Source organism: Aliiroseovarius zhejiangensis (assembly GCF_014656375.1).
GTDB lineage: Bacteria > Pseudomonadota > Alphaproteobacteria > Rhodobacterales > Rhodobacteraceae > Aliiroseovarius > Aliiroseovarius zhejiangensis.
Map to the genome: position 1 here is coordinate 568,403 of NZ_BNCH01000001.1, position 51,463 is coordinate 619,865.

The 51,463-nt window shown below is 60.3% G+C and carries 69 protein-coding genes and 2 tRNA genes (1 of these 71 only partly in view); 33 read left to right on the forward strand and 38 right to left on the reverse strand.

The genetic code is table 11. The annotated features are described in order from the left end of the window. From IE188_RS02830 to IE188_RS02925, 20 genes are all read right to left on the reverse strand, one after another. Positions 1-1,179 carry the 5' portion of a phage portal protein gene (locus IE188_RS02830; RefSeq protein ID WP_191284943.1) on the reverse strand. Its footprint begins 393 nt before the window's first position, so 1,179 of the gene's 1,572 nt are visible here — the first part of the coding sequence; it begins with the start codon at positions 1,177-1,179; its stop codon lies beyond the left edge, outside the window. Next, positions 1,179-1,619, reverse strand: coding sequence for a hypothetical protein (locus tag IE188_RS02835; RefSeq protein WP_191284944.1), 441 nt, complete (start codon positions 1,617-1,619; stop codon positions 1,179-1,181). Before IE188_RS02835 ends, IE188_RS02830 begins: the two co-directional genes overlap by 1 nt. 91 nt (positions 1,620-1,710) lie before the next feature. Beyond that, positions 1,711-3,651: a phage terminase large subunit family protein gene (locus IE188_RS02840; RefSeq protein ID WP_191284945.1), complete on the reverse strand. Its 1,941-nt coding sequence runs from the start codon at positions 3,649-3,651 to the stop codon at positions 1,711-1,713. Then, complete coding sequence (locus tag IE188_RS02845) at positions 3,648-4,172, reverse strand: terminase small subunit (protein ID WP_229836438.1); 525 nt, start codon at positions 4,170-4,172, stop codon at positions 3,648-3,650. Before IE188_RS02845 ends, IE188_RS02840 begins: the two co-directional genes overlap by 4 nt. A 137-nt stretch (positions 4,173-4,309) precedes the next feature. Beyond that, a complete protein-coding gene (locus IE188_RS02850) occupies positions 4,310-4,507 on the reverse strand; it encodes a hypothetical protein (protein ID WP_191284946.1) in 198 nt (65 codons plus the stop codon). Continuing rightward, positions 4,455-4,688, reverse strand: a complete 234-nt coding sequence (locus IE188_RS02855; RefSeq protein WP_191284947.1) for a hypothetical protein — start codon at positions 4,686-4,688, stop codon at positions 4,455-4,457. Before IE188_RS02855 ends, IE188_RS02850 begins: the two co-directional genes overlap by 53 nt. Then, positions 4,685-4,888 carry a DUF7940 domain-containing protein gene (locus IE188_RS02860; protein WP_191284948.1) on the reverse strand — a complete coding sequence of 68 codons (204 nt, stop codon included), beginning with the start codon at positions 4,886-4,888 and terminating at the stop codon, positions 4,685-4,687. The genes IE188_RS02855 and IE188_RS02860 overlap by 4 nt, the downstream gene beginning before the upstream one ends. A 188-nt stretch (positions 4,889-5,076) precedes the next feature. Next, the gene (locus tag IE188_RS02865) at positions 5,077-5,790 is read right to left on the reverse strand and encodes an NlpC/P60 family protein (RefSeq protein ID WP_191284949.1); all 714 of its coding nucleotides are present in this window, start codon (positions 5,788-5,790) and stop codon (positions 5,077-5,079) included. Further along, positions 5,787-6,185 carry a hypothetical protein gene (locus IE188_RS02870; protein ID WP_191284950.1) on the reverse strand — a complete coding sequence of 133 codons (399 nt, stop codon included), beginning with the start codon at positions 6,183-6,185 and terminating at the stop codon, positions 5,787-5,789. Before IE188_RS02870 ends, IE188_RS02865 begins: the two co-directional genes overlap by 4 nt. Then, positions 6,182-6,853 (reverse strand): hypothetical protein, encoded by a 672-nt coding sequence (locus tag IE188_RS02875; RefSeq protein ID WP_191284951.1) that lies wholly within the window; start codon positions 6,851-6,853, stop codon positions 6,182-6,184. The genes IE188_RS02870 and IE188_RS02875 overlap by 4 nt, the downstream gene beginning before the upstream one ends. Continuing rightward, positions 6,850-7,107 carry a hypothetical protein gene (locus IE188_RS02880; RefSeq protein ID WP_191284952.1) on the reverse strand — a complete coding sequence of 86 codons (258 nt, stop codon included), beginning with the start codon at positions 7,105-7,107 and terminating at the stop codon, positions 6,850-6,852. The genes IE188_RS02875 and IE188_RS02880 overlap by 4 nt, the downstream gene beginning before the upstream one ends. Next, on the reverse strand, positions 7,104-7,493 hold the full coding sequence (locus tag IE188_RS02885; protein ID WP_191284953.1) for a DUF1064 domain-containing protein: 390 nt from the start codon (positions 7,491-7,493) through the stop codon (positions 7,104-7,106). The genes IE188_RS02880 and IE188_RS02885 overlap by 4 nt, the downstream gene beginning before the upstream one ends. Continuing rightward, a complete protein-coding gene (locus tag IE188_RS02890; protein ID WP_191284954.1) occupies positions 7,490-7,702 on the reverse strand; it encodes a hypothetical protein in 213 nt (70 codons plus the stop codon). Before IE188_RS02890 ends, IE188_RS02885 begins: the two co-directional genes overlap by 4 nt. A gap of 2 nt (positions 7,703-7,704) precedes the next feature. Then, positions 7,705-7,947, reverse strand: a complete 243-nt coding sequence (locus tag IE188_RS02895; RefSeq protein WP_191284955.1) for a DUF2312 domain-containing protein — start codon at positions 7,945-7,947, stop codon at positions 7,705-7,707. Continuing rightward, the gene (locus tag IE188_RS02900) at positions 7,947-8,126 is read right to left on the reverse strand and encodes a hypothetical protein (RefSeq protein ID WP_191284956.1); all 180 of its coding nucleotides are present in this window, start codon (positions 8,124-8,126) and stop codon (positions 7,947-7,949) included. The genes IE188_RS02895 and IE188_RS02900 overlap by 1 nt, the downstream gene beginning before the upstream one ends. Continuing rightward, a complete protein-coding gene (locus IE188_RS02905; protein ID WP_191284957.1) occupies positions 8,123-8,404 on the reverse strand; it encodes a hypothetical protein in 282 nt (93 codons plus the stop codon). Before IE188_RS02905 ends, IE188_RS02900 begins: the two co-directional genes overlap by 4 nt. Then, a complete protein-coding gene (locus IE188_RS02910) occupies positions 8,404-9,255 on the reverse strand; it encodes a helix-turn-helix domain-containing protein (protein WP_191284958.1) in 852 nt (283 codons plus the stop codon). Before IE188_RS02910 ends, IE188_RS02905 begins: the two co-directional genes overlap by 1 nt. Before the next feature lie 262 nt (positions 9,256-9,517). Next, positions 9,518-9,832: a hypothetical protein gene (locus tag IE188_RS02915; protein WP_191284959.1), complete on the reverse strand. Its 315-nt coding sequence runs from the start codon at positions 9,830-9,832 to the stop codon at positions 9,518-9,520. Beyond that, positions 9,825-10,343, reverse strand: coding sequence for a hypothetical protein (locus tag IE188_RS02920; RefSeq protein ID WP_191284960.1), 519 nt, complete (start codon positions 10,341-10,343; stop codon positions 9,825-9,827). The genes IE188_RS02915 and IE188_RS02920 overlap by 8 nt, the downstream gene beginning before the upstream one ends. Next, positions 10,340-10,546: a hypothetical protein gene (locus tag IE188_RS02925; RefSeq protein ID WP_191284961.1), complete on the reverse strand. Its 207-nt coding sequence runs from the start codon at positions 10,544-10,546 to the stop codon at positions 10,340-10,342. Before IE188_RS02925 ends, IE188_RS02920 begins: the two co-directional genes overlap by 4 nt. A gap of 89 nt (positions 10,547-10,635) precedes the next feature. Between IE188_RS02925 and IE188_RS02930 the strand changes: the two genes are divergently transcribed. From IE188_RS02930 to IE188_RS16910, 19 genes are all read left to right on the forward strand, one after another. Beyond that, the gene (locus IE188_RS02930; protein WP_191284962.1) at positions 10,636-10,932 is read left to right on the forward strand and encodes an XRE family transcriptional regulator; all 297 of its coding nucleotides are present in this window, start codon (positions 10,636-10,638) and stop codon (positions 10,930-10,932) included. A 1-nt stretch (position 10,933) separates the two neighbouring features. Then, positions 10,934-11,179, forward strand: a complete 246-nt coding sequence (locus tag IE188_RS02935) for a hypothetical protein (RefSeq protein WP_191284963.1) — start codon at positions 10,934-10,936, stop codon at positions 11,177-11,179. A 240-nt stretch (positions 11,180-11,419) separates the two neighbouring features. Continuing rightward, positions 11,420-11,611, forward strand: a complete 192-nt coding sequence (locus IE188_RS02940) for a hypothetical protein (protein WP_191284964.1) — start codon at positions 11,420-11,422, stop codon at positions 11,609-11,611. Next, entirely contained in the window at positions 11,608-11,904 is a 297-nt protein-coding gene (locus tag IE188_RS02945; RefSeq protein WP_191284965.1) for a hypothetical protein, read from the forward strand. Before IE188_RS02940 ends, IE188_RS02945 begins: the two co-directional genes overlap by 4 nt. Further along, complete coding sequence (locus IE188_RS02950; RefSeq protein WP_191284966.1) at positions 11,901-12,080, forward strand: helix-turn-helix domain-containing protein; 180 nt, start codon at positions 11,901-11,903, stop codon at positions 12,078-12,080. Before IE188_RS02945 ends, IE188_RS02950 begins: the two co-directional genes overlap by 4 nt. Next, positions 12,080-12,304: a hypothetical protein gene (locus IE188_RS02955; RefSeq protein WP_191284967.1), complete on the forward strand. Its 225-nt coding sequence runs from the start codon at positions 12,080-12,082 to the stop codon at positions 12,302-12,304. The genes IE188_RS02950 and IE188_RS02955 overlap by 1 nt, the downstream gene beginning before the upstream one ends. A gap of 91 nt (positions 12,305-12,395) precedes the next feature. Next, positions 12,396-12,980: a J domain-containing protein gene (locus IE188_RS02960; protein WP_191284968.1), complete on the forward strand. Its 585-nt coding sequence runs from the start codon at positions 12,396-12,398 to the stop codon at positions 12,978-12,980. Continuing rightward, positions 12,977-13,228 (forward strand): hypothetical protein, encoded by a 252-nt coding sequence (locus tag IE188_RS02965; protein ID WP_191284969.1) that lies wholly within the window; start codon positions 12,977-12,979, stop codon positions 13,226-13,228. Before IE188_RS02960 ends, IE188_RS02965 begins: the two co-directional genes overlap by 4 nt. After that, positions 13,225-13,959 carry a hypothetical protein gene (locus IE188_RS02970; protein WP_191284970.1) on the forward strand — a complete coding sequence of 245 codons (735 nt, stop codon included), beginning with the start codon at positions 13,225-13,227 and terminating at the stop codon, positions 13,957-13,959. Before IE188_RS02965 ends, IE188_RS02970 begins: the two co-directional genes overlap by 4 nt. Further along, positions 13,956-14,402 carry a DUF7694 domain-containing protein gene (locus IE188_RS02975; RefSeq protein WP_191284971.1) on the forward strand — a complete coding sequence of 149 codons (447 nt, stop codon included), beginning with the start codon at positions 13,956-13,958 and terminating at the stop codon, positions 14,400-14,402. The genes IE188_RS02970 and IE188_RS02975 overlap by 4 nt, the downstream gene beginning before the upstream one ends. Then, on the forward strand, positions 14,399-14,869 hold the full coding sequence (locus IE188_RS02980) for a hypothetical protein (protein WP_191284972.1): 471 nt from the start codon (positions 14,399-14,401) through the stop codon (positions 14,867-14,869). Before IE188_RS02975 ends, IE188_RS02980 begins: the two co-directional genes overlap by 4 nt. Continuing rightward, positions 14,869-15,549, forward strand: coding sequence for a hypothetical protein (locus IE188_RS02985; RefSeq protein ID WP_191284973.1), 681 nt, complete (start codon positions 14,869-14,871; stop codon positions 15,547-15,549). The genes IE188_RS02980 and IE188_RS02985 overlap by 1 nt, the downstream gene beginning before the upstream one ends. A 27-nt stretch (positions 15,550-15,576) precedes the next feature. Then, the gene (locus IE188_RS02990; RefSeq protein WP_191284974.1) at positions 15,577-15,822 is read left to right on the forward strand and encodes a hypothetical protein; all 246 of its coding nucleotides are present in this window, start codon (positions 15,577-15,579) and stop codon (positions 15,820-15,822) included. Further along, positions 15,815-16,210 (forward strand): hypothetical protein, encoded by a 396-nt coding sequence (locus tag IE188_RS02995; RefSeq protein ID WP_191284975.1) that lies wholly within the window; start codon positions 15,815-15,817, stop codon positions 16,208-16,210. The genes IE188_RS02990 and IE188_RS02995 overlap by 8 nt, the downstream gene beginning before the upstream one ends. Next, positions 16,203-16,379: a hypothetical protein gene (locus IE188_RS03000; RefSeq protein WP_191284976.1), complete on the forward strand. Its 177-nt coding sequence runs from the start codon at positions 16,203-16,205 to the stop codon at positions 16,377-16,379. Before IE188_RS02995 ends, IE188_RS03000 begins: the two co-directional genes overlap by 8 nt. Beyond that, positions 16,360-16,554: a DUF551 domain-containing protein gene (locus tag IE188_RS16875; RefSeq protein WP_191284977.1), complete on the forward strand. Its 195-nt coding sequence runs from the start codon at positions 16,360-16,362 to the stop codon at positions 16,552-16,554. The genes IE188_RS03000 and IE188_RS16875 overlap by 20 nt, the downstream gene beginning before the upstream one ends. Before the next feature lie 15 nt (positions 16,555-16,569). Further along, positions 16,570-16,725, forward strand: coding sequence for a hypothetical protein (locus IE188_RS03010; RefSeq protein ID WP_191284978.1), 156 nt, complete (start codon positions 16,570-16,572; stop codon positions 16,723-16,725). Then, a complete protein-coding gene (locus IE188_RS03015; RefSeq protein WP_191284979.1) occupies positions 16,722-17,066 on the forward strand; it encodes a hypothetical protein in 345 nt (114 codons plus the stop codon). Before IE188_RS03010 ends, IE188_RS03015 begins: the two co-directional genes overlap by 4 nt. A 47-nt stretch (positions 17,067-17,113) precedes the next feature. Beyond that, positions 17,114-17,374 (forward strand): hypothetical protein, encoded by a 261-nt coding sequence (locus IE188_RS16910; protein ID WP_456057513.1) that lies wholly within the window; start codon positions 17,114-17,116, stop codon positions 17,372-17,374. Here IE188_RS16910 and IE188_RS03020 read toward each other — a convergent pair. The 7 genes from IE188_RS03020 to IE188_RS03050 form a co-directional block, all read right to left on the reverse strand. Then, positions 17,369-18,754, reverse strand: coding sequence for a right-handed parallel beta-helix repeat-containing protein (locus IE188_RS03020; RefSeq protein WP_191284980.1), 1,386 nt, complete (start codon positions 18,752-18,754; stop codon positions 17,369-17,371). The two genes, IE188_RS16910 and IE188_RS03020, sit on opposite strands and share 6 nt — an antisense overlap. 16 nt (positions 18,755-18,770) lie before the next feature. Further along, entirely contained in the window at positions 18,771-19,352 is a 582-nt protein-coding gene (locus tag IE188_RS03025) for a hypothetical protein (protein WP_191284981.1), read from the reverse strand. Beyond that, positions 19,352-19,810, reverse strand: coding sequence for a hypothetical protein (locus tag IE188_RS03030; RefSeq protein WP_191284982.1), 459 nt, complete (start codon positions 19,808-19,810; stop codon positions 19,352-19,354). The genes IE188_RS03025 and IE188_RS03030 overlap by 1 nt, the downstream gene beginning before the upstream one ends. A 12-nt stretch (positions 19,811-19,822) precedes the next feature. Further along, positions 19,823-20,047, reverse strand: coding sequence for a hypothetical protein (locus IE188_RS03035; protein WP_191284983.1), 225 nt, complete (start codon positions 20,045-20,047; stop codon positions 19,823-19,825). Next, entirely contained in the window at positions 20,037-20,366 is a 330-nt protein-coding gene (locus IE188_RS03040) for a hypothetical protein (protein ID WP_191284984.1), read from the reverse strand. Before IE188_RS03040 ends, IE188_RS03035 begins: the two co-directional genes overlap by 11 nt. Before the next feature lie 166 nt (positions 20,367-20,532). Further along, positions 20,533-20,619, reverse strand: a tRNA-Leu gene (locus IE188_RS03045). Between the two features lie 87 nt (positions 20,620-20,706). After that, positions 20,707-21,186, reverse strand: coding sequence for an Lrp/AsnC family transcriptional regulator (locus IE188_RS03050; RefSeq protein ID WP_191284985.1), 480 nt, complete (start codon positions 21,184-21,186; stop codon positions 20,707-20,709). A 109-nt stretch (positions 21,187-21,295) separates the two neighbouring features. Here IE188_RS03050 and putA point away from each other — a divergent pair, with 109 nt between their 5' ends. Both putA and IE188_RS03060 read left to right on the forward strand, forming a co-directional pair. Then, complete coding sequence (gene putA, locus IE188_RS03055) at positions 21,296-24,754, forward strand: bifunctional proline dehydrogenase/L-glutamate gamma-semialdehyde dehydrogenase PutA (protein WP_191284986.1); 3,459 nt, start codon at positions 21,296-21,298, stop codon at positions 24,752-24,754. Between the two features lie 44 nt (positions 24,755-24,798). Beyond that, a complete protein-coding gene (locus IE188_RS03060) occupies positions 24,799-25,548 on the forward strand; it encodes a rhomboid family intramembrane serine protease (protein WP_191284987.1) in 750 nt (249 codons plus the stop codon). 21 nt (positions 25,549-25,569) lie between these two features. On the opposite strand, the gene IE188_RS03065 is transcribed toward IE188_RS03060, so the two are convergent. The 3 genes from IE188_RS03065 to IE188_RS03075 form a co-directional block, all read right to left on the reverse strand. Beyond that, entirely contained in the window at positions 25,570-25,773 is a 204-nt protein-coding gene (locus IE188_RS03065; RefSeq protein ID WP_191284988.1) for a hypothetical protein, read from the reverse strand. Positions 25,774-25,843: 70 nt separating this feature from the next. Next, entirely contained in the window at positions 25,844-26,632 is a 789-nt protein-coding gene (locus tag IE188_RS03070) for an inositol monophosphatase family protein (protein ID WP_191284989.1), read from the reverse strand. Positions 26,633-26,704: 72 nt separating this feature from the next. Further along, positions 26,705-27,610: a LysR family transcriptional regulator gene (locus IE188_RS03075; RefSeq protein ID WP_191284990.1), complete on the reverse strand. Its 906-nt coding sequence runs from the start codon at positions 27,608-27,610 to the stop codon at positions 26,705-26,707. A 99-nt stretch (positions 27,611-27,709) separates the two neighbouring features. On the opposite strand from IE188_RS03075, the gene metF reads away from it, so the two are divergent. Further along, a complete protein-coding gene (metF, locus tag IE188_RS03080; protein ID WP_191284991.1) occupies positions 27,710-28,576 on the forward strand; it encodes a methylenetetrahydrofolate reductase [NAD(P)H] in 867 nt (288 codons plus the stop codon). Between the two features lie 24 nt (positions 28,577-28,600). Here the strand turns inward: metF and IE188_RS03085 are convergent, their stop codons facing one another. Continuing rightward, entirely contained in the window at positions 28,601-29,740 is a 1,140-nt protein-coding gene (locus IE188_RS03085; RefSeq protein WP_191284992.1) for a type III PLP-dependent enzyme, read from the reverse strand. A gap of 129 nt (positions 29,741-29,869) precedes the next feature. Here IE188_RS03085 and IE188_RS03090 point away from each other — a divergent pair, with 129 nt between their 5' ends. The 5 genes from IE188_RS03090 (at position 29,870) to IE188_RS03110 (ending at position 38,958) form a co-directional block, all read left to right on the forward strand. Then, entirely contained in the window at positions 29,870-30,301 is a 432-nt protein-coding gene (locus IE188_RS03090; protein WP_191284993.1) for an Lrp/AsnC family transcriptional regulator, read from the forward strand. Positions 30,302-30,338: 37 nt separating this feature from the next. Continuing rightward, positions 30,339-31,967 (forward strand): alpha-D-glucose phosphate-specific phosphoglucomutase, encoded by a 1,629-nt coding sequence (locus tag IE188_RS03095; protein WP_191284994.1) that lies wholly within the window; start codon positions 30,339-30,341, stop codon positions 31,965-31,967. A 276-nt stretch (positions 31,968-32,243) separates the two neighbouring features. Further along, entirely contained in the window at positions 32,244-34,409 is a 2,166-nt protein-coding gene (locus IE188_RS03100; protein ID WP_191284995.1) for an autotransporter domain-containing protein, read from the forward strand. Between the two features lie 126 nt (positions 34,410-34,535). Beyond that, a complete protein-coding gene (locus tag IE188_RS03105) occupies positions 34,536-37,661 on the forward strand; it encodes a valine--tRNA ligase (RefSeq protein ID WP_191284996.1) in 3,126 nt (1,041 codons plus the stop codon). Between the two features lie 178 nt (positions 37,662-37,839). Continuing rightward, entirely contained in the window at positions 37,840-38,958 is a 1,119-nt protein-coding gene (locus IE188_RS03110; RefSeq protein WP_191284997.1) for a pyridoxal phosphate-dependent aminotransferase, read from the forward strand. Here the strand turns inward: IE188_RS03110 and IE188_RS03115 are convergent. Further along, positions 38,947-40,146 (reverse strand): pyridoxal-phosphate-dependent aminotransferase family protein, encoded by a 1,200-nt coding sequence (locus IE188_RS03115; protein WP_191284998.1) that lies wholly within the window; start codon positions 40,144-40,146, stop codon positions 38,947-38,949. The genes IE188_RS03110 and IE188_RS03115 overlap by 12 nt on opposite strands. Positions 40,147-40,302: 156 nt before the next feature. On the opposite strand from IE188_RS03115, the gene IE188_RS03120 reads away from it, so the two are divergent. From IE188_RS03120 to ygfZ, 3 genes are read left to right on the forward strand one after another with little or no spacing between them, the layout of a single operon-like run. Next, the gene (locus tag IE188_RS03120) at positions 40,303-40,989 is read left to right on the forward strand and encodes a tyrosine-protein phosphatase (protein ID WP_191284999.1); all 687 of its coding nucleotides are present in this window, start codon (positions 40,303-40,305) and stop codon (positions 40,987-40,989) included. Continuing rightward, on the forward strand, positions 40,986-42,863 hold the full coding sequence (locus IE188_RS03125) for an ABC transporter ATP-binding protein (RefSeq protein ID WP_229836441.1): 1,878 nt from the start codon (positions 40,986-40,988) through the stop codon (positions 42,861-42,863). Before IE188_RS03120 ends, IE188_RS03125 begins: the two co-directional genes overlap by 4 nt. Before the next feature lie 53 nt (positions 42,864-42,916). Continuing rightward, complete coding sequence (gene ygfZ / locus IE188_RS03130; protein ID WP_191285000.1) at positions 42,917-43,660, forward strand: CAF17-like 4Fe-4S cluster assembly/insertion protein YgfZ; 744 nt, start codon at positions 42,917-42,919, stop codon at positions 43,658-43,660. Between the two features lie 6 nt (positions 43,661-43,666). Here the strand turns inward: ygfZ and IE188_RS03135 are convergent, their stop codons facing one another. Both IE188_RS03135 and efp read right to left on the reverse strand, forming a co-directional pair. Continuing rightward, complete coding sequence (locus IE188_RS03135) at positions 43,667-44,212, reverse strand: pseudouridine synthase (RefSeq protein ID WP_191285001.1); 546 nt, start codon at positions 44,210-44,212, stop codon at positions 43,667-43,669. 66 nt (positions 44,213-44,278) lie between these two features. Continuing rightward, positions 44,279-44,842, reverse strand: coding sequence for an elongation factor P (efp, locus tag IE188_RS03140; protein ID WP_191285002.1), 564 nt, complete (start codon positions 44,840-44,842; stop codon positions 44,279-44,281). A 214-nt stretch (positions 44,843-45,056) separates the two neighbouring features. On the opposite strand from efp, the gene IE188_RS03145 reads away from it, so the two are divergent. Continuing rightward, positions 45,057-45,374 (forward strand): DUF6280 family protein, encoded by a 318-nt coding sequence (locus IE188_RS03145; RefSeq protein ID WP_191285003.1) that lies wholly within the window; start codon positions 45,057-45,059, stop codon positions 45,372-45,374. A 120-nt stretch (positions 45,375-45,494) separates the two neighbouring features. Next, entirely contained in the window at positions 45,495-46,940 is a 1,446-nt protein-coding gene (locus IE188_RS03150; protein ID WP_191285306.1) for a cobyric acid synthase, read from the forward strand. A gap of 9 nt (positions 46,941-46,949) precedes the next feature. On the opposite strand, the gene IE188_RS03155 is transcribed toward IE188_RS03150, so the two are convergent. From IE188_RS03155 to IE188_RS03165, 3 genes are all read right to left on the reverse strand, one after another. Further along, on the reverse strand, positions 46,950-47,756 hold the full coding sequence (locus tag IE188_RS03155) for a hypothetical protein (protein ID WP_191285004.1): 807 nt from the start codon (positions 47,754-47,756) through the stop codon (positions 46,950-46,952). Between the two features lie 99 nt (positions 47,757-47,855). Further along, on the reverse strand, positions 47,856-49,241 hold the full coding sequence (locus tag IE188_RS03160) for a TolC family outer membrane protein (protein WP_191285005.1): 1,386 nt from the start codon (positions 49,239-49,241) through the stop codon (positions 47,856-47,858). 77 nt (positions 49,242-49,318) lie between these two features. After that, complete coding sequence (locus IE188_RS03165) at positions 49,319-49,972, reverse strand: protein-L-isoaspartate O-methyltransferase family protein (RefSeq protein ID WP_191285006.1); 654 nt, start codon at positions 49,970-49,972, stop codon at positions 49,319-49,321. A gap of 195 nt (positions 49,973-50,167) precedes the next feature. Here IE188_RS03165 and IE188_RS03170 point away from each other — a divergent pair. After that, positions 50,168-50,241, forward strand: a tRNA-Cys gene (locus IE188_RS03170). Between the two features lie 62 nt (positions 50,242-50,303). Here the strand turns inward: IE188_RS03170 and IE188_RS03175 are convergent. Then, positions 50,304-51,380 (reverse strand): tyrosine-type recombinase/integrase, encoded by a 1,077-nt coding sequence (locus tag IE188_RS03175; protein ID WP_191285007.1) that lies wholly within the window; start codon positions 51,378-51,380, stop codon positions 50,304-50,306. Positions 51,381-51,463 lie beyond the last annotated feature (83 nt).

Sequence of the window (51,463 nt, forward strand, 5' to 3'; positions counted from 1 at the left end):
TTCGATCAACCATTCCTGCAAATCCATCCAGTGTTCGCGCTCGTCCAGGACACCTTGGCGGATTGACGAAAAGTTCACGCCCTCAAGGTCGTTGGCAAACGACACATAGGCCACGCCCAGACCGGCCCCGGCCCCTTGCAGCATGGCCTTGCGGAACGGTGAAAACTCGCCGCTGGGATATTGCGGGTTCCATTCCTTGAATTTGGCGCCGACCGGCAGTTCCTGAATTTCACCGCCCGCGTGTTCGATCACGAATTCTTCGTCATCATCCTCTTCATCGGGGGCAAACTCGGGGTCCCATTCGATGAAGCCGGTCTTGGCCGCGCCGATCCGCGCATTCACCAGCGCCGATTTTTCGAAACCTGCCAACATCTTCATGCGCCACAGTGCTGTCGCCGCCCAGGGGATGCCGCGCCGCTGGCCTTCAACATCCTCGACAAAGCCGTGGATGATTTCCCCGGCCGCGATCCGGTCAAGGCTGCTCGACCCGTGGGCATAGCCCGTGCCTCGATTGTCGTAGCGCATGAAATAATAGGCCAGCGCGCGGCCTTCGCTCGAATATTCGATCCCCTGGCGCACAAAGCGCCCACCCGACAGGCGGTCGATATTGTAATCGACCGGGCACCGCTGCGGATCAAGCGTTTGCAGGGCATACCCCATCGGACCCGCCGCTTTGCCGCGCAGCTCGCGGATCATGAACTCGCCATCTTTCGCCGCGGCTGTGATCGCCCCTTGCAGGATCAGCCGAAACGACCGGCGCCCTTTATGGTCGCAGTTTTCGGCCCGACACCATTTGTGCCAGAACAGTTCCAGCGCATCGTTGGCGGCGGTATCCAGGCGGTCTCCATCTTTGGCCTGCGCTTGCAGGGATATTCCGCGCGACCCGACAATGTTCTGACGGCACAGGCGCAGATAATTCTTCATGTAATCGTTGTTCGCCGCCTGCTCGCGCGACCGGGCCACCAATATTTTCTGGTTGCGGTCGATGATGTCGTCAGCCGTCATGGGCTGCGACCCCCAACCCGCCGTGTAACGGTCGACCTGGGCGGCATCGTAACTGCGCACAGCACTGCCAATGGGCAAACCACGGCGGCGGGTGACGCGCGGAATGCTGGTCTTGCGCATCTGGGCGGTGGCATCCGGGCTTTCGGAGCGGCGGCTGGTGAATGGCCAGGCCATCAGTTGAACCTCGCTTTCAAGACGCGTCCCAGGCGGCTTTTGTTCTTCGACTTCTGCCGGTTGACCTCGGCGCGGTAGGCCGTGCGCAGTTTGATCAGGTCCGCAATGGGGGTGCGTTGCAGGCTGCGCCCGCCAATCGAGTAGGATAGTTGATCTTTCGTCGCGCGGCTTTCGATCACCGCTTCGATTGCATCCAGCACCTTCGCGGCGTGGGTGCGGGCGTCATGGCCGATGTTCGCCCGCGCGGTATCGGCAACAACCTGGCAGGCACCGTGTTCGATTTCGAAAACGTCTCCACCATTCTGCATTCGCACAGACACGAAATAGGTGCCAGGCTCCCATGCGCCCGTGGCGGCACCGTTGGCGGAAACGGTGAAGTTCGCGCCATCGCCAACGCCTGTCAGTTCGAAAACGTCTGGCCCTGCAAAGAAGACGGTCATGGACCAATCGGGCGCCGGGTAATCCGACACCGTGAAATTGGCTTCCAAGTTCAGGCCAGCCCGAATTTCAGAAGGAAAACAATTCAGCAATTTACCACCCGTCCAGACGTGGGCCACTTCGGCGCCGCTTTGATTTCGGCTTCCGGCGGCGTGTCTTAGTCTTGCGGGTGGGTGCCGTCGCTTCCTCTGGCGGCTTCCCGTCCGCCGTATCGCCCTGATCTTCGGCTTCCTCGGCCTCTTCGGTCAGCTTTTTCAGGCGCGCAGCGATGTTAGGCTTCTCGATCTTCAGGGCGGCATAGGCATAGACACGGCAGTCCAGCGCCTCGTTGCGTTCGCGCGATGGGCGCCACTCGCGCACCGGCCATCCCTTCAACCAGCGCGTAACTAGGCGTTCGGCGGTCATTTGCAGGAAATATTCAGGATCCCGGTTGTCTGGGAAATGGCAGGTGCCCGGCCCGGCTTCCAGGATCAGACGCCGCGCGACAATGACCTTGGTTTCATCCGTGCCCACCGAGAACAACTTGACCGGGCGCCCCCGCCGCCCAGTCTTGACCGTTCGGGGGGCTGACACCACCGGGCGACCCCAGCCACCGACGCCTTTGATCGCGAAAATCCGGCGGGACTGCTTGCCCGCCAACTTCTCATAGGCTGATTGTGTCAGGCCACCGTCACCACCAGTGTCGACGCACATGGCCGAAATCCGCATCTGCGCGCCGCTTTCGTGGCTAAACAGATGGTCACGGTATTCGAACAGTTCGTCCCAGACCTCCTGTTCGAGCGGGTTGCCCCAGAAAACACGGTAGTCGATGTTCCAACTTTCTTCACCCAGCCCCCATCCGACAACCTCGACTTCAAGGCGGTCTTTCTGCATGTCCACACCGGCAGTCAGCACACCCGCGCCCATCGGCACCTCGGCCGCATAGGTTTCCGCGCGGCGTTGCAGCAGTTCGGCTTCGACCTCTTCGGCCTCTTCCACCCACGTCTCGGCCAAAGACACGTTGGTGAAGGTCTGGATGTCGTTCGCCGCCTTCTTGTCCAGGAAACTCTGAACAATCTCGGACAGGTTGCGAAACAGCGAATACAGTTCGGACAGGTGATAGGATGCGTGGCCCCTGAACGGCTTTTTCCCGATCCAGCCGCCCCCTTTTGTTTCCGCATCCCGGATCGCGCGCTTGCGTTCTTCTTCGGACCACCAGCATCCGTTGCCGCTGTCGCACAGGTAATAGGCTGTTTCCGGCAGGTGGTTGCCTTCGTCGTCCTTGTTCCACTTCACATTTGCCCATCGCAGCGCCTGCAAATGATCGCAATGGGGGCAGCAGACGTGAAACCGGCGCTGATCGCCCGCCTCGAACGCGCTTTCGATCCAGCTCGCGCCCTTGATCGTTGGCGTCGAAATCTCGACCAGCAGTTTGTTGTCGCCGAATGTCGCGGCCCGCTGCCAAAGCAGCGATACCGGGTGGCCTTCCTGCGTCCGGTCATACCCATCAGTTTCGTCGCAAAAAATCTTGGGGGCAGACCGGCCGCGCATGGTTTTAGGGGATCCCGACCAGGAAAACATCATGAACCCGCCCGGATAGGACTTCATGCGTTGATTGTTCACCCCATCGCGCCCCCGCGGCTTGGCCAGGCGGTCCTGAAGGTTCGGGTTTGCGTCGACCAACGGGTTGAATTTCGTTTCCAGCCAGGTTTGAAGATCGCCCTGACTGGGCTGCATCATGATTTGCGACGCCGGATCATGGTCGATGAAATACCCCTGGCCGCACAGGGCAAGCTGCGTCTTTCCAACCTGTGCTCCCCACATCAGCGTGATGCGCTGGCAGGCCGGATTTGCCATCATGTCCAGCGGCTCGCGCTGATACGGGGCGTTGTCAAACCGGATGCGGCCGGGGATCGCGTTGCCGGTGGGGATGCGAACATGACGTTCCGCCCATTCGGACGGTTTCAGTTCAGGCGGCGGGCGCAAATATTCCTGCGCGCGATTGGTCGCGGCAACCAGTGCGCGGATGTTTGAAAAATCCGGGCGCACAGTCATTCTGCGTCTTCCTCTTCGAAGTCGTCTTCTTCGACCAGCGCCGCATTGGCCAGGGCTTCCAGCACTTCATCAATCTCTTCGCGCAGCACCTCCTTGATTTCAGTCTCGCCTGTCAGCGCGGCGACCCGCGCGGCGACGCGGGCGGGCAACACCCCGCGCAATCGGGATCGCACCTCGGCAAACCCCTTTTGCATCGCGCGCTCGAATTCCTCGACCGGGGCAACCAGGGCGGTCGCGGTCGCCAGTTCCAATTCGACCAGCTCGACCTCCGCTTCCAGTTTACGCCGGTTCAGTTCTTCCTTTGATGAAACCTCGACGCCTTTGCTCTGCGCGCGAACATCATCTTCGCGCCAGCGCATGACCTGGGCCGAGTTGAAAATCCATGGACGCCCGCGCGCGCCCTTCTGAACGGCAGGACATCCCCGCCGGATCCATTCATCGAGCGTCGGGGGGGTGATGCCCATGGCATCTGCCATTTCTGCGCGGTTCAACTGAATGCCCCGCCCCCGCGTATTTGCCACCGATCACCACCTAAGCCAATATAAAGAAAAGACAATTTCCGATTTGCCACGCAGAATTATTTTTTTGCGATGTCGAACACCCGCGGGCCGTGGCCCCCTGGGAAGGACCCGCTTTTCCTCTGCGTGACAGTTCGAAATCATGGCTTCACCCGGCATCCGGCGCCGAAGCCAATCACCACATCGGTGCCCGCCTCGCCCACCGGGTCTGGGGTGTTGGGATGTGCAGCAAGCGCATCCGACAGGGCGGCAACGTGTGGCCGCAACCCGGCGCACAGGCCGGGTTCACTTGCGCGCGTCGCGCAGCCGGTCACGCCAATCAGCGTCACGATCATCATCCACCGCATCCTCGATCCTTTCCCGTGTCTCGATGTGGTCCTGCGCGTCCTGTTGGGCGCGCTCTTCCCTGGCGTCCTTGCGCCCCTCATGTCGCTGCGCCTTGCCATAGGCCAGAAAGCCCAACAGCAAAGCGCCGATTGCCGACAGGATGGTCGGCAGTTTGCCAAGCCACCGGATCATTGGCTTGGCGCCTGCCGCCGCAACCGAACGAATTGTGCAGCCAACCACAGGCCCAACATGATCCATGGGATCCAAGACGGTGGGATCATCGCCTTGATGTCAGCGGGCAGTTCGGCCCATGCGACCGGAAGCCCGGCCAGGAATGCAATGGCATAGGTCGAATGCCACCGCCAAAAGTCTTTCCAATTGTCAACGAACATGACTGCTCTCCTGTACCTGTTTTTGTGATGGTCGTAAGTCGAAACCAACTGACTGCTGTTGATATGCAAGAGGGCGACCATCCGGCCCAAGAAGTTGGGAGTGGGTTGGCTTGTTTGACACCTCACATTGTGTCGCCACTCGGCCTTGATTTTCCCCGTAAAAAGTTTGCTCGCTCATGACTGCTCTCCTATGCTTCGTTGGTTGAAACCGCACCACTCGTAACGGATGCAAGATCGGCTGTGCCCTGCCAGCCTTTCGGCCCCCGGAAGCCCAGCAGGCGTGACTTGGACACGCGCGTGATGTTCACGCTGTCGGACTGGTTGCCGCCGAGGATGTGGTAGGTCGATGTATCTTCACCGACGAGGAAGCCCACATGACCATTCACGCTCTTGGTCGGGTGAGTGCGCCAGAACACGGCGATGGCACCGTACGCCTTTTCGACCTCGGACCCGTATTGAAGCCACGCCCGCGCGCCCAACCGGTTGTGGTTTTGTGGCTCATACGGCGCGCCAATGGCCATGCAATGCGCCACGAACAGCCCGCACCACGGCACATCGTCGCCCGGATACCACTGATCGAGGTCGCGCGCCCATTGCATGATTTCAGGGTTGTTGGTCGGGCCGGGCACCTCGCGCAGTCCGATGTGACTTTGTGCCTCGGCAATCCATGCCGGGACACCCGCGCCAACCACCGGCGCGGGTTTGCGCTCGGCTTTCGGCGAAAACAGCCGCGTCAGGGTGATCGGACCCACGAAGTCGCGCGGGGCAAGACCGTGCTGGCGCTTGAACGCGATCACGGCCCTGTTGGTCATTGGGCCGGTCAGACCATCCAAAAAACCGGTGTAGTATTCAAGCTCTTTGAGCCGCGTTTGAACAGCCCGTGTGAGTTCTTCACAGTTCATTGCCTTGATCCTTTCCTTGAAACGCGCCGTCCGTCGATCAGCTCGCGAACGCGGGCCTCGGATATGCCCAACTCGGCGGCGATGGTTTGCGGGGTTGCGCCACGGCTGAACATCTGAACAACGCGCTTGTTGCGCATGTCGCGCCCCCAATAGCGGACGTTGGACGGCTGCAAGATCATCCCGCCAAAGCTGCGCACCATCCGCTGGGCGTCAGACCAGCCCAAGCGGGCCACTAGCCAGTGATTGGGCGACAGCCGCTTGGGCACGTGAAAGCACTTGCGCCATGGCCGATTGCCCGCCGCAGGAAGCGTCCCGATGAAAATCAGGGCGCGGTCTTCCCCCAGAACATCGGCAATCTGGTCAAACACGCTATCGCCCTCGTCGTCCGCCATCATGTTTCGGTCGCCTCCTCGAGGTCGTCACACACAACGGAAATGCTGGCCACCAGCGACAGAAGCCGGTTGCGCTCGCTCTCGGTCATGTGGGGCACTACAGATCGCCAGGCGCGCAGCCGCTCGATCGCGCGGGTGGTGTCCTGGATGAAGGCCTTGCACTCGCGCGCTTTGGCCGGATCGCGCCCGTCCAGACTGGACGGACGGCGCTTGCGTCCGATGTCTGCCAGTTGGGTAATCGTCGCGGGTCGGTCGGCTTCGGTCTTGTCTTCAAAAACCTGTTCGGGAACACGCGCGACGCGAACCGCCTGCACCTGCTGATCCTTGGATATGCCCGCCTCGCGGGCGGCTTGGGCGCGGCTAGTGGTAGGGGCGTCCCCACCAGTAGAATTGCCGTGGTGATTTGCGGCAGGCTCGATGTTCTGCAAAACCTCACCCATGCGCCGAATCGCCCGGTTGCGAATGCGCCGGGCATAGGCCTCGAGTTCTTCGTCCTGCGCCTGCTTCGCATAGCTGGCCAACGCCTGCGCCTTGTCCGACCAGTCCTTGCATTCGTCGACGTTCTGACAGGTGGCCAGCGCCGTCTTCGCGGCGGCATAGGTCGCGGGAAGGCGCGCCTGGTCGATGCTGCCGGGAATTTCGCTGATTTCGGTGCTGGGCTGGTTGGTCATGTCAGCCACCATTGCGCCCACCACCAGATGCAGCCCGCGAGGTTCAAGAGCGACAGCGCCAAAAGGGACCATTCGGGTCGCCAATATCGGCGGCGCGATCCCGCGCTCTTGCGATCCCGCACATCCAGTTCCTGTTCTGCCAGGAACGTAATCAGGCGCACGTGTTCGGCGGGCATCACCACCGGGCCAAATTTGGCATAGAGGCGCGCCTGCTTGATCAACTCTCGCGGGTCTATGGTTTTGGTGTCACTCATACCTCAACCACCTCGACACCCTGTGCCGCCGCGACGCCGCGCCGAACCTCGTAATCCCGCGTGGGCTTGCCTTTGGCGTCTTCGAACACCCGCAACCCGGTGTCGGCGTCCACATAGGAAAAATCGACCGTCAGGCGCATCTGGCGCCCCGTGCGGCTTTTCACCGGGCCGCACTGCCCTTCCAGCATGATCGGCACTTGCAGTTTCAGATCGCGGATCTTGCCCGCCTTCGCCAACACGCGCAGCTCGCAATAGCGGCGCGCCTCGCGGTCGCTGTCAAACGTGATCCCGTCGACCGTGGTGCGTCGGGCGCCGTATTTGTTCTTGCTGGGCACAGAGGCCAGCTCCTGCTGAACCTGGGCGGCTGTCATGCGGTGCACGGTCATTTGCCACCCCCTGACCGCCCAGCGCGCAGCGCGGCAAGCTCAAGGGCCAAGCGTTCATGCAGGGCATCACGGGTGCGAACACGCAGGGCGGTGACGCCCGGTTCGCCCTCGTGGTCTCGGGTGCGCTTCACAAGCGCCTCATGGCGGCGCTGGGCGTCGACCACGTGGGGCGCCAGGTGCGGGTGCGGAAGGGTGACAGCTTTTGTCATGGTCACATGCCCAGCGCGGTTTTGTACACATCCAGCACCGCCTCTTCCTCGGCGATGTCGTCGGGCGTCCGTTTGCGCAGGGCGATCAGCTTGTTGATCGTTTTCACGCAGTAGCCGCGCCCCTTGGCTTCGGCCATGACCTCTTTGCGCTGTTCGGCGATGTCCGACTTTTCCTGATCAAGGCGCTCTGCGCGTTCGATGAACTGGCGAAGCTCGGCGGCGGTTACTCGGTCGATATCAGACATCAGGCGTGTTCCTCGCTGTGGGCGCTGGGCGCGGTGGTTTGCAGAATTGTGACATGGCGGTCGGGATAGGCGCGGTGAATGCGGTCCTCGGCGTCCGGCTCGTTGGCAGCGCGAACGATGTGCTTTCGGATACCGTCGCCACGCAAGGCGAACAGGACTTCGTATTTCGGCAGGCTCATTTGGATTTCCCTCTCTGGATGGATTGGCCCGCGAATTTCAGGGCGCGGGCAATATCGGCGGCAACGCAATCGGTCGCACCACGCTGAAACTGGACCGCATAGGCCCCGGTGATTTCGTCAAGGCCGTGCAGGTGCAGCCGCTTGGCCACCTGCGTTGCGGCCCCCCGGCGCGTCATGGGCGCGTGAATGACGCAATCACCAGCGGCCACATCGACCGTGACCAGAACATCGCCAAACCGCTGTCCATGCGTTTCAGGGTTTGCGTGAATGTCCGACATCACAGCACCCCCGCGGCTTTGCACTCGGCCTCGGTGACAAGCCCGCGGCGGATCAGGTCGCGCGCTTTGGCGGCTGACGTGGTGGTGGCCACCCAGGGCATCCGGGCTTTGATCGCCTCGGCGAGCTTCGCCAGAACGTCATCCTCGGTTGCGGCGGGCTTCGGCGCGCTGTGGCGCTTCCACCGCTCGTCGCGCAACCAGTTCTCGGAATAGGCGAGGTATTGCGGCTTGTTGCCCTTCTGCTCGTCGGCATAGGCGCGGGCAGCAGCCAAGATGTGGTCGGGATCCGCACCACCATCCAGCGCGGCTTTCATCGCATCTTCGGTCGCTTCCGGGTCGCCGCCCCGCGGATAGATCGCCATGAAGCGATCAAGGAAATTCTGAAAATCAAAACCTGTGTGTGTGGCGCCCTGCGACACACAAGGTTCCTTTACTGGTTCCTTTACTGGTTCTTCCTTTATGGAAACTCCACCTGAGTGGAGATAGGTTTGGCCAGAAAGTGGAGTTAGGTTTGGCTGAAAAGTGGAGTTAGGGCTATCTCCATTCAGTGGAGTTAGGTCTTGTGTCAAATCCTCGTCGCACCCCAAGATGTAGTGGGTCGGGCCGCGCTTCTTCTTCGCCTTGTCATAGGTTTTTTCGCGCAGGATCAGCCGCTTTTCTTCCAGCGCGGCCAAAGCATTGTTCAGGCCACCATTGGACAGGCCGGTCTTGTCGCGCAGATACGCCTGCTTCGGAAAACAGCCTTGCGACGGGTTGTGGCAGTCGCACAGATGGAACAGCACACGAAACTCTCCATGCGTCAGACGTGCAGGCTCGATCCCGGCCAACCAATGTGTTGCCTTGTGGCTCATACCTGCCCCCGTTCGTTGTTGGTTGCCCCTGCACCGATCGCCAGCGGCGGCGCGATGCTCTCGGTCGGGGTGGGACCGTCCTTTTGACGCAATGCGGTATAACCACGCGGCAGGTTGCAGCCTGCATTCGCGCCCGGACCCCGTTGCGCCCTTGTTGTGACCACTCCGCAGGAATACGGGTGTGGAGGAAGTGTCCGGCCATGAAACACCCGGTCGAAAGACCGGCTGCGACATTCTTGTGATATTGTTGCGGTAGGATAGGTCATTGGGCGCGCCTCCGAACGGCGACGATCACAGCCCAAACCAGCACATAGCCCGCCAACCCCAGCGACAGGTCTTTCACCGTGTCCGCGATGGCGGCGCGGGTGAACCCGGCGCTGCTCAGGTCGGCAAAAACTTCTTTCCCGATCCACGCGCCCAGCGCGACCAGAGCCAGCTTGAACAGGGCGGGAAATCGCCAGACCAGCCCGGCACAGATCACGCCCAGCGCGAAATGACTGATGTCGGTGGTCAGGGTGGCATACCAGTCGCCGGAGGCGGCGTCAGACGTGCCGAGGATGTCGAGAACATCAATCATCGGCCAACCCCATCAGAACCTTGATCACGTGCTTCTGGGTGGCCACGGGCAGTTCGGCCAGGATCACCACGAAAAACAACGGCCAGACATCGCGGGCCTTGGGTGTGGTGATTTCATGCAGCCAGCGGCGCACGGTTTCTTCGTCCTTGCCCAGATACCGCGCGACCGCCTTGGCCTGCGCAGACTGGATGTGAACAGGGTTGAAGCGATAGACGACCGCGCGCAGCACGTCCGCGAACTCGGCCCCGTCCAGGACGGACGCAACGAGCGTTTCCGCAGATGTGCGGCGCACCTCGGCGCTATCGTCAGGGCATGACGTATCTTGCACCGCACCATCACCTAGATCAGAGCATGCTTTCAGGTCTGAAAAGGGGACAGAAACCCGCATTCGAACGCCGCCCCGATCCCCTTTCAACTCAAGGATGGCGCGCGTGGGATCGTGGGGATCTTCTGTTATCCCTGCGATATTGGTGCGCGGGAACCTCAGGTCGCTTAGGTTTTTCTCACTCATGCAGCCCCCTTGGCGCGGCGAGCGGCCATGAAATCGCGCAAGTTCTTCTCGGTGCGCCCTGTGATCGTTCGCCCTGCCTTCAGGCGCGACACGACCTCGGAATTGCCGGTGGCAACCTTCCCGAAGTAGCTGTCGCTCATTCCTGTGTCGCTGAGAAAATCGTCAATTTCTTCGACCAGGCTTTGATGGATGTCGAGTGTCATATGACATCCTTACATCCTCAAAAGAGGATATTGCAAGCGTCCTTTATTGAGGACGTGCAAATTGTCCTCTCTTCTAGGACATAAATCTCATGAGCAATTCCGATTGGAGACAGCGGCTAGAGGAAGCGATCGCAGAATCTGGCAAGTCAATGCGATCCATTTCCATAGCATCTGGAAATGGCCCTGGTTATGTGCACTCGATAATTGTCGAGGGGAAAGATCCGACGATCAGCAATCTTATCGCTGTGTGCGACACGATCCCAACCAGCATCATCTACATCCTTCATGGGCACGATGTTACACCCGAGGATGCCGAGATACTGGACCTGCTGCATCGCCACCCGGATAAACGCTCGGCAATCCAAAGCCTGATATCATCGAAGTGATATGAGGGGCCTCAAAGAGGCGGCAATAAAGGCCGCAATCGTTCTCACCCCTTCCTACACGGCTGCTTACCTGACCGAACAAATGGTTTACGTTGTGCCGACCTTGGCAGCGGCGGGCTTCTTCGCGTCATCAATTGTTGTAGATGACCGTCCGACAACGCGTCAGGTTGACGAGGACGGCGAAGGTGGTGAAGAGGGCGACAGCTTGGAAGCCGACTTCATACCCTCTGATGGTGACGGGATCTGACAGAGCGCGCGCGCTTGCCGTAGCAGTTCGCGCTTCTCAGCGGTGTTCAATCCACCCCAGCGTTGATGATAGTCAAATACGGTCACTTCAATTTGTTCTCTTAATGTTCTCGTTCCCGAATAAATAGACCCGCTTCGATTCGCACAAGCGTAAACCCAAAATATCCTCTATTGCGGATATTTATATTGACTATCCTCTATTGCGGACATAACGTCACTCCAAGTCAGATGGAGTTTCACAATGTCCCATACCATTTCACAGCACCTCACGGCGCGGGCCAATGAGCGCCGCGCCCAGCGCATCAGCGGCATGCTGGCGCGGGTGACGGTCGCCATGGCCGGGGTTGCCCTGGCGTTGATTGCCGCAACCATCTGCGTGTGGATTGTCGAGGCGCTTGCCGTCGCCCATGTCACCTATGGGGGCGCACAATGACGCCGCGGCACCTGATCAAGTTCGACGAGGATCTGATGCTCGCGCGCGAACTTTACGACGATGTGAAGGGGCAACCACCCTTCCTGCGCCTGGCGCGGATGAAGCAACTGGCGGTGCAGACGGGCGGAGAATGGGATTTGCCGCACGACACGCCCGGTGTTTACGAGCCGATCATCTGTTCGTTCAAACTGGCAGGCGTCCATGTGTTTGCCAAAGACCCGCGCGATCTGCCTGACGAATGGCTGAACGCCACGCAGGACGTGCTCAACCCCACCGACGAGGCAGCATCATGAAAGAACAGCCCCGCCCCCTGTATTGCCGCGTGAACAAAGCGCCCGTGGTGTTCGGCATGTCGACCAGCACGGTCTATCGCCTCGCCCAGCGCGGTGTTCTGAAAATCTACAAGCGCGGCAGCTCGTCCTATCTGAAATGCGCCGAGGTCGCCGCCTATATCGAGGGGACTGCGTGATGGCCCGGAATGCGAATGCAACGCGCGATCAGGATATGCGCGCCCTTGAACTGCTCTACATGACCGAAGTGTGTGGCTGGATCATATCCCACGCGGCCGACGCGCTGGGCATGACCAAGGGCGCCGCGATCGGGATGCGTCAGCGCATCCTGAAGGACGCCGAGAAGCACGACCCTGACGGCAACCAGAACGGCACCATGCCGGAACGGTGGTGGGACCAATGAACAACCACAAAACACCTCCCCACGGCTGGTGGCTGCTGCCCTTCGCGCTGATCGGCGCGGGAATACTGATCTGGATTATTGGAGTGATGTTGTGACCCAGGCATACCCCCTTCAATGGCCCGCGCATGTGTCCCGCACCCGGCCTGCCGCGCGGCGATATTCCCGCTTTGACGTGACACCAGACCGGGCACGGCGTGAGCTGCTGCGCGAGGCCGAATTGATGGGCCGTCATGTGGTCATTTCAACCAATATCGAGCTGCGCCGTGATGGTGAACCCTACGCAAATAGGCGAGCGCCAGAGGATCCCGGTGTCGCGGTCTATTTCATGCGCAAGAAGCAACAAGTCTGCCTCGCCTGCGACAAGCATCCCGAGGTTTGGGAGAACATGCGCGCCATCGGCAAGACGCTGGAAGCCATGCGCGGAATAGAGCGGTGGGGAACATCCGAACTGCTGGACCAAGCGTTCAAAGGCTTCACCGCCCTGCCCCCGCCTGACCAGATGTCACCGATTGTTACCCCGGCCCCGTCGAACTGGTGGGATGTGCTGGGCGTGTCGCCAGACGCTTCATGGGCCGTGATCAAGGGCGCACATCGCGCACTGGTGATGGAGGCAGGCGGCGGAACAGTGGAATTGAACGCCGCCTATGACGCCGCAAGGAAGGAAAAGGGACAATGACCCCCACCATTACCAAACTGCTCGCCTCTGCCAGCGGTGCCAGCGCCGCGTCCCTCGACATGATCGAAAGCGCTCGCGACGGCGAAATTCGCGGGTTCAGCAACGTGGGGGCCGGGGAAACCCTGACCCAACTGGCCGACAGTCTGCGCCTGCTGCTGGACGCCATGGAGGCTGGCGAGGTCTGCATGGGCGAGGACGAGACCCAGCTGCACGGCGCGCTCATTCGTTTTTTGGAGGACCGAGAATGACAGATCGCCCCATCATTTTTTCTGCACCCATGATCCGCGCAATCCTTGAGGGTCGCAAGACGCAGACGCGGCGGGTTATGACGCTATCAAACACCCTCATGAATGGCGATGCATGGTCGACGTATGACCGCGAGCAGACATGGGACTGGGTTGGAGCGTGGGTTGATCCTGGCCCTAGCCCTGCTGGCAATCCAGGTCCGTATCTCAAGCTGCCATTTTTGGCCGGTGATGACGCGACGCTCTCTGGCTGCGTGATGCGGGTCTACCCCAAAATTCAACCTGGCACCCGGCTGTGGGTGCGTGAGGCGCACTACCTGACCGATGACGGTGAAAGCGAATATGCGGTCTACGCCGCCGATCAGGGTGATGTTGATGAGCATCTTGCCAACATGCAAGCCACAATGGCGAGTTGGCCTAACATAGACTGGTCAAAGCACCTTCGCCTTCGCCCCTCGATCCACATGCCCCGCTGGGCGTCACGCCTGACGCTCGTTGTGGACGATGTGCGGGTGCAGCGGTTGCAGGACATCAGCGAGGCGGATGCGATTGCAGAGGGTTGCCCCGGATTTGTGTCTCATGACGGCGAGTACGGAGAACCCCCGCGAGAAGATTTCCACGACCTCTGGAACAGCATCAACGGCCCTGACGCATGGGATGCAAACCCGTGGGTTTTCGCCCTGACCTTCACGCCCCACAACACGAACATAGACCAGATGGAGCAAGACCAATGACGGTAATTTTGAAGCAAGGCGTAACGAAGAAGACGTCGCCACTGATGAACGTTCCGACAAAGGAGAGAAAGCGCCTGATCGCTCGCGAAAGGAAAATTCGCCGCACAGGTCAATGGGGTGAATGGGAGCGTTTAGAAAACCCTCACCGCTTCAAGTCAGGCTGGCTTGGTGAGGTTGACCATGTTCGCCGCAACAGAGTTTTCTCGGTCCTTGTCCGTGATGTCGGCACAGCCATTCACCTTGGCATATCCAGCCTGACCGGCGACCGCCCTTCATTCCATGAAATGCAGCGTATCAAGAACGACTTGGCTGGACCAAACGCAACAGGGGTCGAGGTCTATCCGCCACAAGAAGAACTCGTTGATGATGCCGAAATGTTCCACCTGTGGGTGCTGTTTGCGCCGCTGCCATTCTCTCTTTTCTCAAAGGAGCAAGACCAATGAACCACCGTGAACTCACAATCGCCGCCGCGTGTATTCTCGCGCTGATTGCCACCACCGCCGATGCCGGAGAGTTTAGGCTGAAAACAATCGAGTGGGACAAATGCCGGGAGCCTGAGCCTCAGCCTGAACCGGAACCCCAGCCTGAACCCCAGCCGGAACCTGAACCAGAGCCGGAACCCAAAGACCCTCCGAAGAAGCCAAAGAAGCCAAAGAAAGAGCCGAAGCCGGTCAAGAAGCCCGCGCCGAAAAAACGACTGCCGGAACCGCGCGACAACGGCCCGCGCGTCAAGCCTGCAACCCACGTCACCGTGTCCGTCATGCGGCCGAAGGCGGTTTGGGTTGACGACAAACACGGCATTTTCGGGGGTGGCTGGTCGCGGTCGCTGAAATGCACATCGCCTGTCGGCACGTTCCCCAGCCGCGCCGCCCAGGTTGCTGACTGCAAAAAACGCGCGGGGTGGAAGTGATGAAGGTTTTTAAGCATACATCGTCTGAGCCGGGACTGTGGCGAGGATGGCTCAGGAATGGCCAGAGAGTTGAGATTTCAACCAAAAAATACGGTTGGGATTTCGGCGGTGGCGTCCACATTCACAGCAATGATGCTGACATGGGTGATCGGATGTTGTTCTTGGACTTCTGGCGTCTGACAGTCATTTTGCCGCTCGGAATTGTCGAACACCCATGGCCCGCGATGGATGGCCCGCAGTGGTCGGCATACGCATCCAAAGAGTTCGGTTTGACGTTCCATTGGGGAATGCACCGCAAGTCATTCGATTGGCCGTGGATGCTACACACGCTTCGTTATGAAAAGCAGATGCCCGATGGATCGTGGGCAGACGTGTTTGATTGGGATGCCGAGCCTTACACAGAACAGTATCCATACACTTACACCTTGAAGTATGGAAAGGTGCAGAAAGTCACCGCGACTGTATCAAAGCGTCGTCACGTTCTCTGCCGCCGCGCTTTTAAGCGTCTGGGCTGGCCGCGTTGGAACAAGGAAAGCATTGAAGTCGAATTTTCCGGCGAGGTCGGTGAGCGCAGCGGATCGTGGAAGGGTGGCTGCATTAGCTGCGATTACGACCTGAAACCCGGCGAAACCATGCTGGAATGCCTGCGTCGCATGGAAAGCGAGAGGACATTCGGATGATCCCCACCAACCAGAAGGACCAAATTAATGATTTCCTTTACAGTTGAACACCGCCCCGAAGAAGCAAACCCGGCTGATTTATCGTGGTGTGTTTTGAAACATGGTCGCCCGCATATCTGGTTTCGTCATGAAGTATATGCTGAGGGGTTCGCTATCGTCTCTAATCGAGGCGCAAATATGATCTCCGCTCAGAAATTCGTCAAAGCTATGCCTGACGATCTGAAAGAAGCTGAAGCCTATATCCATAAATTGAAGGACCAAGACGATGACTAATGCAAAAAACGCTTTGACACAAATGTTTGGCTATCAGGTCAGGACTGGGTATGAGATTCAATCTGGCGCTGACACATGCGCACCAACTTTGATATGGGCCGATAGTGACTACGAGGTCGGTGATGGTTTGTGCGGCCTTCACCCTGACCAAAAAGGGGCCAACGAACCATCAATTCCATACGTTCGCTTCGATACTGTGTTGCAACTCACCGCCGAGAACGACCGCCTGAAAGCGCGGGTGGCGGAGTTGGAAGATGCACTAAGCAACGTCATGGGTCACGTTGACACCCCCATCGGTCGTAGACGTCTGCTCCTTGTAGGGCGGCGCCCTGAGTGGCTCACGACTGCCCGCGCCGCCCTCAAGAACAAGGACGCAAGCAATGACTGACAACAAGGCACCTGAACGGATTACCGCATGGATCAACAAGGACGGGTCCACACAATTTGCAGGCGACAAGCTGTTTCCATCCAATGTTGAAGTGGAATATGTCCGCGCCGATCTTCGACCTGTTGTGAAGCCGCTGGGACTGGGACAATATGGACGGCGACGATTGTGATGAACCATACTCTTCACAGGTCGCTGTATGGGTTGATAAAGTCGATTATGAGTATCCTTCAGATACATGGTCTGGTGCATTTAGATCTGAAACATTTAACCCATGCAGCGATTACGCTGTTAACCCGACCCACTGGATGCCCCTACCAGAACCCCCGGAGGGCAGCCATGAGTGATGTGAAGTGGTGCGGATGCTGGCAGCGGGACAGTCAATCGAGGCCGTGGCGCAATACCTGGGCCATTCCAACACCGCGATTACCTATCGGACCTATGCCCGATTCCTGCCAGAACACCTGGCCGATGCGGCTGAAATTTTGAACTTTGATGAAGTGAGGGAAGCGAGATGAATGAAGCAATAAAGACTGTGGTCAAGCCGGGGAAATTCAACGATTCACTAAATTGGATTTATGAAGAAATACAGGCGCGTGAGAGGAGAAAACTCTACCCCCGTGCGATTAGTGTTGCCGCTGAAAATGCAGACCCACCAAACTCAATGATCGACATTCCAAAGAGCTTTACCAGACTCAGAATGGGCCACGCAGCATTCCATGAGGCTAAGGTAGATTCAAAAGCGAACTCCAATACAATGGTCGATTACTGCGACTCGGTAGGCCCCCGACTAAAGATTTTCGGACTAGTTGTCGATCCAACAAGCGATCTTGACCCTTGGGAGCTTGAACTATGCTAAACAGGCTTCGTTGCCGCACTCCGCGCCATAGCGGAAGGGGGTGAGTGATGTTGACTAACTGCAAATCATCAAAATTGGACTTCCGAAAGGGGCGAAAAATCCCCATATGTTCAGAGTGTGGTGGCAGCGTCTCGCTATACCTCGCATCAAAAGAGGTGGTCGCTGTCAGGCCGGAGGCCTCTCGATCAGACTATTGGATAGCGTGTGATGAACCCTCCTGCATTAACAACTATGGCGACTACATGTTTCAGGAGGAGCCAGATTGGGTGATATGGCAACAGCCTGATGACTGCCCTGGCATTCTATGACAGCCTCACCTCGCTGAACCGTTCGGTTTTTTCGTCTACCAGGATCTCGAATTTTGTGCCGCCTTCAGAGATGCGCGTAATGCGAAGTCCATCAGCAACAGCACCACCGTTTGACGCATAGACCACTTTAATTACTGGTTCAGGCTGCGGATCAGGATCAGGCGTGGGTTCGGGGTCCGGGTCTGGTGTCGGATCAGGATTGGGTGCGGGGTCAGGATTTCCAACAGCACCCGGATCAGGTCCGGTCGATGCCGCGTCGATCACGTTATCTGCAATGGTCCAGCCGTCCAGCGCGACCGCGCCCATATCGGTCTGCGTGTCGAAAATACGCTCGGGTTTGCGGTCATGATATTCAGGCGCCCCGTAAAACGCATTGCCCGTCACGACCACATTCTCACTCGCCGGATTTACCCGGATGGTTGGCACCCGCATCATTGACCGGGCGTTGTATTTGTCAAAATGATACGCATTCGCCTCATAGTCCATGTTGGGCGATTGTTCTGAAATCAGGATGTTGCCATGGATTGTCAGGCCCAGAAACTCGCCCGTGGTGATCCCGTGCAGGTGGCAGTTGCGGATGTAGTTGTCCTGAATGACAAAATCCCGATAGAACATCTCGCGTCCGGCGCGTCCGTTGTCGACTTCCTCATTCCGAATGAAAATCGACTGCTGCCACCCACCCATCCCGATGTCCAGAATGTTGTCGCGAATGGTCACACGCTCGCTGGGGACGTTCGTGCCATTGGTCCAGAACTGGATCATGTCGCGATGATCGCCGGGGTTTTTCGTGGCAAGGAAATCGTGGATCCAGTTGTCCGCGATCAGAACATCCTGCACGGCGGCAAAATCCATGCCGTCTGACCGTAGCGAATGAATGTTGTTATTTGTCACGGTCAGGCCCGCCGTATCGGTCATCACGGTGCCGCGATGGAACCATTTGACCTCACAGCCCGTCACGGTCACGTTGCTGCAATGCTCAATGGTCAGGCCGTGACTGGTTGGCGTCCCCTCGTCATTGAACGCACCGAAAAACTGGCAGTTTTCCAGTTTGATATTGGTCGATTTCATGACCTCGATAGACCGCAAATGTTTCGGATCGCCCGACTGGTAAACATGGGTGAATGTCAGATCGCGCAGGGTCATATTGTGGCAGCGCCCGAATTTGACACTGCCGTCGCTGATAGATGTCAGAACCGCCCGGTCATCAGGATCAGCCGACCGGATGACAACCTCGCTGTCATAGCTGGTCATATGCTCGGTGCTATTGTCCAGGCTCACCCGGCCATAGTCACCCGGCGCCAGTACGATCTCATCCCCACCCGATGCAGCCTCGAGTGCCGCCATCAGCTCGGCGTGGGTCGTCACGTTATGTGTTGTCATTTTTCACCTCCCTGGGTCATGCGACCCGGTTCATCCAGAATGTGCTATTCGGCCCGTCGAAAATCACTGTGCCATTGGGACTGGCTGGCACATCATAGGTCGTGTGTGTTCCCGACGCCCCCATGTTCGCCAACGTAAACTCGATATAATCGCCCGCCGTCAGGTTGATCGGACGCGGGGCAATCTCCATCACCCAATAGGCCCAGCCGTCAGAGTTGCGGACGTAGCCTGATCCGCGAAACAGGCCATCCCAGACACCATTTTTGGATACCTGCAATGCCGCCTGCACCCGTGCATGGGGCGAATGATAGGCAACGACAGCGCCGACCTCATAAACGCCGCTCGTGCCAGCGGTCAGGCGCGTGTTGTTTGCGCCAGCCCACGTCACGTCCGTGCCGTAACTGTCTCCCGCCGTGTCCAGCGGGATCAGGAGGGGCGTGTTGGCATAGCTCGTGTCGGTGCTGGATCGGTCCATGAAGCTGTAGACCGAACCGCCGCCGCCGCCACTGCCCTCCAATGTGGTCACGCGGCTATCCAGGCTATCAAAATCGCCCTTGATCGCCGTGATCAGCGCGGCCATGCGCGTTTGCAGCGACATTAGGCAGCGTTCCAGATGGCAACGAGGTCGGTTTCAGGATCGCCAAGCTGCGCCTGTGTATAGACATCGGACGCATTCGCTTTGGTCGCGAGTTGCGCCGTCACGCTCGCAGCATAGTTCGCATCGTCAGCAAGCGCCGCCGCCAGCTCGTTCAGCGTGTCCAGTGCAGCGGGCGCACCGCCGATGAGGGCGTTGACCGCTGCTGCAATCTCGGTGTCGATTTTCGAGGATGACCAGGCCTGCGTTGTATTGGTTGCGCCATCATTGATCGCAACCCCACCGCCTGCCGCGCCATCGGCGGTGGCCTTCACCTCGTTCAGGGCATCAACCAGGTTTGTCGCTGTTGTGTTCAGACCCGACACGTCACCATTGTTCGCGCCGCTGATGAATGTGCGCAGGGATTTTGTTTCGGTCTTGATCGCTGTAACCAGCGCGTTCAGTCGTGTTTGCAAAGACATTTTTCGTGCCTCCTATGAAAATGCAAATAGTGCGGCCAGATCGCCGGGGTCATAGTCGTCAGCGCCAGCCACATAAACGCCATCCGCCCGCATTTCCGCATCATTCCCCGCATCGCCCGAAATCTGCACCGTGGCGGGGGGCGACAGGTCAACGGCACCGAGTTTCAACACGATCTCTGACCGGCCCACATCGACCAGGTGCGGGTCTTGGTTGAAGGGTCGCAGTTTAAGTTTCATCGCGCGTGATCCCCCGCGTGACTTTGACATGGATGGTGTCGGTGTGGCGCTTGCGGCCATCGGGGCTGACCACGAACAGATCCCAAGTCAGTATCTGCCCATGTGGCCATCCCGCGACCTCTGCGGCGGGTGCCTGAACCCGGAATAGGCTAGGGTATGTGGTGACAGTCAGATCCTGCACCAATGCCGCGCCTCTGCTGTCGCGGGCCTGGCTCGTTGCTGTCCAACCGGTCAGGTCGAATGGTTGGTCATCATCAGTGAACGCATCGAACGCATAATCGAAGGTGTCGCCTGTTTTGTGTTCAATCAGAAAGTCCATGCCACCCAAGCCGAAAGAATAAACCGCGCAGTCGCATGGTCAGCGAAGGGCGTGTTTTCTTCCTCTGGCGGGTTCCTTGCAAGAATTCGCTTGGGGGACCAGATGGGGGACCGGGGAGCGCGCGCGGCGCTACACGCCTGTAATTAAATAGGTTAATGCTTGAATTTGGTGCGGGCGGTGGGACTCGAACCCACACGGGGCTACGCCCCAACAGATTTTAAGTCTGGTATGTCTACCATTCCATCACGCCCGCACCGGGTGGGGTCTGGCCCCGTCTTTCCCTAACGCCTCTGGAAATCAGAGGCAATCGGTCAGATGCGTATGCTGCGAAGCGGCCGTATTACGTCAGGACCGTGGGGCTGTCATCCTTGACCGCCTGCATCACAACATGGGTCGAACTCTGCGCCAGATGCGGCAGAGTCGAGATGGCTTCGCCCAGCACCCGTCGAAAATCGCGCATGTCATGGGTGCGCACCTTCAGAAGGTAATCGAAATGCGCCGCCAGCATGTGGCATTCTTCCACTTCAGGAATACCGGCCACTTGCTTGTTGAACGCGCGCAAGGCGGCTTCGCGCGTGTCCGACAGTTTGACCTCGACAAAGGCGACGTGATCGCGCCCCAGACGGATTGGGTCGATGTCGGCCCGGTATCCCGTGATGACCCCTTCTGCCTCTAACCGGCGCACACGGGCTTGCGTCGGGGATTTCGACAAACCGATCCGCTGCGCCAGATCAGTGATCGAAATGCGCCCGTCGCCCGACAGAACATCCAGAATCCTGCGGTCGAACCGATCCAGATCAACTTGTCTATCTTCCTGCATATTACCCCCAATATCAGTTTTCTTGACTTCTCATCAGCTAAAATCAGGAAAAACGACTTGCCAATTCGGCATATCATAGGGGAAGTGAAAACACCATGAGGATCCGCACATGACCGATGCTCTGCGCCAGAAGATCGACGATCTCGCCTATACCGATGAAGAAAAGCATGTCCATGAACTGGCCGAGGACGCGGGCCTGTCTGCCGAAGATCGGGCGCGGATCGCGGCCAGCGGGGCGGATCTTGTGCGTGCCATCCGGGCCTCGTCCGATCCGGGCATGATGGAGGTGTTCTTGGCCGAATACGGCCTGTCCACGGATGAAGGCATCGCGCTCATGTGTCTGGCCGAAGCCCTGCTGCGCGTGCCGGATGCCGAAACCATCGACGCGCTGATTGAAGACAAGATCGCGCCCAGCGACTGGGGCAAGCATTTGGGGCGGTCGTCGTCGTCACTGGTCAACGCCTCGACCTGGGCGCTATTGGTGACGGGCAAGGTGCTGGACGAACGCGAACCGGGCATCGCGGGCGCGCTGCGGGGTGCCGTCAAACGTCTGGGTGAACCGGTGATCCGCACCGCCGTGGGGCGCGCGATGAAGGAAATGGGCAACCAGTTCGTGCTGGGCGAAACCATTGCCGCCGCGATGAAGCGCGGATCGAAGATGGAAGCAAAAGGCTTCACCTATTCCTATGACATGCTGGGCGAAGCGGCACTGACCGATGACGATGCGCGCCGCTATCAGATGGCCTATGCCAAGGCGATTTCAGAGATTGCCAGTGCCTGTACGTCAAAGGACATCCGCGCCAATCCGGGCATCTCGGTCAAGCTGTCGGCGCTGTTTCCCCGTTACGAACGCGCCCAGCGCGAACGGGTGATGGCGACGCTTGTGCCGCGCGTGTCGGCCCTTGCCCACTTGGCGAAATCAGCCGGAATGGGCTTCAACATCGACGCTGAAGAGGCGGACCGCCTGCAAATCTCGCTGGATGTGATCGAAGCCGTATTGTCCGACAAGTCGCTGGCCGGTTGGGATGGGTTCGGCGTGGTGGTGCAAGCCTATGGCCACCGTGCCGGGACTGTCATTGACTGGCTGCACGCCGTGGCCGAACGGCTGGATCGCAAGATCATGGTGCGGTTGGTAAAAGGCGCCTATTGGGACACCGAAATCAAGCGCGCGCAGGTCGAAGGTCTGGACGCGTTTCCGGTGTTCACGCGCAAGGTGGCAACGGATGTCAGCTACATCGCCAATGCGCGCAAATTGCTGTCGCTCACCGACCGGATCTATCCGCAATTTGCCACACACAACGCGCACACGGCGGCGGCCATTCTGGACATCGCCAGATCCTCGGGCGTGGATGCGCGTGGCTATGAGTTCCAGCGTCTGCACGGCATGGGCGAGCGGCTGCATCAGATCATCATGGACGAGAACGGCACCCGCTGCCGGATCTATGCCCCGGTGGGTGCGCATCGCGACCTTCTGGCCTATCTGGTGCGGCGACTGTTGGAGAACGGGGCCAACAGCTCTTTCGTCAATCAGATCGTCGATGAAAGCGTCACCCCCGAAGAGGTCGCCGCGTGTCCCTTCGCGGCACTCGACCACCCTGCGCCGCATGTACCCACCGGATATGAGATCTATGAAGACCGCAAAAATTCCAAAGGGCTGGACCTGACCTATGAACCGCATCTGGATCAGATCGACGCCGCCCGCGACCCCTACGCGGACACACAGTTCACCGCAGAACCCCTGATTGCGGGCACGCAAAAAGGCGGCAAACTTGTCACCGTCACCAATCCTGCAAACGGGAAAGAGGTGGGACAGATCACCTGGGCCAGCGCCGAGGACGTTCAAACCGCACTTGGGTCAGCGACACGCTGGGATGCCGCACCCGAGACACGCGCCGAGGTTCTGAACCGGGCAGCGGATCTTTACGAAGACAACCTTGGAGTGTTCTTCGCCCTGCTCGCGCGCGAGGCCGGTAAGACCCTGCCCGACTGCATGGGAGAACTGCGCGAAGCCGTTGATTTCCTGCGCTACTATGCCACTCGCATTCCTTACCTGACACGCGACGCACGCGGACTGTTCACCTGCATTTCGCCTTGGAACTTCCCGCTGGCGATCTTCACCGGCCAGATTGCCGGGGCCCTGGCCGCTGGAAACGGCGTGTTGGCCAAACCCGCCGAACAGACCGGAATCATCGCGTATGAGGCGGTGAAACTTCTGCACCAAGCGGGCGTGCCGCGCGAGGTGTTGCAGCTTTTGCCCGGCGATGGGGCGACGGTCGGTGCCGCGCTCACGTCAGATGCGCGCATCGACGGGGTCGCCTTTACCGGGTCGACCGAAACCGCTCAGATCATCCACCGTGCCATGGCGGATCACCTGTCGCCTGCCGCGCCACTGATCGCCGAAACCGGTGGCCTGAACGCGATGATCGTCGACAGCACCGCCCTGCCCGAACAGGCGGTGCGCGACATCGTGGCCTCCAGCTTCCAGTCGGCCGGGCAGCGCTGCTCGGCGCTGCGCTGTCTTTACGTGCAGGACGACATCGCTGACAGCCTGTCCGAGATGCTCGTCGGTGCGATGGACGAACTGACCCCGGCGGATCCGTGGCACCTGTCGACCGATCTTGGTCCGGTCATTGATGAGGAAGCGTATCAGGGCATTCGCACCTATATCGACGCAGCCCACGCCGATCAGCGGGTCGTGCACGCGCTGCAGGCGCCCGAGGCCGGCCATTTCATTCCGCCCACCCTGATCCGTGTCGAAGGCATTCACGAGATGGAACGCGAAATCTTCGGTCCGGTTCTGCATATTGCACGTTACAAGGCGGAAAATCTTGATGCGGTTATCAATGCGATCAACGCCACGGGATACGGGCTGACCTTTGGCCTGCACACAAGGATCGACGACCGCGTTCAGCACGTGGTCGATCGCATCCATGCAGGCAACGCCTATGTCAACCGCAACCAGATCGGGGCAATCGTCGGCTCGCAGCCCTTCGGGGGCGAAGGGTTGTCAGGGACCGGCCCCAAGGCGGGTGGCCCGGCTTACATGGACCGGTTCTGCAGCGCCGATCCCGCCCCGGTCACCGCCGAGCCATCGGGCGAGCAGACCAAAGCCAGCTCGGCGCTGGCACAAGCCATTGCCGCCGCTGCGCGCGAGGCAACGCTGGCCTCAAGCCGTCTGCCGGGGCCGACCGGTGAGTTGAACCAACTGTCCACCCATCCCCGGGCGCCGTTCCTGTGCCTTGGCCCCGGACGTGCCGTGGCCGAACGACAGAAGGCGGATGTGGAGCGTCACGGCGGCGTGGCCGTTCTGGCCCCGGATCTGGACGCAACCGCCCTGACCACCATCGACGGGATCGGTGGGGCAGTTTACTGGGGGCCTGAAGCGGACGCAAAGGCGCGGGTTCAGGCGCTCGCGTCCCGCAGCGGAGCGATCCTGTCTCTGATCACCGGCGCGGTGACAGCCGAGGTCGTGACCCATGAGCGACATCTGTGTGTGGACACCACGGCCTCGGGCGGGAATGCCGAGCTTTTGATGCTGTCTCAGCCGCCCGACCTGGCCGCAGAGTAGATCAGCCGCTTGACCCGGTGGACGCCATCGGGTCAAGTCCCTCCATGTTTCCGATCCGCGATCACAACCCCTCTGAACGCACGCCCTTCGTGACCTATGGGCTGATCGCGGCAAATCTGATCGTCTTTCTGGTGATGCTGCCCTTTTACGGCAACGAGGCGGACTCCGGTTGGGTGTTCCAGACATATGGGCTGATCCCGCTGCGCTTGATCAGCGGCGACGGGTTTGAAACCATCCTGACCTCCATGTTCCTGCATGGCGGCTTCCTGCATTTCGCGGGCAACATGCTGTTTCTGTACATCTTCGGCGACAATCTGGAGGACGTGCTTGGCCATGTCAGATTCGCCCTGTTCTATTTTGTTTCGGGGCTGGGGGCAGCGTTGCTTCAGGTGGCCGCAGATGTCACGAGCATGGTTCCGATGGTGGGTGCATCGGGCGCAATTGCGGGAGTCATGGGCGGATATCTTCTGCTGTTTCCACGGGCGCGGGTCGATGTCCTGTTCATCTTCGTTGTGATCTTCAGGGTGTTTCCCTTCCCGGCATGGCTGATGCTGCTCATCTGGTTCGGATTGCAGGTCGTGAATGGCGCGTTGAACTGGTCGCAAATGGGCGGCGGTGTCGCCTATTGGGCTCATGCTGGCGGGTTCATCGCCGGTTTCCTGTTCGTCTTGCCGATCTGGAGAGGACTGGGTGGCACGGCCTTTTGGGCCCGTACAGAAGGCCACCCCGACAAGCCAGCGGCAGAATACAAATTGGTCAACAGCAACATCCCGGCGATCCGGCGGCGGAAATAGACCATCCCCGGACGGTGGGGATTATCCCCCGCCGACGGTCATCACCGAAATATGCGTGCTGATCTTGCTTGCCAGACCCGGCACGCTGCCCGTCACCGTGAAGGCCGCAGCAATCCCCAACATGACGATAGAAGCTGTCAAAACGACCCAATCGACCGTGACTGCACCGTCTTCGTCTGCGATCAGCCCTGAAATACGGGCGGCAATATTGTTCAACTGTTCCATGATGTCTGTTTTGCCAAACAATCAGGCAGCAATATGGCCCTGTCAGGGTATTTTGCGGCGCAGCCGAAAATCAGTTGTCGCGCACAAGTCCAGCAAATTTTTCGAAAATCGCCTCGTTCGCGGCGATCACCTCGCCCTGTTCAAGAATCGACCCTTCCGGATCGATCGGCGCGACAAAGCCACCAGCCTCGCGCACGATGACCAGCCCGGCTGCCACATCCCAGGCGTGCAGGCGGCGTTCCCAGAACCCGTCATATCGGCCCGCCGCCACATAGGCCAGATCCAGCGCCGCCGATCCGAAGCGGCGCACACCCGAACAGCTTGGCAGAATCCGCGCCAGATCTTGCAGCGTATCCGGCAGATCGGCGCGTCCCGCGAACGGCAAGCCGGTCGCAAACAGGCTTTCGATTAGACGCGACCGGCCTGAGACGCGCAGGCGGCTTTGGTTCAGCCACGCGCCTTCGCCCTTTTCGGCCGAGAACATCTCGTCCTTAGCGGCGTCATAGATCACGCCCGCAACGATTTCGCCCTTGTGTTCCAGCGCGATCGAGATGGCCCAGTGCGCAAGCCCATGCAAAAAGTTCGTGGTGCCATCCAGCGGGTCGACAATCCAGCGGCGGGTGGGATCCTTGCCGTCGACGGCGTCGCTTTCCTCGGCCAGCCAGCCATAGTTGGGGCGCGCCTCCATCAGGACATCGCGGATGATCTGCTCGGCGGCGGTGTCGGCCTTCGATACGAAATCGCCCGCGCCCTTCATCGACACTTGCAGGTTTTCCACCTCGCGGAAGTCTTTCACAAGGCTGCGGCCCGCCATCCGGGCGGCCTTGATCATCACGTTCAGATTTGCACTGCCTTCCATCGGGGCGCTCCTATCTTCTCAGACGGCGCGTATACGCCGCGATGCCTTGTTTGCCAAGCCCGTTTCCCGGTTTCATGCGCGTTGCAGCTTGACCGGCTCGGACCGGCACAACCGGATCATATGGGCGACATAGGGCACGATGGCATCTTCGTCGCGGGTGGCGGCAAACATGCGCTTAGCCAACCCCTTTTCCGTCAGGGGCCGCGTGATGTAATCGGGGTTCCCATCCACCTTGCGCAACACCCAGTCCGGCATGACGGCCACCCCGCGCCCGGCGGCGACCAGCATCAGGATCACCTCGGTCATCTCAACCTGACGAACGGCGCGCGGTTCAACACGCGCAGGCGTTAAAAGCCCGGAAAACACATCCGTTTTCGACCGATCGACCGGATAGGTCAGCAACATCTCCTGTTCGAAATCCTCGGCTTCGATAAAATCCTGTTGCGCCAGCCGGTGCCCTGCGGCGGCGACAAAACGGGGCTCATAGTCGAAGAGCGGCGAAAAGGTGATGCCCGGCAGAGCAATTGGGTCGGAGGAAATGACGAAATCGACCTCTTCCCGCCGAAGTGCCTCGAGCGCGTCAAAGGCAAGCCGTTGGCGAATGTCCAGATCGACCTCGGGCCAGGCATGACGCAGCTTGTCGAGCACGGGAAACAGCCAGTCAAAACAGGCGTGGCATTCGATGGCGATGTGCAAGCGGCCCGACCGGCCGGATTTCAGCGCCCTGAACTCTTCTTCAACGCGGGACACTTCCGGCAGGATATGTTCGGCAAGGCGCAAGAGCTTCAATCCCGCCGGGCTGAGCCGCATCGGCTTGGTGCGGCGGTGAAACAGCTCCATCCCCACCTGATCCTCAAGCCCCTTGATCTGATGGCTCAGCGCCGATTGGGTGATGTGCAGAATGTCCGCAGCGCGTGCCAGGCTGCCCGCCTGATGCACTGCGCGGATGGTGCGCAGATGACGAAATTCCAAATACATGCACGAAACTCATGATGAATGTGAGAATTATGAATTTGTCTCACAAATGAAATCCGGGCACAAGAGGGGCCACACGACCTTCCCACCGCCGAGGATGCCATGACCACGCCCAACATCTCGTTCGAGTTCTTTCCGCCACAATCGCTGGATGCATCTTTCCGTCTTTGGGAAACCGTGCGCGAACTTGCACCGCTGGATCCCAGCTTTGTCTCGGTGACCTATGGTGCGGGCGGCACCACGCGCGAGTTGACCCACGACGCGGTCCAGACCATCCACAAGCACTACGACCTGAACGTCGCCGCACACCTGACCTGCGTGGACGCCACACGGGATGAAACCCTGTCCATTGCCAAGGAATATGCAAAAGCCGGTGTCACCGAGATCGTCGCCTTGCGGGGTGATCCGCCCAAGGGCAGCACCGGGTTTGTGCCACATGCGGACGGCTTTTCTTCATCGGTCGAACTGATCGAAGCCCTTGCAGATACGGGTGATTTTCATATCCGCGTCGGCGCCTATCCCGATCCGCACCCCGAAAGCGCCGATCTGGACGCCAATGTCGCCTGGCTGAAGCGCAAGGTGGATGCGGGTGCGAACTCGGCGATCACCCAGTTTTTCTTCGAGGACGACACTTATTTCCGTTTCCGCGACAAATGCGAAAAAGCCGGGATCGACATCCCGATCATTCCCGGCATCCTGCCGATTGAGAACTGGACCGGCGTGCGCAAGTTCGCCGAACGTTGCGGGGCGCATATTCCAAGCTGGCTGGATGATGCCTTCGCCAAGGCCGCACGTGACGGGCGCGAAGATCTGTTGTCCACCGCACTGTGCACCGAGCTGTGTTCCGACCTGATCGACGGCGGGGTCCAGGACCTGCATTTCTATACGCTGAACAAGCCGGCCCTGACCCGCGAAGTGGCACGCGCCTTGGGGCTCACGCCCAGCGTGAAATTGCAGGACGTCGCATGACCACAGACAGTTCAGCCCGCGGGGTCACAGCCCGGCGCGCTGTACCGTCACCAGGTCGATCTGCCCATATCCGTTGAACCGCGTCACCGTGGCAAGGCTATAGGCGCCCATCCCGGAAAACAGAACGTAATCGTCTTCGGCCAGATCGGCGGGCAAAGCCAGTGGATCAGGCAATTGGTCAATCGAATCGCAGGTCGGGCCAAACACGATGCGCTTCATCGGTGCGCCCTTGTGGGACGTGCCGTCTGCCCGAACCGTTGAAATCCGGTCCGGCACCCCGATCGACGGCGCTTCGGACAAAGCGCCATAGATCCCATCATTCAGATATACCGCGCCATCCTCACGGATGGATTTTACCCGTGTGGCCAGCGTGAACGCCTCGGCGACCATAGCGCGACCAGGTTCACACACCAGCGCCGGTGCCGCGTCACCAAACGCGTTCTTAACGGCGCGATGGATCGCGGCAAAGATTGCGTTCAGATCAGGGGCAACGCCGCGATTGGCGGCAAACCCGCCGCCCACATTCAGACGCGCCAGCGTCACGCCGGCCTCTTTCGACACCTCCGCACAGGTCGCGACATAGGTCGACCATGCCGAGGGGCTGGCGCATTGCGTGCCCGGATGAAAGGTCATCGACGGGGTAAATCCCGCCTCTTTCACCATGCGCAACAGCGCCACGGCCTGTTCCACATCCGCACCGAACTTGGTGCCGAAATGATACGCAGCCCCTTCGACCGGCAGACGCAGGCGGACCGAGATTTCGATGCCCTTCGGGTCGACCTGCGCGCGCAACTTCTCGAACTCGTGTGGCGCATCGACGGAGTAGGACCGGACGCCAAGCGCGACTGCCTCGGCGATCTCGTCGCGGGCACGCACCGGGTTGTTGTAATGCATCACCGCATCGGGTGACACAGCGCGCAGCGCGTGCATTTCCGCCGGGCTGGCAACGTCAAAAGCGCTGATCCCGCAGGCCACAAGGTTTTCCAGCACAACACGGGAATCATTGGCCTTTACCGCATAGGTGACCAGCCCGTCGAACCCATCCACGAATTGCTGAACGGTGGCCTGCAACGTCGCAGGTGCGAAATACAGCACCGGGTGTTTCGGCGTTTCGGATTTCAGATGTGACAGGGCTGTCAGCCAGATCGAGGGTTGCCTGCTCATGTTCGCTCGCTTTGAAAAGGGTCTGTTCGCGTGGTTCTTTTAGAATCTGAACAGACACCGTCGATTTCCAGTGGCAATTCGGGCGATATGTCGTGTATTTTCCGCCGAAACATCGAGGATACCGACCATATGGATGACAAAGACCGCGAATTGTTGGCCCAGCTTGAAGGAAATGCCCGCCTGCCCGTGGCCACGCTGGCGCGGCGGCTGGGGCTGGCCCGCTCCACCGTTCAGGCCAGAATCGAACGGTTGGAGGAAAAGGGGATCATCGCCGGATATGCTCTGCGCCTTGGCGATGCGGCGCGCGGCGACCGCATCCGAGCGACCGTTCTGATCGCGATCGAACCCCGTTCGACCCCTGCCGTGCTGGCCCGCCTGAAGACCCTGACGGCGGTCGAAACGGCGCACACCGCATCGGGCCGGTTCGACATGATCCTGCAGCTTGCAGCCAAGTCCACGGCCGAATTGGACCAAACGCTTGATGCCATTGGTGAAATCGACGGGGTGAAAAGCTCGGAAAGCCTGATCCACCTCTCGACGCGGATCAACCGCCTGGGTTAGAACGGGGGCATTGCTTACATTATTGAACGAGGGCGCCATGACAATTGAAACCATCCCCACCGCGCCAATCGATGGGCAAGTGCCGGGCACGTCGGGATTGCGCAAGACGGTTTCGGTCTTTTCGGCGCCTGGCTATCTGGAAACCTATACGCAGTCGATTCTCAACGCCATTTCGCCACAGGGTGCCGTGCTGGTCATGGGGGGCGATGGCCGATATTTCAATCGCGCGGCGATGGCCAGCATCCTGCGCATCGCCGCGGCCAATGGCGTGGCGCGTGTCATTGTCGGCCAGAACGGCCTTTTGTCGACACCGGCGGCCAGTCACCTGATCCGCAAACGCGGGGCGAATGGTGGCCTGATCCTGTCGGCCAGCCACAATCCTGGCGGGCCGAAGGGTGATTTCGGGTTGAAATACAACATTGCCAATGGCGGACCGGCACCGGAAGCGGTGACCGACGCCATCGTTGCCCGTGCAAGTCAGATCACACATTACACCATGACCACCGAAGACGCGCCAGACCTGTCAGAGTGCCGGGAAACCCAGTTGGGCGACATGGTAATTGAAGTGGTGGACCCGGTCGCGGACTATGTTGCACTGATGGAGGAGCTGTTCGATTTCGATTCCATGCGCCGGATGATCGCGGACGGGTTCACCCTGCGCTTCGATGCCATGCACGCGGTCACTGGCCCTTACGCGACAGAAATCCTTGAACGCCGTTTGGGTGCACCTGCCGGATCTGTGATCAACGCCATTCCAAGCGAAGACTTCGGTGGCGGGCACCCGGATCCCAACCCCGTGTGGGCCAAGCCGCTTTATGATCTGATGCTGCGGCCGGACGCCCCGGATTTCGGCGCAGCCTCGGATGGTGATGGGGATCGCAACATGATCCTGGGGCGCGGTATCTATGTGACGCCGTCGGACAGCCTTGCACTGCTCGCGGCCAACGCGCATCTGGTGCCGGGCTATCGCAACGGCATCGCAGGGGTTGCGCGGTCAATGCCCACTTCGGCGGCCAGTGACCGGGTGGCGGCACGATTGGGTGTGGAAGCCTTTCAGACTCCGACCGGATGGAAGTTTTTCGGCAATCTGCTGGATGCGGGGCGGGTCACGCTGTGTGGTGAAGAAAGCGCCGGCACCGGATCAAACCATGTACGCGAGAAAGACGGGCTCTGGGCCGTTCTGATGTGGTTGAACATCTTGGCAGTGCGCAAATGCTCGGTCGCGGAGCTGGTTCGCGACCATTGGGCGCAGTATGGGCGCGACTACTATTCGCGTCACGACTTTGAAGGGATCAGCACGGATGCCGCGACGCGCCTGATGGACCGTCTGGTGGCAAACCTGCCCGCCCTGCCCGGACAACAGGCCGGCGAATTGACTGTGACCGGTGCCGAGGATTTTTGCTATACTGACCCGGTTGACGGGTCCGTCAGCACCGGACAGGGCGTCATCCTGACCTTCGATGGCGAAGCGCGCGCAATGCTGCGCCTGTCCGGCACCGGCACCCAGGGCGCGACATTGCGGGTTTATCTGGAACAATACGCCCCGCCGGGATCCGCACATGATCAGGACACCCAGACAGCCTTGTCAAAGGTAATCCGGGCAACGCACGATCTTGCACAAATCGAACACTTCACGGGTCGTCACGCCCCGGATGTCATCACGTAGCGTGGAAACTTCCGTTTGGTGATAAGGATTTGCAACGGTCGGTTTCAATCTTTCAAAGCAGGTCGATATTGCCTCGTTGTTTTTTTGCGACTACGAACGGGTTTATTGTCTAGAAACTTAATCATCCACGCCGCACGAGGGCGATTTTGTTAACATAAGAGAAACACCTCACGAGAAGGTCCGGTCGCGCAGAAGCATGACAATAAATGCAGGTTGCGACTGACAGGGTCGATCCCATCGGATCATCGTGTGCGTGATTGAAATTGCGAGGGGCGAATGAAACATTATTTCAAAGAGCAGTCAGATTATTCTTCTGCGTCGAAAACAACCGTGAACCTGCGCCGACTGATTGCCGCGTCAACCCTGGCACTCACTGCGCACCCGGTGCTGGCACAAACCACGGGACCAACCCCAACCATCGAGAGCATTCCGACCTTTGACGACAGTGCTATGGTCACCGGATCGGACGCGGTGGACATTTCAGGCGACGGATCGGTCGTCGTGGGCTATGCGTCGGATTCTGCCACCACCCCCCGTGCCTTCGCCTATTCCGGCGGCACGCTTGTCAACCTTGCCCCGGCAATGGGGGATGCCAGCTTTGCCCGCGGGGCCAGCGAGGACGGATCGGTCATCACGGGCGTGTATTTGACAGCCGGGACGCCGACCATGTTCTATTGGACGCAAGCCACCGGCGCCGTCTCTATCCCGATCAGCGCGGGCGTTTTGGGCGAAGCGAACGGCATCAGCGCCGATGGGACGCGCATTGTTGGCACCATCTTCGACAATGGCGCGGCGACGCCGGCACCGGCCGGACCAACCTCTCCGGCGCCCTATGACCGTGCCTTTGTCTGGACGCGCGCAACCAATACGTTTGTCACACTGCCCAGCCTGGTCGCGAATGGCGACACGTATGGTGCAGATATCAGTGACAATGGCACCATTGTTGTGGGGCGCGCCGAAACCGCAACCACAACCCACGCGTTCCGCGCGGTGGTCGGCGGGGCCATCACCGATCTGGGCACCATCGGTGGCGCCGCCGGTCAAAGCCGCGCCAACGGGGTCAGCGGTGACGGTCAGGTTGTTGTCGGCCAATCAGTGGCCCCCTCGGTCACGGGTCAGCGCGCCTTCCGTTGGAGTGCTGCCACGGGCATGGTTCAACTGGCGTCGACGGATGAGGCCAATGTCGTATTTTCGCTGGCCAATGCCGCCAGTCAGGATGGGTCATACGTGGCAGGGGCGGCGCGCTATTCGACCACCCCCGGATACCGCGCCTTGCGATGGGACGAGAACGGTGTGGCGCAGGATCTAGGCGACTTGACCACCGGCAACACGGGCACGTCGTTTGCCAATGGGATCAGTGCGGACGGCTCTGTCGTGGTCGGTGTGGCGACAAATGACGCGGGCGATTCACGCGGCTTCATCTGGCGTGATGTCGAGGATCCCGACGATACGACGGGCACCCCCGGCGGCACGATGCTGGATCACATCAACACCCTGACGCAAGTGTCAGATAACGCGGCCCAACAGGCGGCAGGCGCGCATTATATGGACAAGCTGGTCCAGTTCACGCTGGGCCAGTCGCTTGAGCTTCCGATCGAAGGCAGCGCGGGCCAACGCAGCAAAACGGGTCTGGGGCACCCGTTTTCGATCAAGGTGAACGCAGGTGCGGCCAGCAATCGCGATGGCAATGACACCGCCCTTGCTGGTCTGATCGCCGCCACGGCGCTGACCGACAATCTGTCACTTGGCGGATTCCTCGGGCTTGGGACGGACGACGACACGCTGACAGGGTTTGGCATCGACGGCACGTTCCGCAGCTTCGGGGTCTATCTGCAAGGTGGCCACCCGGCAACCGAGGGGTTGAACTGGAAACTTGCCGCCGCACAATCGGCTGCCGAGGTCGAGATCACGCGGTCAACCGCCCTGCCCAACACCGAACGCGGTCTGGGCCGCACGGATATGCGCGCACGCGCCGGATCGATCGAAGTTGGATACGGCATGCAGCGGGGCGCTGCATTGGTCACACCGTTCCTGCGCGTCTCTCGTTCATCGGTTGATCGCGACGGCTACACCGAAACAAATGCGGTCGCCTTCCCCGTGACCTATGACGATTACGTGGTCAGCGCCACCACCGCCACTTTGGGGGCAGATGTGCGTATCCCGGTCTCGGCGGCTGGCGTGGTGCGTTTGAAGGCCGGGGTGGAGTGGGATTTGTCCCGCTCGACCGACACCGTGTCTGGCACCAGTGCCATTCCGGGCATGACCAGCTTCGCCATCGCGGGTCCAACATTGGAGCACGAAGAACGGCTGTTTGCCGAAGCCCGCTACACCCACGCGTTGGGCAACGGGCGCAGCTATGATCTGGGGCTTGGCGTGCACCAGACGCCTTATGCGGAAAAACCATCCGTCATGGCGACAATCGGCTATCAGATGGATTTCTGATCGTCGCAAACGACCTGCACTGAAACGCCCGGGCCAAGCTCCGGGCGTTGTCTTTTTTGCACGGGCTTTCCCTTTGCCGCCCACTTGGGTAAACGGTCTTGAACTCATACGACTTGGGACAGAACCATGGCCATGGACAAGACCTTCGACGCTAGCGCAGCCGAGCCGCGCATCTATCAAGACTGGGAAGACGCCGGCGCATTCAAGGCGGGCGCAAATGCCAAACCCGGCGCGGACAGCTTCACCATCATGATCCCACCGCCCAACGTCACGGGTGCGCTGCATGTGGGCCATGCGTTCAACAACACGTTGCAGGATATTCTGATCCGCTGGCACCGGATGCGGGGCTTTGACACGCTGTGGCAACCCGGTCAGGACCACGCCGGTATCGCCACCCAGTTGCAGGTCGAGAAAATGCTTGCCGAGACCCAGCAGCCAGGACGCCGCGAACTGGGGCGCGAGAAATTTCTTGAGAAGGTCTGGGAATGGAAGGGCGAATACGGCTCGACCATCATCAACCAGTTGAAACGGTTGGGCTCGACCTGCGACTGGTCGCGCAACGCGTTTACCATGGCCGGCGCGCCGGGCGACCCGCGCGTGGGGCACGAGAACTCGGCCGATTTCCACGACGCCGTTCTGAAGGTCTTCGTCGATATGCACGACAAAGGCCTGATCTATCGCGGCAAGCGCCTGGTCAACTGGGACCCGCATTTTGAAACCGCGATTTCCGATCTTGAGGTCGAGAATATAGAAACCCCGGGTCATATGTGGCATTTCAAATACCCGCTGGCCGGTGGCGCGACCTACACCTATGTCGAGAAGGACGAGGATGGGAACATCACGCTGAGCGAGGAGCGTGACTTTATCTCGATCGCCACGACCCGGCCGGAAACCATGCTGGGGGACGGTGCTGTCGCCGTGCACCCGGATGATGAACGTTACGCGCCCGTCGTGGGCAAACTGTGCGAAATTCCGGTCGGGCCAAAAGAGCATCGCCGCCTGATCCCGATCATCACCGACGAATATCCCGACCCGAACTTTGGGTCGGGCGCGGTGAAGATCACCGGCGCACATGACTTCAACGACTATCAGGTCGCCAAACGTGGCAACATCCCGATGTATTCGCTGATGGATACACGCGGGCACATGCGAACCGATGGCCTGCCCTATGCGGATGAGGCCGCCACGGCCCAACGCATTGCGAATGGCGAAGAAGGGTTTGATGAGGCGAAGATCGCCGCGATGAACCTTGTGCCGGATGATCTGCGCGGGCTGGACCGGTTCGAGGCGCGTAAGCGCGTGGTCGACCAGATCACTGCCGAGGGGCTGGCCGTGATGATCACCCAGACGGTCGAGGTCGATGGCGAGGAAATCACCGGAACCGTTCCGTTTGTTGAATCAAAGCCAATCATGCAGCCCTTCGGGGATCGCTCCAACGTCGTGATCGAACCGATGCTGACCGACCAGTGGTTCGTGGACGCCGAAAAGATCGCCGGCCCTGCGCTGGACGCTGTGCGCAATGGCGACGTGAAGATCATGCCGGAGTCAGGTGTGAAGGTCTTTTTCCACTGGCTGGAGAATATCGAGCCGTGGTGTATCTCGCGCCAGCTTTGGTGGGGGCATCAGGTGCCGGTCTGGTATGGTCTGGACCTGTCCGGGGAAGGGTTCAAGGACGACGAAAGCAACAATGCGCTTGATCTGGTCGAAATGGGCCGTCTTCTGTTGCAACAGGACATGCTGCCCGGTCACGAACACAGCCATTGCGCCCATGATTTTGACGCGGTTGTTCCGAAATTCGACGAGGTGCTTGTCACCCTGCCCGCGCCGCTGAGCCACGCCCGTGTGGTCGAGGTGGCGGACCGCGCCGCCGCCATCCACATGCTGGCCGAAAGCCTGGCCGCCTATGAAAGCACGCAGGACCCGACCAAGCTGGTGTATCCCGTCTGGCGCGACCCTGATGTGCTGGACACTTGGTTCTCGTCCGGTCTGTGGCCCTTCGGCACGCTGGGCTGGCCGCAGGACACGGACGAACTTGAACGCTTCTTCCCCGGTGACGTGCTGATCACCGGGCAGGACATCCTGTTCTTCTGGGTCGCCCGGATGATGATGATGAGCCAGGCGGTGACGGGTAAAAACCCGTTCCACACGGTCTATCTGCATGGTCTTGTCCGCGACGAGAAGGGCAAGAAAATGTCCAAGACCACCGGCAATGTGATCGACCCGCTGGAAATCATCGACGAATACGGCGCGGATGCGCTCAGGTTTACCAATGCTTCGATGGCTTCGATCGGCGGTGTGTTGAAGCTGTCGCGCGACCGGATCGCAGGCTATCGCAATTTCGGCACCAAGCTGTGGAACGCGGCGCGGTTTGCCGAGATGAATGACTGCAAGCCCGTCGCTGGTTTTGATCCCAAAAGCCCGACACAGACGGTGAACCGCTGGATCATCTCGGAAACCGCGAAAATGCGGGGCGAGGTGGACGAGGCCCTGACCGCCTATCGCTTCAATGACGCCGCCAACGGGCTTTACGCCTTTGTCTGGGGCAAGGTGTGCGATTGGTATGTGGAATTCTCGAAACCGCTTCTGAACGCGGATGATGAGGCGGTGCTGACTGAGACCCGCGCGACGATGGCCTGGGTGATCGACCAGTGCCTGATCCTGCTGCACCCGATCATGCCCTTCATCACAGAAGAGCTGTGGGGCCAGATCGCGGACCGCGACACGATGCTGATTCACGCGGACTGGCCGACCTATGGCAACGAGCTGGTAAACGAGTCAGCGGCGCGTGAAATGAACTGGGTCATCTCGCTCATTGAGAACATCCGCTCGGCCCGGGCACAGATGCATGTGCCTGCTGGCCTGAAGGTGCCCCTGATCCTGCAAGAACTGGATGCGGCGGGGCGCACGGCCTGGGCGAACAACGAGGTGATGATCAAACGCATGGCGCGCATCGACAGCATGACCGAGATGGCCGAACTGCCCAAGGGCTGCATCACCATCGCGGTCGCGGGCGGTATCTTTGCCCTGCCCTTGGCAGATATCATTGATGTGGACGAAGAGATTGCGCGGCTTGAGAAGTCTCTGGGCAAGCTGGGCAAGGAAATCGGCGGGCTGCGGGGCCGGTTGAAGAACCCGAAATTCGCCGAGAACGCACCGCCCGAGGTTGTCGAGGAAGCACAGGAGAACCTGGCGGCGCGCGAAGAGGAAGAAGCGACGTTGAATGCTGCTCTGGCACGACTTCGCGAGATTTGAACAGGTGGCACGCGCGGCAGGGTGGCTCACGGTGTGAGCCTGAGGGGCCTTGCCCCTCTGCGCCTGCGCGCATTCACCCCAGGATATTTTGGGCCAGAAGAAACGGGGTGGTGCGGGACATGTCGGTCGTGGCTCCTTGCGACTTGCCGACGGGCCGCGGCCCTGATCTAACATCTGCATGACCAAGACATATGCCCGCCTGACCCCGCTTGCCGATAGCTTGCCTGCCACTGTCCCTTTTGTTGGACCTGAGACACAAGAGCGGGCGCGTGGTCGTCCGTTTGCCGCGCGTTTGGGGGCGAATGAGAACGGGTTTGGCCCTTCGCCCATGGCTCTGTCCGCGATGGCAGAGGCTGCGCGCGATGTGTGGATGTATGGCGACCCGGAGAATTTCGATCTGCGCATGGCCTTGGCCGCCCATCACGGCATAGCGCCTGAGAATATCATGGTTGGTGAGGGGATTGACGGGTTGTTGGGCTATCTGGTCCGGCTGTTGGTTGGGTCGGGGGATGTGGTCGTAACGTCGAAGGGGGCCTATCCGACGTTCAACTATCACGTCGCTGGGTTTGGCGGGCGGATTGAGACCGTGCCATACAACGCCGATCACGAAGACCCGGTGGCGTTGGTTGAGACGGCACGCGAGGTCGGGGCGAAGTTGGTGTATATCGCCAATCCCGACAACCCGATGGGGACGTGGCACGCGGCTGGCACCGTGCAGCGGATGATCGAGGCGGTGCCAGAGGGGTGTCTGTTGGTTCTGGATGAAGCCTATGTCGAATTTGCCCCCGAAGGAACGGCGCCAGATCTGGCTCCGGACGACCCACGGGTGGTCCGTATGCGCACGTTTTCCAAGGCTTATGGTCTGGCCGGGGCGCGGGTCGGGTATGCGATAGGTGCGCGCGAACTGATCACCGCTTTCCACAAGATCCGCAACCATTTCGGCATGTGCCGGATCAGCCAGGCGGGCGCGTTGGCGGCGTTGCATGATCAAGACCATCTGCGGCAGACGCTGGACCGGGTCGGGGCCGCGCGGAGGCGAATTGAGAGCATTGCCCAACAGAACGGGTTGCACCCCTTGCCGTCCGCAACGAATTTCGTCGCCGTCGATTGCGGAGCGGACGGTGACTTTGCCCGCGCCGTATTGCAGGCTTTGGTGCAGCAGGATGTGTTTGTGCGGATGCCCTTTTCGACCCCGCAGGATCGCTGTATCCGTGTTTCGACTGGTCGGGCAGAAGAGTTGGACCTGTTTGCAGCCGCCCTGCCCCGCGCGCTTGAAAGGGCTCGTTCAAGCCGCTGAGATCACCTGAGCCGCAGCGGCAAGCGCATCTGTCCCATGCGGAATGTTCAGGGCGGTCAACCCGGCCTGGATCGAAGACAGCGCCCCCATCACCATCGGTGCATTCACATGCCCCATATGCCCCAGCCTGAAGAATCCATCGGCGTTTGGGTCCTCTGCCGTTTGCATACCCAACCCGATCCCCAGGGTGACGCCGGTCTTGTCCTCGGTCCAGCGTCTGAGCGCGGTGCCATGCGGGGCGCCGATCCGCACGGAGGTCACGGCATGGGAACGATGCGTGGGATCCTTGACGTTCAACGTCATGGGACCATCCGCCGCCCAACGATCAAAAGCCGCCCAGACGGCCCGCGCAAGATGGGCATGGCGCGCCCAGACTGCTTCGATCCCGCCCTCTTCCGCGATCATGTTCAGGGCCTCGCGTAGCCCGTAAAGATGATGCGTGGGCGCGGTGCCGCCGAAATACTGGTAGAACAGGTCGGGATTGGCCCGGTCCATCCAGTCCCAGTTTTGGCTGACACGCGGCATTTCTGACCGCGCTCTGGCCGCCTTGTCATTAAAGAACACGAAAGACACGCCCGGCGGCACCATCAGCCCCTTTTGCGACGCCGCAACTGCTATATCGGCGCCCCAGTCGTCCATCCGAAACGGATCGCAGCCCATGGATGCGATGCAATCGACCATCAGCAGCGCGTGGTGCCCAACCGCATCCATCGCGGCACGCACGGTGGCCACATCATTCCTGATCGAGGTGGACGTATCCACATGCGTCAGCATGACGGCGCGAAGGCGATGGTTGGTGTCCGCCCGCAACACATCTTCGACCCGGTTCGGATCAACGGGTGTCCGCATACCGAAATCCTCGATCTGAACCTCGATCCCCAGTGCCTCGGCCATTTCGGTCCAGCCATGCCCGAACCGCCCGGTGCACAGGGACAAAGCAGCGTCTCCGGGTGACAGGACGTTGGACAGGGCCGCCTCCCACGCGCCGTGGCCGTTGGCGATGTAGATTGCAACATTGTGGCGGGTGCGCGCGATGGCTTTGAGGTCACCGATCAAAGCCGGCATCATCTGAACCAGTTCACCTTCATAGATGTTCGGGCCAGGCCGGTGCATGGCGCACAGCACGCGATCAGGCATCACCGATGGCCCGGGAATGGCAAGATAGGGGCGGCCATTGGAAAGTGTCATGGGCGGGCTCGTCTGGCAGTGTGTTTTCCAATCGGTACTGCGCGCCGTGTTGACCGTCAACAGACCCGTGCCCCGCCGCGCTTGTCTGCACCTTCGTGACACGATAAACCCCGTAGGATCGCCTGCATCCCTGCCGGCACACAAACCGGAGACGTCATGTTTTCCACGCTTTATGCCCGGATCAAGGAATGGGAGCGCAGCTGGAAAAGCGCGTTCGGCACCGACATCTCGACGCCCGAAGGACGCCGGGCGGCACGGCGGCACAACAATCTGGTCGACCATGCCTTTGTGCGGCGCGTCCTGCCCAACCGCTATCAATTGTCCGATGAGGCGTGGCGGTCCAACCAACCCGACCCGGTGCATTTTCCCGTCTTGCAAAAGATCGGTATCAAAAGCGTGATCAACCTGCGGGGGCCGGACAGGTTTTCCTATTACCTGTTCGAGAAAGAAGCCTGCGCGGATTACGGAATGACCCTTCATGATTACGAGCTGTTCGCCCGTGTGCTGGGCAGCCCACAGGATTATCTGGACCTGCTGGACCTGCTGGAACGCGCCGAAAAGCCGATGTTGATCCACTGCAAATCCGGGGCAGACCGCACGGGGATTGCGGCGGCCTTGTATCTGCTGGACCAGAAGGGCGCCGACATCGACGCGGCGCGGGCGCAACTGTCGTTGAAATACGCCCATCAACGCTGGTCAAAGGCGGGGATTCTGGATCATCTTCTGGACAGCTATGCCGCCCACTGCGACACCGATCCGATCCCGGTGCGCGATTGGCTGGCGCATCACTATGACCCCGAGGCCGTGACGGCCTCGTTCCACGCCAAGCGGAGCAAAGGATGAGCGAGACCCCGCACCCTGACATGATCGGCTGGATGTGGCGCAGCTATATGCGCGCCTATCGCTGGCCGCTGATCGCCGCGGTGTTCCTGATGCTGCTCGAGGGGCTGGCGCTGGGGGGCTTGAGCTACATGATCAAGCCGATGTTCGACGTGGCGTTTTCGTCTGGCAGCACGTCCTCGATCGTGGGGGTCGCGCTGGCGGTGGCCGGGATCTTCATCACCCGCGCCATCGCGGCCTTCGGGCATCGGGTTCTGATGGTTCATGTGGGCCAGCGGGTCGCCGCAAAACTGCAATCGGACATGGTTGCGCATATGCTGACGCTGGACAGCAATTTCTTTCGCGACAACTCGCCCGGCACATTGATCGAGCGCGTGCGCGGCGACGCGCAGGCCATTGCCACGATTTGGGAGGTCGTGCTGGCCGCCGTCGCGCGCGATGTGGTGTCACTTCTGGCGCTGCTGGGCGTGGCTTTGTCGATCGACTGGCTGTGGGTCGTGGTCGCGGTGGCGGCCGCACCCATTCTGACCATTCCCATGGGTATCTTGCAAAAACGAGTGCGCCGCACGACAACCGACAGCCGGTCATCTGCAGCGCAAATTTCGACCCGGCTGGACGAGATCTTTCACGGCATCAATTCGATCAAGCTGTCGGGCACCGAACGTCATGAACAAGGCCGTGTCGACCGCGAGATCGACGCCTTCGCGCGCACCCATCTGCAAAGCCAGGCCAACCAGGGCGGCATCGTCGCGATGGTCGATATCATCGCCGCTGTCGGCTTCTTCGGTGTGCTGGTTTATGGCGGCATGCAGATCAATTCAGGCGCCAAGACGGTCGGTGAGTTCATGAGCTTCTTCACCGCCATGGCGTTGGTGTTCGATCCGCTCAGGAACCTCGGCAAGGTCTCGGGGGCCTGGCAGGCGGCGTTGGCCAGCCTTGCCCGTATCCGGGGGGTATTTGACGAACGCCCGTCGATCCTGTCACCGGCGACCCCTGCCGCCCTGCCGATGCCTGCGCGCAAGGCTAGGATCGAGTTGAAGGACGTGCGCTTTTCCTATGGCGATACGCCGGTCCTGCGCGGGGCGAGCTTCACCGCTGACGCGGGCAAAACGACGGCCTTGGTGGGGGCATCGGGCGCGGGCAAAAGCACGGTGTTCAACCTGCTGACACGATTGGCGGATGCGAAATCGGGCAAGGTGATGGTGGGCGGCATGGATGTCACGCGGCTGCCTCTGGATCAGCTGCGCGCCTTGTTCTCGGTCGTCAGCCAAGAGGCGCTGTTGTTTGATGAAACCCTGCGTGACAACATCCTGATGGGGCGCACTGATGTGGACGAGAAGACGCTGAAACACGCGCTGGACGTGGCTCATGTCTCGGACTTCCTGCCACAGATGGAGCACGGGCTGGACACTCAGGCCGGGCCGCGCGGATCGAACCTGTCGGGTGGACAACGGCAGCGGGTTGCGATCGCCCGTGCGGTTCTGCGCAATGCGCCTTTCCTGCTGCTGGACGAGGCGACGTCGGCTCTTGATGCGAAGTCTGAAAAACTGGTGCAGAAGGCGTTGGACGAGCTGTCAAAAGATCGCACGACCCTGGTCATTGCCCACCGTCTGGCAACCGTGCGCGAGGCAGACAAGATCGTGGTGATGGATCAGGGCCAGGTGGTCGATCAGGGCACCCATGACGAGCTTCTGGCGCGTGGCGGCATCTATGCCCAGCTTTACAAGTTGCAGTTTCAGGACGAAGGCACCCCGGCTCAGGCACCAGAGCGCGGGAAACGCCGCAAGCGGCGTCTGCCGCAGATCGAACAAACCGAACCATCACGCTGGTCCGTGCGCAACCTGTTCCGCGGGCTGGTGGGAAACAGCCGCGACTGACCCTTTCGCTTTGCGCAACCGCGCCTATATTGAGGCCGCGACAGGAGAGCAACATGACAACAGACACATCCCGCAGCGTGCTGCGCCTGACCGGCCGCGACCGGCAGAATTTCCTTCAGGGCCTCGTCACGAATGATGTGAAAAAACTAGCCGATGGGCTGGTTTACGCGGCGTTGTTGACACCGCAAGGCAAGTATCTGGCCGACTTCTTTCTGGTGCCGGATGAAGATGCGATCCTGCTGGATGTCGCGGCACCTCTGGCTGCGTCACTGGCACAGCGCCTGTCGATGTATAAGCTGCGGGCGGATGTGCACATCACTCCCACCGACATCACGCCCGCCTGCGGGCTTGGCGACACGCCGGATGGTGCTTTTGCCGACCCCCGGCACGTAGCGTTGGGATGGCGGGCCTATGACGGGCGCGCCGGGCAGGATGGCATCGACTGGGACGCGATCCGGGTCGCCCATTGCATTCCCGAAACCGGGATCGAGCTGACCCCGGACAGCTATCCGCTGGAAGCGGGGCTGGACCGTCTGAACGGCGTGGATTTCCGCAAGGGGTGCTATGTCGGGCAAGAGGTCACGGCCCGCATGAAGCACAAGACGGAATTGAAAAAAGGGCTGGCACGGGTGCAGATCATCGGCGCGGCCCCGGTTGGCACTGCGATCACTGCAGACGGCAAGCTGGCTGGCACCCTGTTCACCCAATCTGGCGACCATGCCATTGCGTATCTGCGGTTTGATCGTGCGGGCGCGGAGATGACAGCCGGGGATGCCGCCATATCCTGGCCGGAGTGACGCCCGTCAGGCCCGCCGCCATTTGCCCGGCGCCAGACCGTCCAGCGTCCAGGCCCCCACCGCAGTGCGGATCAGGCGCAGCGTCGGGTGCCCCACAGCAGCGGTCATTCGGCGCACCTGCCGGTTTCGGCCTTCGCGAATGGTCAGTTCGATCCAGCAATCGGGCACGGATTTGCGAAACCGCACCGGCGGGTCACGCAGCCACAACCCCGGCGGGGTGTCGATGCGCCGGGCCTTGGCGGGACGGGTCAACCCGTCTTTCAGCGTCACACCATCACGCAATGCCTGCAACGCGGCCTCGTCCGGGATGCCTTCGACCTGCACCCAGTAGGTCTTGGGCAGTTTGTGGCGCGGGTTGGCGATCTGCGCTTGCAACTTGCCATCATCCGTCAGCACCAACAGCCCTTCGCTGTCCCGATCCAACCGGCCAGCCGGATAGACGCCGGGCAAGTCGATGTAGTCGGACAAGGTTTGACGCGGCGACCCCTGGGTGCCCTTGTCGGTGAATTGTGACAGCACGTTGAAGGGTTTGTTGAACAGGATTGTGGTCATACCGACCCCCTCAATGAAAAAGGGCAGAGCAACCGCCCTGCCCCGATTTGTGCTATCCGTCCCACATCAGGCGCGTTCGGAATATTCCATCGTTTCGGTATTCACCACGATGGCTTCGCCCTGCCCGACGAAAGGCGGTACGGAAATGCGGACGCCATTGTCCAGAAGGGCCGGTTTGAAGCTGTTGGCGGCAGTCTGACCTTTGACGACCGGTTCGGTTTCTTCAATGGTGCAGGTCACTTTCTGCGGCAGGGTCGCGTTCAGGGCTTCGCTTTCGTAAAACTCGACCACGATCGTCATGCCATCTTGCAGGAACGGGCGACGATCGCCCAGAAGGTCGGCGGGCAACTGGATCTGTTCATAGGTTTCGGTGTCCATGAAAATCAGCATGCCGTCGTCTTCGTACAGAAACTGCTGGTCCTTCTGTTCCAGCCGCACACGCTCGACCTTGTCCGCCGACCGGAAGCGTTCGTTCAGTTTCGACCCATTGCGCAGGTTGCGCAGCTCGACCTGAGCAAACGCACCGCCTTTGCCGGGTTTGACATGATCGACTTTCACCGCAGCCCACAGGCCACCATTATGTTCCAGCACGTTGCCGGGCCGGATTTCGTTACCGTTGATTTTGGGCATGTTTTAAACCTTCGCAAAAGGTTGAACTCTGTTGGCCTGCACCTATATCTTGACGGTCTGGTTCTGGCAAGGCGACGAATTTCGCATGTCTGGAGCCTAAGACATGCAGTATTTGCATAGCAGGCATGTGGCTGCGGGGATACCGAATCGCGCAGAAAACGCCATATTGTCCGCTACTCCGACAAGCGCAAGAGCAGAATGATAAAGGACGACCATGCTGGACTCCGTAGATGGTACCGCTTTCAACAACGAACAAGGCAATCGCGCGCGCAAACTGTTTGCTGCCGTGGTGCTGGCCGCGTTGGATGATGCAATCGCTGATGACAAGAAATACGGCAACGGCCCGGATCAAATTGCCCGCTGGGCCCGCTCGCGCGACGGGCGCGAAGTGCTGAGCTGTGCTGGCATCGACCCGAACGAACGCGTCGTCAAGGGATTGATGGAATTCGTGTCCAAAGGGGTTCGCACCTCGGTGGCGCTGAGCCGCGAAGAAAGCGAACGCCGCCACGCCGCACAGGCCGAAGCCGCCTGACCGGACGATCACTTACGGATCACAGGAAGTCGCGCCCCCCGGGGCGCGTTTTTCGTTTCAGGCCGGTCTTCGGTCGGTTCAGGGCTGGGCAGACCCGTGAAAAGCCCCTATGCAACCGACATGACCAAGGCGATCATGATCCAGGGCGCGGGCTCGAATGTCGGAAAATCCATGCTGGTGGCTGGGATTGCGCGGGCATGTGTGGCGCGTGGCCTGAAGGTCGCGCCCTTCAAGCCACAAAACATGTCGAACAACGCCGCCGTGACCGTCGATGGCGGCGAGATCGGGCGGGCGCAGGCCCTTCAGGCGCGTGCTTGTGGGTTGGACCCGGTGGTCGACATGAACCCGGTGCTGCTGAAACCCGAAACCGACACAGGGGCGCAGGTGATTGTGCAGGGCCAACGCTTTGCGACGATGAAGGCGCGCGACTATGGCCGGGCCAAGGCCGATCTGTTGCCGCGTGTGCTGGACAGTTTTCGCCGCCTTGGCGAAGGCCGGGATCTGGTGCTCGTCGAAGGGGCCGGCAGCCCGGCCGAGATCAATCTGCGCGCCGGTGACATTGCCAATATGGGCTTTGCCGAGGCGGCGAACCTGCCCGTCGTGCTGGTCGGAGACATCGACCGCGGCGGCGTCATCGCGCAGCTTGTGGGCACCCATGCGGTGTTGCCAGAGCAGGATCGAAATCGCATCAAAGCCTTTCTGGTGAACAAATTTCGTGGCGATCCCACACTGTTCACCGAAGGCGCCGCCGAAATTGGCACGCGCACCGGATGGGCGGACCTTGGCACGTTGCCCTGGTTTGCCGATGCCTGGCGCTTGCCCGCCGAGGACGTGATGGACATCGCCACCCGCCCCGGCGGTGCATTCAGGATTGCCGTGCCGCGCCTGAACCGGATTGCAAATTTCGACGACCTGGATCCCTTGGTGAATGAACCCGATGTGACGGTCGACATCGTTGAGCCGGGCCGCGCTCTGCCCGGCGATGCCGATCTGGTGCTGATCCCCGGATCGAAATCCACCATCGCCGACCTTGCCGATTTCCGCGCACAGGGATGGGACGTGGATCTGGCCGCCCATATCCGGCGCGGGGGGCATGTGCTGGGCATCTGTGGCGGCTATCAGATGCTGGGGCAGAAAATTGTGGACCAGGACGGGATCGAAGGCCCGCCCGGAGAAGTGACAGGTCTGGGACACCTTCAGATCACAACTCGTCTGGAACCCAGGAAGACTCTGGCCCTAACCAAAGCGCGTCACATCACATCAGGGGAACCGGTCACGGGCTACGAGATTCACTTGGGACGCAGCAGCGGCCCCGACACCGCGCGCGCCTGGCTAACGGTCGATGACCAGCCCGAGGGTGCCGCAAGCCCCGATGGCCGCGTCCAGGGATGCTATCTGCATGGTCTGTTTTCAGCGGATGGATTTCGCAGGGCTTTTCTGAGCGGATTGGGGGCGCAGGTGGCAGGCACCGGGTTCGAAACCCGCATCGAGACCACGCTGGATGCGTTGGCACAGCATATCGAAACCCACCTGGACCTGGATCGTTTCCTGTCCCTGGCCGAATAATCCCCGCGCCTATTCCAGCCCCTTCAGGGTCAGGGCGCGTTCGATTTCACGCCGGACGAAGCGGCGGATGGATTGGGTGATCTTCTCGCCCACTTCTCCTTGCAACTCTTCGCGCACCAATCGGGCCACCATGGCCTGCACCACCTCTTCATCAATGATGTCAGTGTCGTCGGCGACAATCTCGACAGCGCGCGCAGGCGCAGGGACAGGTTCAGATCGATCTGGCAAAACCTCCGGGGCGCTGGCGTTGGGGGTGGGCGTATCGTCCACCGGATCGGTCACGGCGATGAACGGGGCTTCCCCCGCGTCCTTGCCCGCATCGTCAGACCAGCCATCAGCGCGGCTGTCGCCCACGATGGACCCGTCTTCGTCTTCCGCGTTCAGCCGAGCGGCGTGAAACATCAGAACGTCGGTCTGGGCGGTTTCATCCCCGCCATCGGCTTCCCATTCGTCGTTCTGAGGGCTGCGGCTCGCAATAGGATGATGGTCCGCATCTGCGTCCCGCGCCGGATCATACCCACGATGCGAGAAAACCGGAACCGAGGACGTGGCGTCCGTCTGGTCCGCAGGCTTATCCGCCGTGGCGCTTGGGAGGGTGCCGCCCGCTGAGGCGGCGTTCCGCCCTGCATTGGGCTTGGTCTGTGGGGTCGCGGGTTTCGTGACTTCGGAATCATGAACCCGAAACGCCGGAGTCAGAACCAGCTTTTCCGCTTTTCCCGCATTTTCTCGGCCATCTGATGCCTTGCTTTCAGAAATCAGTCGGCGAATCGAGGAAAGGACATCCTCAATCTCGGCATTTGAAACCGGGTCAGACATGCGAAAACACCTGCATTTTGTACCACGGGCCGGTCCATCCGGCCTTCGTTACAGGAACATTACCCAATGCAGCACGTTCGCACAACTGAACGAACTGTTTCAATTTTTGCCAAGAGCTTCCAGCAGGCTGTCCAGTCGCTTGCCCTGCGGGCTGACACGATGGACCGGAGCGGACTTCACAGTGTTGAAATAGGCCTCGGGATCATAGGTCACGACCCCCAGTTTCAGATGTTCCGCCGTCAAAAGCCCCATCGCAGACAACAGCGAATACGCAGCAAGATACTGGTTGGACTGGGCCGTGATCCGGCTGGCTTCGGCGTTCAGAAGCTCTTGTTCTGCGTTCAGCACGTCAAGCGTGGTGCGTGAGCCCAGTTGCGCCTCTTCCCGCGCGCCGCGCAACGCCACACGGCTGGCGCGGATCTGACGTTCGGTCGCCTCAAGCGAGGCCGCGGCGATGGCAAGCTGCGCCCAGGCATTCGCGACCCCCTGATCCACCGCCAGACGCGCCTGATGCAACCCGGCCCGCGCCGCTTCGGCATTGGCCACGGCCTTGCGGTGTTCCGCAGACAGTTTTCCGCCGGAATACACAGTGCCGCGCAAAGCCACGCCAACGCTGTTTGAGACGAAATCGGTCCCGCCGACATCTTGCCACTTGGTTTCCGCACTGCCGACCAGCGCTGGCTTCATCGCCGCCATGGAAATCTCGATGGCAAGATCTGCGGCGGCAACATTGTGTTGGGCTGCCAGAATATCAGGATGGCGCTGACGGGCGATGCCCTTCGCGGCCTCAAGCGTGTTGGCCGTCATCGGCAAGGCGGGCGGCGCGGACAACGTGCCCGGCAAATCACCGGTCGCCGCGCGGTACTCTTCACGCGCAATGGCAAGATTGCCCTGCGCCGAAGCCTCGTTCGCACGAGCGGCCGCCAGACGCGCCTGAGCAAGGGCAACATCCGTCTGCGTCACTTCCCCGACTTCGAACCGGTCATTTGCCGCGCGCAGTTCCTGTGTCAGAACCCGCACCGAATTGCCTTGAAGCTGGACGTTTTCGACCGCCGAGCGCACGTCGACATAGGCCTTGACCGCCCGCAACAGCACCTGTTGTTCGACACTGATCAACCCATCACGCGTGGCCAGCACGATTTCTTTCTGAGCCGCAACCGCCGCCTTGCCGCGCCCGAAGTTGTAGATCAGAAATTCAGCCGTCAGCGACGCCGTCGTCGCCCAGGCCGAATTGCCGGAAATGCTGGTGTTGGGATCTGTCCAGCCATGGGAAATGGCATAGTTCAGCGTCGGCCGCAGCGCCGCCTGTGCGATTGCCACGTCCTCGTCAGCGGCCCTCAGCAGAGCCTGGTTCTGTTCCAGCAGTCCACTGTGCTTGTAGGCCGATGCCATCGCGTCGGACAGTGTTTCCGCCACAGCCACAGAGGCCAGTGGAGCCTGTGCAACCGTCAGGCCGATCGCCAGCAAAAGACGTGCACTTCTCATTCCAATCCGACCGACCATTCTGCAACCTCGTCAAATTCTGCCAATGGGCCAGACGCGCCGGCCCATCCATTGTCTTTTCAAAGCACGAACTCGCGGGCTTTCTGGAACCCGTCAAGCAAAGGGGCACCGGCGCTGAACCCGTGGCGCCAGACGACATTGCCGTCGATCTTGTACCCCACCTTGACCGTGCCCAGCATGCCTTCGGCAAAGATGCAGCAGATCCGGCCACCATCCTTCAGCTGATCGGTCAGCTGTGTTGGCACGACCTCGACCGCCCCCTGGATCAGGATCACGTCATAGGGTCCGTTCTTTGCATTTCCATCTGCCAGCGGCCCGACAACCACCGCGACATTGTCGGCGCCATGCTCGGACAGGTTCGCCTGCGCTTCGGCCGCCATTGTTTCGTCTTCTTCGACCGCAACAACGAAATCGGCAAGGCGTGCCACGACCGCCGAACTGTATCCAAGCCCACACCCCAGATCGAGCACCAACTCGTCAGGCTGGATGTCCACGGCATCAAGCATTTTTGCCAGGGTGCGCGGCTCCAACACAACGCGGCCGCCTTCCAATGCGATGTTTTCCCCGACATAGGCCGCTTCGCGCTTGGCATCGGGCACATAATCTTCACGTGGGACAGAAAGCATCGCGTCGATGATCGGGAACTTGGTCACATCCGAGGGGCGCACCTGCGTGTCCACCATCATCGTGCGGCGCATGGCAAAATCAGTCATGTCTGGCCTATCTTTACTTGGACGTCTGGTTTCTCTTGCCATAGATAAACAGACGCGGCAATCCCGCACCGCATGTAATGGATAAAGCGTCGCAATCACGACAGGGTGCATTATCCAAAGGTTTTGCACCAGCGCAGCTGTTCCGGGCTGGACATGCCCCCGGAATAGGCGCTAGAGAAGCCCAACACCACGGATGGCGAGTTGGCGGAGTGGTGACGCAGCGGATTGCAAATCCGTGTACACCGGTTCGATTCCGGTACTCGCCTCCATTTAAAAACAATCACTTACATCACTCCTTGCCGTGTTTGAGACCCTACGTTTACAGGGGCGTTTACATTTTTGTGTCTTGAGACAGTGATTTTGCTCGATTGAGCTTGCGCAAAACTGCATCGCTTTCGTCCGGGCTAACCTGCGCATAATGCTCGATAACCTGCGCCGCGTAGCGAACGGACCACCCCATCAGCACTGCGATCTGGCGCAATGAAAGATCAGCATTCAATAATCTTGTCGCCGCCGTGCCGCGAGTATCGGACAGCGTCTTCTCTCGTCCATCGATCCATGGCGGGATCTGTGCTTCGCGCCGCCACTTGGTGATCTGGTTCGATGCCCAACGGGCCGTCAAAGGCCTGCCAAGCTCCGACACCAGCAGCATTTCTTGTTCCTCCGGTGTCTCTGCGATCAGTTTCACAAGGGCTGATGTGGCAGGGATATATGCGATCTGGCCGCGCTTGCTGGTCCTGAAACGAAGGCGCTTGCCGTGCGGCGTGTCTTCGAATTGGTCCATCTTGACCTGAACCAGATCAGATGCCCGCAAACCAGTTTCGCATCCTGCAGTCAGGATCCTCTGCACCCATTTCGGCGCAAATTTGTTGAACTGCGCGATGTCGCCACTCGTCCAGATGATTTCTGTGCGGTTCGATTGGTAGAGCTTTTTGAGCTTGTGGCAGTGGCGCTCTTTCAGCTTCCCCTCTTCCACCGCCCAATTCAGAACGCGTGTCGCATGGGTGCCCGCCATGTCGTGCTGCTTCGGCGAATGCAGCCACTTCTTGCGCCAATTGTTGACCTCACCTCGCGAGGCGCGCTCTTCGAACATTGCGACGGGATCTGCCCCAAATTCCTCGCGAAACAGTTCCAGCCACTTGCGGATATCGGCCTTTGAACGCTCTGCCTTGGGCAAGGACGCACTGGATAGAAAATCGTCGACCAAGTGAGTCGTCAGATATTCAGCCGGGCTCACGGGCGTACCGCACTGTGAAAACGCATGGAAGAATTCGGGGTCTTTGGGATTCGGTTCCGTCCCTTCCCAAAATTTGGGGCCACCCCGCCAGGCATAGAAATGGTAGCGAACACCGGACACAACCTTGCGCCGGACACGGTGGACGCCCTTGGGAAGGTTACTTCTGGGCACGGCGCACTCTCCGCTGTGCAACGAGGCTCGGTTCGGAAGTGGCTTCGCGTTCTGTCGCGTTGATGCCCTGAACAGCATCCAAT

What these genes read in the sequence shown, in the direction of transcription:
- IE188_RS03135 (WP_191285001.1), bottom strand. Translation starts at nt 44,212, where the DNA reads ATGACCACAATCCTGTTCAACAAACCCTTCAACGTGCTGTCACAATTC.
- IE188_RS02860 (WP_191284948.1), bottom strand. Translation starts at nt 4,888, where the DNA reads ATGTTCGTTGACAATTGGAAAGACTTTTGGCGGTGGCATTCGACCTAT.
- IE188_RS16875 (WP_191284977.1), top strand. Translation starts at nt 16,360, where the DNA reads ATGGACGGCGACGATTGTGATGAACCATACTCTTCACAGGTCGCTGTA.
- IE188_RS02915 (WP_191284959.1), bottom strand. Translation starts at nt 9,832, where the DNA reads ATGATTGATGTTCTCGACATCCTCGGCACGTCTGACGCCGCCTCCGGC.
- IE188_RS03100 (WP_191284995.1), top strand. Translation starts at nt 32,244, where the DNA reads ATGAAACATTATTTCAAAGAGCAGTCAGATTATTCTTCTGCGTCGAAA.
- IE188_RS03040 (WP_191284984.1), bottom strand. Translation starts at nt 20,366, where the DNA reads ATGGACTTTCTGATTGAACACAAAACAGGCGACACCTTCGATTATGCG.
- IE188_RS02910 (WP_191284958.1), bottom strand. Translation starts at nt 9,255, where the DNA reads ATGAGCCACAAGGCAACACATTGGTTGGCCGGGATCGAGCCTGCACGT.
- IE188_RS02885 (WP_191284953.1), bottom strand. Translation starts at nt 7,493, where the DNA reads ATGACCGTGCACCGCATGACAGCCGCCCAGGTTCAGCAGGAGCTGGCC.
- IE188_RS02835 (WP_191284944.1), bottom strand. Translation starts at nt 1,619, where the DNA reads ATGACCGTCTTCTTTGCAGGGCCAGACGTTTTCGAACTGACAGGCGTT.
- IE188_RS02950 (WP_191284966.1), top strand. Translation starts at nt 11,901, where the DNA reads ATGAAAGAACAGCCCCGCCCCCTGTATTGCCGCGTGAACAAAGCGCCC.
- IE188_RS02850 (WP_191284946.1), bottom strand. Translation starts at nt 4,507, where the DNA reads ATGATGATCGTGACGCTGATTGGCGTGACCGGCTGCGCGACGCGCGCA.
- IE188_RS03020 (WP_191284980.1), bottom strand. Translation starts at nt 18,754, where the DNA reads ATGACAACACATAACGTGACGACCCACGCCGAGCTGATGGCGGCACTC.
- IE188_RS02895 (WP_191284955.1), bottom strand. Translation starts at nt 7,947, where the DNA reads ATGTCTGATATCGACCGAGTAACCGCCGCCGAGCTTCGCCAGTTCATC.
- IE188_RS02840 (WP_191284945.1), bottom strand. Translation starts at nt 3,651, where the DNA reads ATGACTGTGCGCCCGGATTTTTCAAACATCCGCGCACTGGTTGCCGCG.
- IE188_RS02905 (WP_191284957.1), bottom strand. Translation starts at nt 8,404, where the DNA reads ATGTCGGACATTCACGCAAACCCTGAAACGCATGGACAGCGGTTTGGC.
- metF (WP_191284991.1), top strand. Translation starts at nt 27,710, where the DNA reads ATGACCACGCCCAACATCTCGTTCGAGTTCTTTCCGCCACAATCGCTG.
- IE188_RS03110 (WP_191284997.1), top strand. Translation starts at nt 37,840, where the DNA reads ATGACCAAGACATATGCCCGCCTGACCCCGCTTGCCGATAGCTTGCCT.
- IE188_RS03035 (WP_191284983.1), bottom strand. Translation starts at nt 20,047, where the DNA reads ATGAAACTTAAACTGCGACCCTTCAACCAAGACCCGCACCTGGTCGAT.
- IE188_RS03065 (WP_191284988.1), bottom strand. Translation starts at nt 25,773, where the DNA reads ATGGAACAGTTGAACAATATTGCCGCCCGTATTTCAGGGCTGATCGCA.
- putA (WP_191284986.1), top strand. Translation starts at nt 21,296, where the DNA reads ATGACCGATGCTCTGCGCCAGAAGATCGACGATCTCGCCTATACCGAT.
- IE188_RS02940 (WP_191284964.1), top strand. Translation starts at nt 11,420, where the DNA reads ATGTCCCATACCATTTCACAGCACCTCACGGCGCGGGCCAATGAGCGC.
- IE188_RS03155 (WP_191285004.1), bottom strand. Translation starts at nt 47,756, where the DNA reads ATGTCTGACCCGGTTTCAAATGCCGAGATTGAGGATGTCCTTTCCTCG.
- IE188_RS02975 (WP_191284971.1), top strand. Translation starts at nt 13,956, where the DNA reads ATGACGGTAATTTTGAAGCAAGGCGTAACGAAGAAGACGTCGCCACTG.
- IE188_RS02985 (WP_191284973.1), top strand. Translation starts at nt 14,869, where the DNA reads ATGAAGGTTTTTAAGCATACATCGTCTGAGCCGGGACTGTGGCGAGGA.
- IE188_RS02935 (WP_191284963.1), top strand. Translation starts at nt 10,934, where the DNA reads ATGAGGGGCCTCAAAGAGGCGGCAATAAAGGCCGCAATCGTTCTCACC.
- IE188_RS02880 (WP_191284952.1), bottom strand. Translation starts at nt 7,107, where the DNA reads ATGAGTGACACCAAAACCATAGACCCGCGAGAGTTGATCAAGCAGGCG.
- IE188_RS02955 (WP_191284967.1), top strand. Translation starts at nt 12,080, where the DNA reads ATGGCCCGGAATGCGAATGCAACGCGCGATCAGGATATGCGCGCCCTT.
- IE188_RS02930 (WP_191284962.1), top strand. Translation starts at nt 10,636, where the DNA reads ATGAGCAATTCCGATTGGAGACAGCGGCTAGAGGAAGCGATCGCAGAA.
- IE188_RS02865 (WP_191284949.1), bottom strand. Translation starts at nt 5,790, where the DNA reads ATGAACTGTGAAGAACTCACACGGGCTGTTCAAACGCGGCTCAAAGAG.
- IE188_RS03015 (WP_191284979.1), top strand. Translation starts at nt 16,722, where the DNA reads ATGAATGAAGCAATAAAGACTGTGGTCAAGCCGGGGAAATTCAACGAT.
- IE188_RS03000 (WP_191284976.1), top strand. Translation starts at nt 16,203, where the DNA reads ATGACTGACAACAAGGCACCTGAACGGATTACCGCATGGATCAACAAG.
- IE188_RS03115 (WP_191284998.1), bottom strand. Translation starts at nt 40,146, where the DNA reads ATGACACTTTCCAATGGCCGCCCCTATCTTGCCATTCCCGGGCCATCG.
- IE188_RS02925 (WP_191284961.1), bottom strand. Translation starts at nt 10,546, where the DNA reads ATGACACTCGACATCCATCAAAGCCTGGTCGAAGAAATTGACGATTTT.
- IE188_RS03010 (WP_191284978.1), top strand. Translation starts at nt 16,570, where the DNA reads ATGCTGGCAGCGGGACAGTCAATCGAGGCCGTGGCGCAATACCTGGGC.
- IE188_RS02920 (WP_191284960.1), bottom strand. Translation starts at nt 10,343, where the DNA reads ATGAGTGAGAAAAACCTAAGCGACCTGAGGTTCCCGCGCACCAATATC.
- IE188_RS03160 (WP_191285005.1), bottom strand. Translation starts at nt 49,241, where the DNA reads ATGAGAAGTGCACGTCTTTTGCTGGCGATCGGCCTGACGGTTGCACAG.
- IE188_RS03060 (WP_191284987.1), top strand. Translation starts at nt 24,799, where the DNA reads ATGTTTCCGATCCGCGATCACAACCCCTCTGAACGCACGCCCTTCGTG.
- IE188_RS03125 (WP_229836441.1), top strand. Translation starts at nt 40,986, where the DNA reads ATGAGCGAGACCCCGCACCCTGACATGATCGGCTGGATGTGGCGCAGC.
- IE188_RS03085 (WP_191284992.1), bottom strand. Translation starts at nt 29,740, where the DNA reads ATGAGCAGGCAACCCTCGATCTGGCTGACAGCCCTGTCACATCTGAAA.
- IE188_RS03030 (WP_191284982.1), bottom strand. Translation starts at nt 19,810, where the DNA reads ATGTCTTTGCAAACACGACTGAACGCGCTGGTTACAGCGATCAAGACC.
- IE188_RS03025 (WP_191284981.1), bottom strand. Translation starts at nt 19,352, where the DNA reads ATGTCGCTGCAAACGCGCATGGCCGCGCTGATCACGGCGATCAAGGGC.
- IE188_RS02875 (WP_191284951.1), bottom strand. Translation starts at nt 6,853, where the DNA reads ATGACCAACCAGCCCAGCACCGAAATCAGCGAAATTCCCGGCAGCATC.
- IE188_RS03070 (WP_191284989.1), bottom strand. Translation starts at nt 26,632, where the DNA reads ATGGAAGGCAGTGCAAATCTGAACGTGATGATCAAGGCCGCCCGGATG.
- IE188_RS03090 (WP_191284993.1), top strand. Translation starts at nt 29,870, where the DNA reads ATGGATGACAAAGACCGCGAATTGTTGGCCCAGCTTGAAGGAAATGCC.
- IE188_RS02890 (WP_191284954.1), bottom strand. Translation starts at nt 7,702, where the DNA reads ATGACAAAAGCTGTCACCCTTCCGCACCCGCACCTGGCGCCCCACGTG.
- IE188_RS02945 (WP_191284965.1), top strand. Translation starts at nt 11,608, where the DNA reads ATGACGCCGCGGCACCTGATCAAGTTCGACGAGGATCTGATGCTCGCG.
- IE188_RS03075 (WP_191284990.1), bottom strand. Translation starts at nt 27,610, where the DNA reads ATGTATTTGGAATTTCGTCATCTGCGCACCATCCGCGCAGTGCATCAG.
- IE188_RS03150 (WP_191285306.1), top strand. Translation starts at nt 45,495, where the DNA reads ATGACCAAGGCGATCATGATCCAGGGCGCGGGCTCGAATGTCGGAAAA.
- IE188_RS02990 (WP_191284974.1), top strand. Translation starts at nt 15,577, where the DNA reads ATGATTTCCTTTACAGTTGAACACCGCCCCGAAGAAGCAAACCCGGCT.
- efp (WP_191285002.1), bottom strand. Translation starts at nt 44,842, where the DNA reads ATGCCCAAAATCAACGGTAACGAAATCCGGCCCGGCAACGTGCTGGAA.
- IE188_RS02900 (WP_191284956.1), bottom strand. Translation starts at nt 8,126, where the DNA reads ATGAGCCTGCCGAAATACGAAGTCCTGTTCGCCTTGCGTGGCGACGGT.
- ygfZ (WP_191285000.1), top strand. Translation starts at nt 42,917, where the DNA reads ATGACAACAGACACATCCCGCAGCGTGCTGCGCCTGACCGGCCGCGAC.
- IE188_RS02855 (WP_191284947.1), bottom strand. Translation starts at nt 4,688, where the DNA reads ATGATCCGGTGGCTTGGCAAACTGCCGACCATCCTGTCGGCAATCGGC.
- IE188_RS02965 (WP_191284969.1), top strand. Translation starts at nt 12,977, where the DNA reads ATGACCCCCACCATTACCAAACTGCTCGCCTCTGCCAGCGGTGCCAGC.
- IE188_RS03050 (WP_191284985.1), bottom strand. Translation starts at nt 21,186, where the DNA reads ATGCAGGAAGATAGACAAGTTGATCTGGATCGGTTCGACCGCAGGATT.
- IE188_RS02980 (WP_191284972.1), top strand. Translation starts at nt 14,399, where the DNA reads ATGAACCACCGTGAACTCACAATCGCCGCCGCGTGTATTCTCGCGCTG.
- IE188_RS02970 (WP_191284970.1), top strand. Translation starts at nt 13,225, where the DNA reads ATGACAGATCGCCCCATCATTTTTTCTGCACCCATGATCCGCGCAATC.
- IE188_RS03120 (WP_191284999.1), top strand. Translation starts at nt 40,303, where the DNA reads ATGTTTTCCACGCTTTATGCCCGGATCAAGGAATGGGAGCGCAGCTGG.
- IE188_RS03095 (WP_191284994.1), top strand. Translation starts at nt 30,339, where the DNA reads ATGACAATTGAAACCATCCCCACCGCGCCAATCGATGGGCAAGTGCCG.
- IE188_RS02870 (WP_191284950.1), bottom strand. Translation starts at nt 6,185, where the DNA reads ATGATGGCGGACGACGAGGGCGATAGCGTGTTTGACCAGATTGCCGAT.
- IE188_RS16910 (WP_456057513.1), top strand. Translation starts at nt 17,114, where the DNA reads ATGTTGACTAACTGCAAATCATCAAAATTGGACTTCCGAAAGGGGCGA.
- IE188_RS02995 (WP_191284975.1), top strand. Translation starts at nt 15,815, where the DNA reads ATGACTAATGCAAAAAACGCTTTGACACAAATGTTTGGCTATCAGGTC.
- IE188_RS03165 (WP_191285006.1), bottom strand. Translation starts at nt 49,972, where the DNA reads ATGACTGATTTTGCCATGCGCCGCACGATGATGGTGGACACGCAGGTG.
- IE188_RS03105 (WP_191284996.1), top strand. Translation starts at nt 34,536, where the DNA reads ATGGCCATGGACAAGACCTTCGACGCTAGCGCAGCCGAGCCGCGCATC.
- IE188_RS03145 (WP_191285003.1), top strand. Translation starts at nt 45,057, where the DNA reads ATGCTGGACTCCGTAGATGGTACCGCTTTCAACAACGAACAAGGCAAT.